Genomic DNA, 56,519 nt, shown 5'->3' on the forward strand with positions numbered 1-56,519 from the left:
ACTTCCCATTGAATTGCTTATGATGAAATCAGGGACAATGCCCTGCTCTTCCAGGTACTTCAGAACCCCAATATGTGCAAAAGCCCGTGCTGAACCGCCACTGAGTACGAGCCCAACAGGAGAGCGTTCTCCTTGGGTACGTGCAAGTATCCGCTCCCTGAACGTTGCATCCCCATAGGTGATGGGCACATCAGCGAGAAGGATGTCATCAGCTTCTTCAGCAGCAGCAAGGCTTGAAAGCACCATACAGATCAACAAAGCCATTACCAACAACTTCTTGAAAGTCTCCACGATTTCCTCCATGTATGCTTTACTGTAAAGCAAAGAGGCTGAAAAGACAATCTCATGCTACTTTTTTGAAAACGCTGTTGCTTTTTTCAAAGGGATTTGGTAGCATTGATTTCGCTAATGCCGGCGTGGTGAAATTGGTAGACACGATAGACTCAAAATCTATTGAGCGCAAGCTTGTATCGGTTCAAGTCCGATCGCCGGTAATAACAAATCAGTACATCTTATTTCAATAAATGAGATTACTCAAATGTGATTCCATTTTTTTGTCAAAGAAAACGAAACGATATATTCTTAGGGGCTCGATTGTGGACTCAGATATGAAAGGATTTCTGATTTCTCATCGTCTGTTCGTACGTTGGAAGTGATTCAATTGCTTTCTTGATCACTAACTTTTCGTTTTCCAAAGTAACTTTTGTCTGCAGATTGGCAAAATATTCATCACTGGTTCCGAAATAGTGTGCAAGACGTAGGGCTGTATCCATTGAAAGTTTTCTCCTGTTTGCCAAAATCTCTTGGATACGGCTTACCGGTACATCAATATCCTTTGCAAGCTTGTATGCGCTAAGGCCTAGAGGAACCATGAATTCTTCCTTTAAAAATTCTCCGATTGTTAAGGTTGGCATGTACTTATCCATTTTGTCCTCCTAATGGTAGTCAATAATTCTGACTTCGGTTGCAATACATTTCGTCTCATTCCAGATAAAACATATTCTCCACTGGTCATTGATTCTGATACTGTATTGCCCCTTACGCTTTCCCTTTAATTGTTCCAATCGATTTCCGGGAGGAACATTCAAGTCGCTCGTCTTCATGGCAATATCAATCAACCAGAGTTTACGCCTAGCGACAATCTGAATTTCCTTGGAAAGCTTCTTGATGAAGATTGAATGAAATATCCTTTCTGTATCCTTGTCGGCGAAACTCTTTATCATATACACAATATACCTCTATCGCGTGTATACGTCAACAAGGTAGCTCTCTACGATTCTCCGAAATACGTCCTGACAACCAAATCATCGGAAACCCAGGACCAAGTATATCCTGCTTCACTCAAGGCAAGTTCCAATGCATCCTGTGATGTTGTCTCAAACCCAGTGACAAGTACATTTCCTGTGTCACTCGCAGCATTCCGGTAATGAAAGGTATCAATACCCCAGGGCAAGCCATGGACTCAGGAGGCGTTGCCTCCTTTTCCGCCCCAAGGGACGGGGTATCTTACCTTGCTTTCCCTGCACTCGCTCGGGAGAGGAACCATCATGCTGATTCCTTTCCTCTCGCTCCGTTGGGGAATGAAAGAGGCAGATCTTCCATCGGTTTTCCAAAGTACTCAGGAAGTCTCCCAGTGCATTGGTTCTCCCTATAAATTCAATCTGATAGAAGATTTGGTATTCGGTTTCCATGGCCTCCCCTCCTATCATACAGTACTCATAGGTCTCTGAATAACTATCACCATAGAGCTCTATCCTTGCCCCATAGCTCCACACAGCCTCAATCTTAATGCTTGGTATGGTCTTGGGCATCAATGCCAAGCTTCTGTGCAGAGAGCGCAACTCCTTGAGCATGGTTGCCAGCACTTGCTGCAATGACTCCCCGATTTTTTTCTCACTGCTGGGATGGGCGATCTTGTTGTAAGCTCCACGGAGTTTGAAGCTGTGTACACTCTGCAGGTCCTCCCATTTTAGGTAGACGAGACGCGCTTTCTTCTTTTTTTTCAGGTGCGGATCACGCATAGATATGGTTTCTACAGCTACATCACATGCCCTTCCTATGGGAGGAAATGTTGCAGAGATTTCATACCTATCTAATGCAACGAAAACGCTCCGTTACGCCGAACCTACACGATTCTCATCCAGAAACATAAAAAAGGTTGATGAAATTCCAGTGTTGCTGGAATCACTTCCACTTTCAGTGACATGAGACACTTGACTAGAGAAAAGGCGCAGGATAGTATCTATTTAGAATTATTTCGAAATAGGAGATGCCATGGGGTTTTCAGAGACTATGAAAGCGATAGCCGATCCACAACGGAGGGAAATGCTCTTACTCGTCAAGAAACAGCGCCTAAGAGCTGGAGAGATTGCCTCCCATTTCCCCAATCTCTCAGCAGCAACTGTCTCCTACCACCTCTCATTGCTGAAAAAGGCTTCCTTGATTACAGAAACAAAGTACAAGAATTTCGTCTATTACGAACTCAATGGCTCAGTATTTGAGGAAATCATACTTTGGTGTGCCCAGTTTACCGGAGAAACACCGAAACCACCTAAACCCTTGTGACCACAACCATCATATGTCTGGTTCCTAATACGCCATTTCTGTGCAGCAGGTCATCCGGATACGTACGATAGCAAGGTTTTTGGGGAATTCGGTATGCCGTTGCTCACTATCGTTGTACAACCCAACCCGAACGAGACACCTCCAGCAAGCGCTACCACATAGCCCGATGGACCATCGCCTTGCTGGTTGGGTTTGAACGTTCTTCAGTCTGCTTTTCATCCTGGTCATTATCCTCGATTTCCTTGTACTATGGATTTTCTCTCTTGGTTCAAAAACACCAGACTAACGATACTGTGTAATGTTTTCCTTGTGCTCTTCGTACGTCTCTGCATAGTGGATTGCCTTGTCATATCCATGCAGATAGTAAAAATAGGGTGTGTCCTTCGGAAAGAATGCTGAACGAAGCGCATCTACCCCTGGGCAGCAGATCCCTGATGGCGGTAGACCTACCTTTCTACGGGTGTTGTACGGACTCTTGGTCTCCAAGGCTTCAGTTGGTATTGGGTTCTCCCAATCCCCCAACTCATAACGGGTGGTTGCATCGATTCCCAATGGTTCATCATGTGCCAGCCGGTTATGAATAACCGAGGAAATTCCCTCCATTTGGGTGATATCCTGTGTCTCTGCCTGAATCATGGAGGCAACAATCAACAGTTCCTCAATACTGTACCGCTCCAAGAGAGGTGAATCCAAAAGCCCTTGAAGCGCACGTAACATCTCCTGATACATTGCCAAGGCCAACTCCTCTGCAGCGCGATTACGATGGATTGTATAAGATCCACTCAAGAACCATCCCTCTGTAAAACTGAGCCGGTAAGCAGAAGCCAGATTATTAACAGCATCCAGGAACCCCCCCTCATCAATCTCAAGCCTGTTTACCAGATAACCATCGATGTCAGAGAGGGTGAAACCAGGAGGAATGGTCACATCCATGGTCTGCTCAGTATTGGTAAGCAGGGAGGCAACCTCACTGTATTGCAGATTCCGCTCCATAACATAGGTACCGGTCTGGATAACGGTAGCAAGTTCCTTCTCCACCAGATAAGCAAGTAATGCCTGGGCATCCTCAACCACTCCCAACTGTTCGAGCAAGAGGCTGACTGTACGGGCTGTCATCCCGCTCTCAATGGTCACTGCAACAACATCACGTTTCTCTCCCCCGGGGACGGGGGGAACGAGAAGAGTAGGCTTCTCCCCGTGCGCATAGAGAATGAGAAGAGCAGCAACCACCAGTAAGGCGATTACCAGTGGAAGCAAGAGTCGCCTGGAGAGCGGTTGGCGGTAGGAGGTACGCTTTCCAATCTTAGGAGGCACCACCTGCTGTTTCTTGGGCTTCGCTGTCTGGGTAGCGGGACGTTTTCGGGTCCTTGTCTGCACTACATGGGGATTCGGTTGGTCAGCAGTACGGGGTGTGGGACGCTTCTTGCCAAGGCTTTCCTTGGCTACAGGCTTTGGCACTGGTCTCAGGTCTGCAGGTATCTTGACCGTCATGCTACGCGTGGTGACTGTCGGCTTCTTCCTTGATGTATTGGGCTTCTTCAGAGGGGAAGGAGTATCAGAGAGGACGACCTTGTAGGAGGACGTACTCTTTTTTGGCTTCGGTTTTTCTTCCTTCCCATCTAAGTCCAGGGTCAGTTGTTTGGGTGGTTTGGATTTCTCAGCCATTGCTCTCCGGTTCCTTCTTTGGCAACAACTCGGAGATTTTGTTCTGTTTGAGCTGAATAGAAGCATGCACCTGAGCTATCTGACGATTGAATGTTTCTATCTGTGCTTGCAGATGATCGATTTTCTGGTTCTCCAACTCTATCTGCGCTTCCAACTCCTGTACTTTTATCAAGTTTTGCAGCGTTTTGATATCCCCTTCCAATTTCCTGATTCGGGAACGATGGAGGGTAATTTGATCCATTAAGGAGATTGCCTTCTGCCCTATCTGTCCTGCATGCACTGAATCAGGGAGTGATTCGTACAGTGCTTTTCCATAGGAATAAGCCGCCTTTTGATATGTTTTTTCTTCCTTCTTCATAGCTTGGGAACGCTCTTCCAACCGTGACTTGGGACTGGGTACCTCCTCGCTACGGAGTCGCGCGATGGCGCTCTGGTGCAACTCCATCTCCTGCTTGAGTGCAGCTTCCTCTTTTCGCAGTCGTACAAGCTGCTTCATGACTTCAGGATGTCTATCGAGAGGAAGATCGGCTTCACATCCAATAGCTACCAGAGCCTGCCCTGCCTTGGAAAGCAAGCCAACCATCTGCCTTCTCGCTGCACTGAGACGGAGGTGCAAGATTTGTTTGCCCAATTTACCCTTGTAGGTATCGAGACGTTCCTCTAGCTTCCGAGTCTTCCTCTGGTGTTCCTCAAAGAGAGGTTGGCACACCTCCTCTATGTACTTAGGGAGGGACTCTGACCCATAGGCTTCATAGGCAATCGCTCCGATCTGTGCATGGACCTTTCGTTTTGGTTGTTCAAGAGCCTTTATATCAGAGGCAATCTCCTTGATCTTTCTCGAACGATCTTCCATTTGCTGGATGTATATACGTATCTGCTCGAACGATTGCCTGGCATCTTCCCATTTCTGTAGAGTGTTTCGGTATTGTTCATATTCGCTGCGGGCATACCCGAGACTGACGTTCTCCTCAATCAGGGAGACGCTTTTTGCCAAATCCATATATAAAGCGAGAAGATCACTATGATGTTGTTCAATCGCTTTCTGTTTTTCCTGGATATCTGCCTGCAATGAGCCCATAATTGATAGTATCATAGAGGTGGGCTGCTAGGCAAAGAGAGATGAACCCACTTCCATCCTTTTCATCGTTCCTTGACAAAGGAAGAAGAGGTTCGGTATTCTGAATGCAAACTGCCTTGGGATGGAAATGGTTTATTCATGCTACCCTATTCTTTTCCTTGACAGATCGGAGAGTCTTTGCGTACATGTGCCAGGATGTACCCTCTTCTTTGAGTGTGACCACAATGGTATCCACTTACTTCTGTCTTCAAAGGGCAGAAGCTATGCCCGCCACGTTTCCCACACCCCCTTTGAGGCGGGGGGACGAGGAGAGCATGTTCCCTTAAAAATTTAAACTTTCAGCCCTTCCGCTGGCACGGACCAAGAGGCATTATGAACCAAGGAGAATTGCTCATGGCTATTGACAACAAGAGCACCCCGACCGACGACCTGGTAATTGACACCATCCAGCTGCTTGCTGGTAAAACCAAGGCCGACCCAAACCCTGATGAATTGGAACAACTAAAACGTCTGATCAAAAAGAATGTCCCATTCTCGCTTCGTGGCTATTTCATGGCCTATCTGCTTAGGGAAGTTCTGCAGGCAAACACCCCGAAAAGAGCTGGTTCAAATGCAAAACCAGCACCTAAGGCAAAACGAGAAGCCCCTACCAAGAAAGAGGAACCCAAGGAAGAGAAAGAGAACCAACAACCTCGCAAAAAGACGCCCAGACCGCTTCCTGAAGGAGCAAGAACACTGTATCTGAACATTGGTAAGATGAAGAGACTGTACACCAAGGAACTGAGTCAGATACTCCAGACAGAACTTGGTATTGAAAGAGACGACATCTACAGCATTCGCATCCATGACAAATACTCCTTCATCAGCATGAGTGAAGAGAACTGCGAAAAAGCAATTGAGAAGCTCAATGGAAAGGACATCAGAGGACGGACGGCTTCCGTCAGCTATTCTAACAAGGAGTAGAAAATGATAGTGGAACGACTTGTGGTGGGGCCCTACCAGACAAATTGTTACATCATGGGTAATGAAGAGACCTCGAGTGCCTGGATCATTGATCCAGGTGCCGATGGTCAGCTCATCATTGACCGCATTACCCAGAGAAACCTCACCCCTGTCGCCATTCTTTTAACCCACACGCATTGGGATCATATTACTGCTGTGGGAACCCTTATTACAAAATGGCCTGAGCTTGAGATACTCGTATCAGAGCAGGAGGCATCCTCACTTTCGTATGAACATGTCAAGCAGGTCTGCTTTGACAAGAGTTTCTTACAGATGTATGACAAAGAGCTACAAATGCTTCCCAAGGCAACAGGTTTTCTCTCTGATGGCCAATACTTGCAAGATAGCCATCTTCTGGTGATGCTCACCCCCGGTCATACCAAGGGGGGCGTATGTTTGTATCATGAGGAAGGGCAGTTTATGTTTACTGGTGACACGCTGTTTGCCGGCAGTATAGGCCGTACTGATCTGGATGGTGGTTCATATAGTGAGATCATTGCAAGCTGCAATCGATTACTGAAGCTCCCAGGAGAAGTGCAGGTACTTCCAGGACATGGACCTACAAGCACAATCAAGGACGAATACAGTAACCCGTTCCTGTAAAAAAAACCAGATTGTCCCTAACAAAAGGTTCCATCTGGTTTCTTTTTCTGCCCTCCGTTGCGTTTATCTTCTCCCGGGGACCTCTTCTGCGTTTTTGCAAGCGATGCAAAGTACTGCATAAGGGATAGCTCGAAGTCGTTCTTCTGGAATCTTTTTTCCGCATCTCAGACAGGATCCATATTTCCCATTATGGATACGGGCGATGGCATTCTCAATGGAACGGAGGCGGTTAGCCTCATGTTTGTTTATTGCCTCCATCTTTTTGAACGCAATATCATCAGCCGCCACATCGATGCTGTCTTTGATTCCCATGGAATTGACCATCTCCCGGAAGTCACTGTTATCCTCAGTGAGTTTTTCCAACAGTTCTTTTCTCATGGAAACGAGAAGTTCTTCCATCTCATGCACAAATGCCTCGGACATTACACGCCTCCTATAAGGGACAGTAGCTGTACCCCTTGGATTTTTATCCATATAAGATGGGGATAAGATGCGTTGTTGTCAAGCTCCTTACCTCATTTTTAGGATTTTTAGCGTGTTTTTTTGTCTGAGCTTTCACTGTATGTACCAGGTATGCCCCTACCCTATTGAAGAAAAACGCTTCTTGAGCTGTGTGTGCCATGCAGAATATGCATATACCTTTTGGTAACCTCTGGAAGATACCGTAGAACAAGGTGCATATCGTGGGTGATGCAATGAAAGGTATCAATACCCCAGGGCAAGCCATGGACTCAGGAGGCGTTGCCTCCTTTTCCGCCCCAAGGGACGGGGTATCTCACCTTGCTTTCCCGGCACTCGCTCCAGAGAGGAACCATCATGCTGATTCCTTTCCTCTCGCTCCGTTGGGGAATGAATGGATAACCCTGTCTTCAAATCCCAGGAGGGTAGACACCCTATGCGTAGCATGTATTGCTCCGCCGGAAGTTACCAAGCTATTGCGTAGGTTCCTTTTCATCGAGTTTCTCCTGCTTCTCGCGCATTTGACGGTCAAAGATCACTGCATATCTGATCAACAGTACAGAGAACACTATCAAGACCAATGCCACTACGATCACAAGGAGAGCTGAAGGCTTATATGCTAAGGCGAGCAGCGAAAAGCCTATAAAGAGGGAGAGAATGAGGACAACAATGTTTGGAGTCAGCCTACTCTGTTTCATCGGCCAATGAACTCCTTGATGATCTTCAGAAACTCATCGTATGTCTCTGCGATCTTCAAATCTGGATACTGCTCAAGAATCGTCTGGGGAGCACGGAACAAGCAACCTCCATCCGCTTCCTGAATCATGGTAAGGTCGTTGTAGGAGTCTCCAGCTGCAAATGTTCGGTAATTGAGGGACTTCAAGGCTTGAATGGCTTTCTTCTTGCCATCGTGAAGACGCATCCTATGACGAATAATTCTGTTCTCAGTATCGACTTCCAGATCATTACAAAAGATGGTAGGCCAGTTTAGCTGACGCATAAGAGGACTGGCGAACTCACTGAAGGTATCGCTGAGTATGACCACTTGGGTCATCGATCGCAAAGATTCCAGAAAGGAGAGCGCTCCTTCCAGGGGTCCCATCTTTGCTATGACATTCTGGATATCCTTGAGTTTCAGATTGTGTTCCTCAAGTATCTTGATCCGGCCGCCCATCAGCTTGTCATAGTCCGGTTCATCACGGGTGGTAATCTTCAGCTCCTCGATACCTGTTCGCTCTGCAACATTAATCCAAATTTCCGGTACCAAGACCCCTTCCAAATCGAGACATACAATATCCATCCGCTACCTCCCAGAATGTATTGCCTAGTATTACCGACTGATGGCTTGTGTTGCAAGAGGGAGGAGGAATCCAAGCATGGCAGCAGTCTCTGTGAGCACCTCCACTGCACCCAGGACATCCCCGGTAACCCCTCCTAGCCGTTTCCTGCTGATCAGAAGCACCAACATGCCTGTACAGAGCGAAAGAAGAAACGCAATCAGGGCATTGAAGGCATACTCATGTGAATACAGAAACAGCAGAACCAGGATAATCACTACCTGCAAAAGTGGAAGAACTATATGGTAAGGTTTTGCTGAACGTACCAGAAGGGAAGCAGTCCCCTCTCCTTCCCTCGCATAGGGCATCAGGGAAGCAGCGATTACCTGGTTCAGTCTTCCAAGCATCGGTACCAGAAGCAACGCCAAAGGAATATCGACGAGTTGCTGTAAGGAGGCATATTGGATCAGGAGTACACAGAACAGGGTAATCAGGGCAAAAGCACCGCTGTTACTATCCTTCATGATAGCGAGACTGCGTTCCTTATTCCATCCTCCTCCCAACCCATCGGCAAAGTCACAGAGCCCATCGAGATGAAAACCCCGTGAGAGATAGGCAGAGAGAGCAAGGATGAGCGCTGAACGAATCTGGGCTGAGAAAGGTAGATAGGAGGCTCCTACAAAAAAAAGACCGAAGAGAGCTCCCACAAATGGAAACCAGAACAGAATGCGTTGTTCCTTTTCCAATGTCCGGTAGGGAAGCGGAAAACGGGTGAGGGTGCGCAACGCACCCCCCAGACCTAGTGTAATCACAGAATTTTTCCTTTAAGAGCAAGAGGAAGCCCTGCGACCATTACGATTACATTTCCAGCAATCTCTGCAAGTTCCTGATTCATCCAACCGCTCAAATCCCTGAATGCCCTACTTTCTGCATCCGCAGGGATTAAGCCCAGACCAGTTTCATTGGTGATGAGGAGAATCTCACAGGGGGGATGCCTGAGCACTTCATAGAGCGCATCTTCCTCGGGAAACCGTTTCTCAGGTATGCCTCTATGATGGAGAAGATTGCCCAACCAAACAGTAAGACAATCGACAATACAGACCTCCACAGATGGGGGAAGCTCCTGTATGGCACGAGCGATATCCAACGGTTCCTCTATGGTGATAAATCGATCTGCACGATCCCTCTGATGAGCTGCAATACGTGCCTTCATCTCATCATCAATCGGTTCGGCGGTTGCAATATAGGCACGGGCTTGGGTACCGTCACACACACTGAGCGCATAATCTTGTGCATAGGAACTCTTCCCGCTTCTCCCACCCCCGATAACCAGTGTTACCTCACTCTTGATCTTGGTGTGGATTTTCATGGACCCCGCAGTGGAGACCATCGTGCCTTTTGCAGGTCGAAGCGGATATCCCTTTACTAGAGTCTTCTTCGTATCAATGGTTGCCATACCTACCTCCCGAATCTTTTCCCATCATACCATGGCTTTTCTCTAAGAGGGAGAGGGAAGCATGTAACTCTGCTTCAGAAAAAACCTCCAAGGTAAGAACCCTCTGCACGTTGTCTTTTTGGGTTTGCTGGGAGAAAGCAGAGAGGAACCGGCTTACACTCGCCGTGTCCCCCTTATCTAACCCCAGATGATCCTTGCCACCATGGACCCCGTGGAGGTGTGCAATACGGGTCCTGGGCAAGAGGGAGTCAAGATTCTCCTGCATGGGGTACCCCATCAACCAGATGTGCCCGATATCAAGTGTAATAGATAGGTCAAAACGTTCCACAAGCGGATAAACAATGGAGAACGGATAACTCAAGGTTTCGATACAGAACATTCGGCTCATAGCCCCATACTGCACTACCATCATTTCAAGACTCTGCTCAAGGCATTTGGTCCATCGCTTGGGATGCGGGGAGGGAACAGGACCATAGGACTCTGGGGTGAGATGCAACACGTAACCGAAGGGATGTAAAGGCTCAGTAAGCGTGACGATTCGCTGCACGGTTCGTAAGAATCTAGTTCGTTCTTCCGGGTCCGCAGACCCTGGGTAGATGTCCAGGGGGAAATGCACGGTATAACTCAAACCATGTGATTCACCCAGTAGAGCGAGCTCCTTGATAGTATGCTCATCCGGCAGATTGCTCATCTGTTCACTCTCAAAAAGCACCAACTCAATATCATCCACCTTGTCTGCGAGGTAACGCACATTGGGTAGGATATCATCTGGGATGATGTAGCTTGTGGTTCCAGTCCGTATGTTCTTCATGCCAACCCCATCGACTGTAACAGCTTCGTGCTATCGGTAACCTGGGCATCGGAGAAACTGGTCATATCGGTGAGCAGGTGACTTGCCAGACGGACCAAAGGCCAGGCAGCCAAGGCACCGGTCCCTTCACCCAGTTGCATCTGAAGATCCAAGAGAGGTTTTCCACAGCCAAGTGACTCCAGCATGTTTCTATGTCCCTGCATTCCTGACTGATGGCATGGGATAAGGTACTCATGGAGATGCTCGTCCATGGCGTTAGCGACCAGTGCTGCACTCGTTACGATGAAGCCATCAAGCAGAATAGGGAGGGAAGCCTCTGCAGCTTCCAGCATGCCTCCACAGATGGCAGCAATTTCATACCCTCCAAGATTACAAAGCACACTAAGCGGGTCCCTCTGAGGATGAAGTTCCAAGGCTTTCTCGATAACAGCAACCTTGTGGAGTAATTCAGTATCGCTGAGCCCAGAGCCCTTACCTGTTATCTCAGAGACAGAAAGATTGGTCAGGGCAGCTGACACAGCAGAAGCACTAGTGGTATTACCCACTCCCATCTCCCCAAATGCAATTGCCTGGGCTCCTTCTTTCACTGCCAAATGAACCCTGTTCCTGCCTACTTCCATTGCCTGAAGGCAGAGCTCCCGTTCCATTGCAGGGCCTTTCAAAAAATTCTTAGTTCCATAGCCGATCTTACAATCGACTACTGCATCCTGCTTGGCAAAACTATGGTTCACCCCTACATCAATCACAGAGAGTGTCGCATGGTTCAAGGAAGCAAAGAGACTGCATGCCCCACCACCGGAAGCAAAATTACAGCACTGTTGGTAGGTAATCTGCTGAGGGCTATGGGTAACCCCCTCCTCCACCACTCCATGGTCGGATGCAAACAATAAAAGAGAGAGGGAGTCCAAGGGCTCCTCCTTGATCAGCGCAAGCTTGAGAGCGAGAGATCCAAGTCTCCCAAGACTGTTCGGGGGCATTGCTTTTGCAAGCAACTGGGTTTCATACTCCCTGATTCGGGTAAAGTCGATAGCTTTGATTGACATGCGCTCATTGTAGAAGGAAAAGCTCTGGCGCTACAAGGCAGAAACCGATACAATGCGCCTATGAATCAGACACTCTATCTCTTCCTTGACATGATGACTGGAATGGTCATCTCCGTCATGGTGGTCTCCAACACCCTCTTAGGACAGGCAACCACCATGGGTGTCTCTCTGATCATCAACCACTTGATCGGATTAACCATCCTTTCTTTCATCCTGTTCCTTGGAAGGAAGTCACGGGCTATCAACGGTCCAGGAAGAAAGGTTCCCTGGTATCTCATGTTCAACGGTCTCTTCGGCCTTGCCATCCTGAACCTGAACTACACCACCGTGGTACATACCGGTGCTTCGCTTGCAATGGCCTCCACAGTATTTGGTCAGAGTTTCTGTTCTTTGGTGTTCGATCTTACAGGGTGGATGGGCATGCAGAAGCGTAGTCTGAACCGGACAAAAATTATCAGTCTGAGTGTCAGTGCGATTGGGATTATCATCATGGCGAGCGGAGGAACAGCGGATTTTGCTTTCTTCTATGTGTTGCTCGGATTACTCGCTGGTGCTCTTACCATGACACAGATGGTTCTCAACAGTACGCTTGCCCTCTATGAGGGACCCATCCGTGCTTCTCACAGAAATTTCATCGGTGGACTGGTGGCAGGATTGGTTTTTTATTTCCTGTTTCAAAGAGATGCAACAATCGTTGGTCTGAAAACCCTTCCCCAAATCCCCCTGCTCCTCATCATTGGTGGGGGAACACTGGCTGTATTTGTCGTTGTAAGTACCAGCTACGTCATCGTAAAGATTCCGGCTGTATACTCCGCGCTCCTACTCTCCTCAGCTCAGATTTTGATGAGTCTCTTGATTGATTATCTTTTCTTTGACACTTTCAGCCTACCGTTGCTTATCGGTGCACTGTTGATGCTGTTGGGTATGGCAGGTAATTTGGCAGCTGACAAGAAACCTAAACCTTAGCTATCCGGTAGGTCCCTTCCGTTTCCTCGACAAACCCCTCTTTCACCAGCTGTACAAGACAGTACATCACCCGCTCTTCCTCAAAACGGGAGAGCAATGAAGTCACCTGGTCCTGTTCTTTCGCACCGGTATCGGCAAGCAGATGGATCAACTGTCCACGAATCTGTCGGTTGGAGTTCTCGAACTTTGCTTGCTTGGAGTAGTGGGCACTCCTCACATTTGAATTGGGAATCAGACCTTTGAGCAAGACACCAAAGTCCATCAAGGCGTAATACCACTGTTTTGGGTCCTCAACCCGTTGCACCAAATGAGCGAGCAACGATTCCAATTCCTTGTCCTTCACCCCTTCCTGATCAGGATAAAAACAATGAAGCAGAACCCTGCGTATATTTGTTTCGAGATAGATGGTTCGCTCATGATAGCTGAATGCCCCAATTGCCGCAGCGGTAGCCTTTCCTACCCCAGGCAATGAACGGAGTTCATCTTGCTCTTTTGGTAGAGTCCACCCCCATCTCTCGCTTTCCATGGCACTCTTGCGTAGATTCAAAGCCCTGCGGTTATAGCCCAATCCCTTCCAATGAAAGAGCAATTGATCAAGCGGGGCCTGCGATAGGTCCTTGAATGTAGGCCAGAGGGAGAGAAACAGCACATACTTGGGAATGACCCGAATGGTTTGGGTTTGTTGAAGCATTACCTCTGAGAGCATGATCCGATACGGGTCACTGGTCTCTCTCCAATCAAACCGTCTGCCATGCGCTTCATAGAAGCCAAGGATTGTGCGTATGAATGCTTCATACCCGTCACTCGTCTGGCTGAAGGTTGGTTTCAGGTAATGGACTGCTTCTTCAGTTGATAGATTCGGGAAATCCTTCATTTCTTGTCGCCGAAATTCTCCGGAAGGACAAAGTCACCCTTATGATAATCTTCGTGGGCTTCCTTCTCCTGGGCTTCATTAATGTGCTCGGCCGTGGGATGTTCTCCCCGCTTGAGCTTGTCCTGCTTACGCAGGTAGCGTTCCAATGCCTTTTGCTTGGCCGTCTCCCGTTGATAACTCTTCCCATTACTTATCAAGATGGCAACCGGCCTCAGACTCTTGATATTCGCACAAAGAATCTGCAATACACTAGTAAGCGGTACTGCGATGAACATTCCAGGAAGTCCCCATATGAAGCCCCAGAGGGAGAGAGAAACAAGAATGACGAAAGGGGAAAGGTTGAGCTGACCACCCTGAAGACGGGGGTCTATGATGTTTCCCAGAATCATCTGGGTGCTGATTGCAAGGATTGCTACATAGAAGACATTTGTCCAATCGGGGGCAAACTGGATCAAGGACATGATGATGACCATAGTCGTTACAATGACTGAACCAATGGAAGGAATAAAATTAAAAATGAAGGCCAGCACTCCCCAGAGAATGGGAAGGTCCAGCCCAGTAACCACGGCGGTAAGGAAAAAGAGTCCACCAGTGAAGGCACTGATCACCACTTTCAGGAGCAAGTATTTGGAGGTCTGACGGGTAATGCGTTCAAACATGACAGCCACTTTCATACCCTTGTTCCTGGGAATCGCTGCAAGCAGTTTGGGAATTACGCTCTGCCTTTCAAGCAGCAGGAAAAGGACAAAGATGTAGACCAAGAGAGCGACCTTGGCAATGGAGAAGAATTTATTGGAGATTGAAGTCAAACTGCTGATAGCTATGCTTGACCAGTTCACAGGCAGAATCGAGAGAAAGGAAGCCCCCTCTGGAAGCTCTATTAAGGTACTCGCCCTACTGGTGAGAAGCCTGTCCAAGGAAACCACTTTTTCTATATAGAAGGGAACCAGGTCAGCCAAGGTATTTACTGTTATGACAATAAACCAGCCGGCAGCAACAAAGATACAGAGCAACAGCGCCATAACGAAGATAACCGAAACGACTTTGGGTACATGGAGCCTATCAAGCCTACGAAGTAATGGGGTGAATAATAAATAACAGAAAAACGAAAGGACCAAGGGTATCATTACGTCTTTCGATATTTTCAAGGCAGCAAATACTGCCAATGTTACAATGACACCAAGGAATATTTGGATGTACTTATTTCCTGAGAAAGGTTTTTCTGTCATAGGACAACTATAGACTAGCTTGGAAAAACCTGCAATATCTGTTATTACTGGTTCTATGGACCAACAAACCAATTTGGATAGGATTCAAATCGTACTGGTGGACACACAGGATGGAGCCAATATCGGCGCTACCTGTCGTGCCATGAAGACCATGGGCATTACGCACCTGGCCTTGGTGGGTAATCGTGAATATGATGAAAACCGTGTCAGGACACTCGCCTTGCATGCCAGCGATGTGTGGGAGCAAGCCAAACGATTCCCGTTACTCAAAGAGGCCCTCTCTGGAAGCGTACTCAGTGTTGCCGCGACAAGAAGACGGGGCAAGTTCCGAAAGCACAGCTCGCTCAACCCTACCCAATTGGCGGAGGTGGTGCAAAAAACTGGTGATGGGCTCATTTCCATAGTCTTTGGAAGGGAATCTGATGGGCTAACCGATGATGAGGTGGCCATGTGCAGCCAGGTGGTTACTATTCCCACCAGCGATCAGTTTCCTTCTCTCAATCTCTCCCAAGCCGTCCAAATCATCACCTACTGTCTCTATGATACCATAAAGACGTATCCGGAGGGGGCGAACCCGGTGACGCAGGACCGCTGTGAAGAGGCCGCCCTTAAAGCCAGTGAGGCGCTTGATGAAATCGGATACTTCAAACTCGGGCAGGAGAAGCTCTGGACCTTCCGCTTCCTTCGAGATGTTTTCGTACGTTCTGCGCTTACTGAGAGCGAAATCCAGAAGATGGAGAAAGTGTTTGTTAAAATGGCCCGGATCAAGGCATATAAAAACACGGATTACGATGAATGAATCTTTTTTTGACCCGATGCCTCGTGTGGTAGCACATAGAGGGGACAGCGCACATTTTCCAGAGAATACACTCAGTGCTTTTCTGAGCGCCTGCACCTTGGGAGTCGATGTCATTGAAACAGATGTACACTTGAGCAAAGACGGGGAGCTTGTTATCTGGCATGACGAAACCTTGGATCGCAATACCGATGGATCGGGCCGGGTGGAAGACCATACCCTCTCTGAGTTGAAAACCTACGATGCAGGATATATGTTTACAGCAGACAATGGCAAAACGTATCCTTTCAGAGGGAAAGGAGTGCAGCTCTGTACCTTGAGAGAAGCATTGGAGGCATGCCCATACCAACGATTCAATGTGGATCTAAAAAGCAAGGATTCCGCCATCGTGGACACGTTCATTGAAGTAATCCATTCGATGCAGGCTACCGAGCGTATCGTTGCTGCTTCTTTTCGTCTCGCACATCTCAAGTTGCTACGAAAAAAAGCCCCTGACATACTGACAAGCATAACTACGCTCGAGGTCGTACCACTCTTGGCCCTTCAGAAGCTCCATTTGCTCTCAAGGAAGAAACACCCTATCATCTTCCAAGTGCCAGTACGTCAGTGGGGCATCGAAGTGATCACCCCTTCTTTTATAAGAACGATGCATAGCAGAGGGAGCATTATCCAAGTCTGGACCATCAATGAGGAAGCTGAAATGAAACGCCTCTTCCAGATGGGTGTAGATTCGGTAATGACCGATAAACCGGCTTTAGCGATCAAAGTTGCAGCAGAGCTGGGACTCTGATAGGTAAAACAATACAATCAAATACAAAGAGAGGTACCTTTTGGAAGCTTCCAAAGTCTACTACACAAACTTACGCTGTGATAACGGGGACTCCCGCTTGCTCAAGCTCACCAGGTTGATCAAGAGGGCAGGAATTGAAACTATTGACTTCAAGAACAAGTTTACTGCTATCAAGATCCATTTCGGAGAACCGGGGAATTTGGCTTTTCTGAGACCTAACTATGCCGCTACAGTTGTAGAGCTGGTGAAGGAGTTGGGAGGAAGGCCATTCCTTACCGATTGCAATACGCTCTATGTCGGGGGAAGGAAGCATGCGCTCGATCATATGGAAAGCGCCTATAAAAATGGATTCATGCCCTATGCAACAGGTTGCCATATCATCATTGCCGATGGGCTGAAGGGAACTGATGAGACATTGGTCCCCGTTCCTGGTGGTGAGTATGTCAAAGAAGCAAAGGTAGGACGTGCTCTGATGGATGCCGATATCCTTATCAGCCTAGCCCACTTCAAAGGCCATGAGGCTACAGGTTTTGGAGGCGCTCTCAAGAATATCGGGATGGGTGGAGGTTCTCGCGCAGGAAAGATGGAGATGCATTGTGATGGGAAACCTCAGGTTGACCAGAGTCTTTGTATCGGTTGCGAAGCTTGTATTGACATCTGCGCCCACGATGCCCCGCACATCACTGATGGGCTCTCTTGGATCAATCAGGACAAGTGTGTCGGTTGTGGACGCTGTATAGCAGTATGCCCCACCGATGCAATCTCAAACAACGATAACAGTTCAAATGACAAGTTGAACTGTAAAATTGCTGAGTACACCCATGCAATTTGCCATGGGAGACCAAACTTCCATATCAACATCGTTACTGAGGTATCACCGAACTGTGATTGTCATGGAGAGAATGATCTGGCCATCGTACCGGATGTAGGGTTCTTTGCTTCCTTCGACCCTGTTGCATTGGATAAGGCATGTGCGGATGCAGTAAACAAGCAACCGTTTATCCCTTCCTCTGCTCTTGGGGAAAGCGACCACTGCCACCATGATCACTTTACAGACACCCATCCAACCACGAGCTGGAAGGTAGCCCTGGAGCATGGGGAGAAACTGGGATTGGGAACCATGGGGTATGAGCTGGTTGAAGTGAAATAACTCTACAATGCAGAGGATAGATGTGGAAAAATTGGGATGTGCTCTCTCGGTATCGACCACCCTACCTTTTCTGGCAGGTATAAACAAAGGAGCTGTTGCTGGGTAGGTATTTGGAACTCGAATTTGCAGTTAACGCAACAACGTTTGCAAGTATCGGAGCGAAGGCAATTGATGGTATTTCAGCTGAAACAGATATAGGGATGAGCGGCTTGGCGCTCACTGCCCATGTAGGAGTTTCGGTCGCTTTCTAACCTACAAAAAAATAGATGTTACAGGCCCTGATCCTTACGGTTCCATGGCCTGTTTTCTTGGTTCACTCGGTTATGGTTACGAGAGCATATTCTCTACCGCGAGATTATCCCCTTCAATGTCCTTGAAGTACTTGAAAGTATTCAGTTTCAACTCTCCACATGCTGCTTCATCACATACAATGACAGCTCTCGGGTGCAGTTGGAGAGCACTACAGGTCCAGCTCTGGCTAACACCGCCCTCGATGGTTGCCTGCAAGGCACGTGCCTTTGCATGACCATTCACCAGGATGATGACTTCCTTGCTGTCTGTTACGGTCTTCACTCCAACTGTAAGGGCTTTGGATGGCACTTTGTTCATATCATTGTCAAAGAATCTGCTGTTCATCACCTTTGTATCGTAGGTCAGTGATTTCACCCTGGTTTTGCTGGAGAGGGAAGAGAACGGCTCGTTGAATGCAATATGGCCATCGGAGCCTATGCCACCCAGGAAGAGCTCGATGCCACCAAATGCAGCAATTGCATCTTCGTAGGCAGCACACTCTGCCTCCAGATCTTTCGCATTTCCATCAAGGATATGTACATTTTCCTTCTCGATGTCAATGTGATTGAAAAAGTTTTTCCACATGAAGGTGTAGTAACTCTGCTCATGGTCTCTTGGGAGTCCCACATATTCGTCCATGTTGAAGGTGACGACGTTGGCGAAGGAAACATACCCTTCCCTATTCAGCCTGATCAATTCCGCGTAGGTCCCCAGCGGAGAAGATCCCGTTGGCAGCCCTAGCACGAAAGGACGATTTTCATTCGGTTCGAACTCCCTGATTCTGCTCGCGATATACCGTGCAGCCCAGAGAGAAAGGTTCTCATAATCGTTTTGAATGATGACTCGCATAGTGCTCTCCTTGTCGTTCCATCATAAACGGAAAGACAGTATGAGACAACTATCAGAAGGCTTCTTTGATGATGCCACCTGCGAGGATTCTGTCCCCTTCATAGAGAACCAGGGACTGTCCTACCGTGGCTGCCTTCACTGAGTCAGAGAATACCGCAGTAATGGTTCCATCACTATTCATGTGTGCTCTGGCTTCAGTGGGATACCCAGTGGAACGGATTTTGGCTTGTACTCCCACTTCTCCCTCCAAGGAAGCCTTCCCACTCCACACAACGTCATTGGCTGTTACCGTACTCTGCAGGGTTTCTTCCACAAAGCCGACCACCACTTCATTTTTTTGTGCATCAAGCTGCAGTACATAGAGAGGTCGTTCGGCGGCAATACCCAGTCCTTTTCTCTGCCCAATGGTGTAGTGCCAGATTCCGTCATGAGTTCCAAGGACTTCTCCACTCTGGGTGACAATATTGCCCCGCTTGTTTTCCACTTCCAAGAGGTCGGTGTAATCCCCATCGTAGAAATCCTGGCTCTCCTCCTGGTAGACTTCATGAAAGCCTTGTGCTACGTCGATAGCCCGAGTTTCCTCCTTGTTCATGGAACCCAAGGGGAAAAGCGTTGTAGCAAGCTGTGACTGGGAGAGACGATAGAGGAAGTAGGATTGGTCTTTCTTTGGGTCCACTGCCCGGGTGATTGCATATCGCCCGTTTTTTTCTGTGATTCGAGCATAGTGTCCTGTGGCAAACTTGTCAAAGACAAGCCCACTCTCCCTGGCATAATCAACCATGGCACCAAATTTGATTTTGGCATTGCACCAGACACAGGGATTCGGTGTACGTCCATCCATGTATTCATTCTTGAAGTTTGCAAGTACGACGTCCTCAAACTGATCACTCAGCTCAAGCACATGGTGTTCTATACCGATCATTTTGCAGATTCGCTTGATGGCCTTGATGTCTTCGCTCTTGTCGGGAGCAAAGCAACTGGTTGAGCCTAGTGGCCGAGTCAGGTGGGCACGTTTATTCCAGATGGTCATGGTTACCCCTGTAACTTCGTGTCCCTGTTGCTTCAACAGATATGCCGCAACGGAGGAGTCTATTCCTCCACTCATTCCTACTAGTACCTTCATTGTGCCTCCGAAAATCAATCTAACCATATACTATAGCGAAACCGCCCTGGAATCCAAGGCGGTTTCTTCAAGCGAGAGTGACGGGACTCGAACCCGCGATCTACGGCGTGACAGGCCGTCGCGATAACCAGCTTCGCTACACCCTCATAGCATGAGTGAAGCTACACTATCACAGTATTTTTGTCAACATGGCTAAAATAGTTTTTCCCATTTTCCACCAAAATGCATAAAATCGAATCGGTATAACCAAGATAACAGAATCCTTTGCTCATCAATGATGGACAAAGGATTCTTTACAACGAGAGTGACGGGACTCGAACCCGCGATCTACGGCGTGACAGGCCGTCGCGATAACCAGCTTCGCTACACCCTCAAAAAGCACTCTTGGAAACTACACGATAGAAAAGCTTTTGTCAACACATTCTGCTGTTGCCAATCAGGAAACACTTGCATATACTTCCCGCAAGGAGAAGATACCCATGCAAGAATCCATTATGCTGTTCTTTTTAAATATCGAGAATCCCGTTCTCGACTTCCTGGGCAACATTGCCTCACTCTTGGGAGAGCAAACCTTCGTTATTGCCGTCATTCTGTACATCTTTTGGAATCATGACAAGAAGAAGGGATTCGGTCTCTACTCATCAGTACTGCTCTCAGTCATCGCAATGGGTATCTTGAAAGCCATTGTCCGGGCTCCCCGTCCATTCCAGGTATTGGAGTCAATCCAAGGGAAACGACTGGCGACCGCAACCGGCTACTCATTCCCCAGCGGACACACTACCACCGGTGCCGCTTTCTATACAGCACTCGCCCTCTCATTCCGCAAGCGAAAGGTTAGCATTTTCTGTGCGATCATGATGACACTGGTAGGATTGAGCCGGCTCTATCTTGGCGTACACTGGCCAATCGATGTGTTTGCAGGACTCCTGCTTGGAGTTTTCATCAGCTTCGCATTCTACCACTATCTGGACTATCTCTATGATGATGAGAATCGACGCATGAGGTACTTGCTTATCATGGGGACCATCTTTGCCGTAAGTGGAGCTGTAATCAGCATTCTGCTCAACTTTTTCTCAGCAGATGAGACAGCATTCAATGACCTGATGAAGGTCCTGGCGCTCGGCGGCGGAGGGTATCTTGGCTTCGCTCTTGAAAACAAGAAGGTTCAATTTTTGACGGATGGAACCTTGGGCAAGAAAATTGCCCGTTATCTTATCGGCTTGGTGGTAGTACTTCTGATCATGGGATCAAAAGTCATTATCCCAGAGTCTCTGTATGCGATCGGAGGCTTCGTGAGGTACAGCCTCGTAGGGTTCTGGGCAACTGGACTCTATCCACTTATAGGAAAAAATCTGCATCTTTTCTCTGGTGCTCGATAATCTTTGGCTCAATACCCTTGGTAATCAGGAACCGGCGAAGATCAAGCAACTCGTTGAGGTGCCCTTGGCAGAGCCGGTACATGATCTTTCCACACATGATGGCATCATCAAGAGCGTAGTGAGCCTGATACTCCATGTCGAAGTAATCGACAAGGTAGGAGAGCTTGTAGCTGTGCATCTTTGGCCAGAGCTTGCGTGCAATGGTCAGGGTGCATAGATAGCTCATTTCCCGAGCTTCCAGGTCATATACTTCGAACGCAGCTTTCATCACTCCCATGTCAAAGACTGCATTGTGAGCAACAAGGATGTCACGACCGATGAAATTGCGCATCTCATCCCAGATCTGGTCAAACTCTGGAGCAGCAAGACACTCTTCACTGGAGAGCTTGTGCACTGCGGTCATCCCTGGATCAAAATATGGATGCTTGGGACGAATCAAGGAGTAATATGTCTCAAGCAGACTCCCCTCTTCATCAAAGCGGGCAAGGGCTACTGAACAAGCTCCACCGGGATAGCTGTTCGCCGTTTCAAAATCTAGTGCGACATAATTCACGACTGTTTTCCCAACATGATGGAGAGAATCGTTTTGTCCGTTTCCTCCATGCCTTCATGACTGATCCTGGAGAGGAAATCCATACTCTCCATACTCGACTTTCCAACGATTCCGCTCTCACTTCCTGGAGAAAGCCCACGAAATGCAAGGTTGCAGGCAAGGTTTGCCGCTTCCACACAACTGTAGATCTTCAGGGCACAGGTGGACTTTGCTCCATCACAGATAATGCCAGTGAGATTGCCAACCATGGTGTTGAAGGCACGGTCCATCTCTTCCAGGCTTCCTCCCAGAAGATAGACCAAACCACAAGCTGTCCCAATGGAGGCAGTAAAGGCCCCACAGAGGGCACTCAGTCGGTCTTTTCTGGCAGTCAAACCCAATCCAATCAGCTGGCTGAGCAACAATGCTTTCCCGAGCTGTTCATCATCTACTTTCAAATATGAGGCAACTACCGCTATAGGGACGGTCAAGGTAATTCCCTGGTTTCCACTGCCACTATTGATAATTACCGGCAAAGGGCATCCTGCCATTCTTGCATCACTGGCAGCGGCTGCCATTGCAGAGCCCAAACTGAAGGCTTCAGTTAGATTTTTAGGCGCTCTCCCTATTGGCTCAGCAGCGATTTTCCCCACTGAAAGGCCATAAGAATGATCGAGTGCATGTCGTGCAATGGCGAGGTTGGTCTCTTTTGCGCTCAGTACTAGGTCAATTGCCTCCTGAGGTGCTTGTTCCACCCACATGAGCATATCAGCAAGACTGGCAGAATCGAGGAACTGCTCATCTTCTGCTTCCAGTTCTGTGCCACAGGCATCGACCGCCAGCTCACGCAGAACGGTATCGTTGTACTGAAGAAAGCTGAACCTGTCGTGTTCTCCACTGATGGTTGCAATGGCAACATCATCACCAGCCTTTGCAATAACCTTGATATACAGGGAAGGAACTCCACTTTCAATAACGAGGGAGACGGGAATTGCGGAGGCCTTCTCTATTTGCTTTTCGGTAAGACTGCTGAGGATACTTAGCCCTTTCTCACTGTCGCCCCCACTTGCTCCAAGGGCTACTGCAGCTTGAATCCCCTTTAGCGAGCAATTTGGGATGCCTACACCCATTGCATTCTTGACCATGTCTCGACTGGTGTAAATTTCCAGAGAGGTAGGCACCAGACCTAGAAGTTCCGCAGCCTTTGCTCCTGCCAGAGCTGAAGCTGCGGGTTCAGTGCATCCCATTGCAGGGCGCAATTCTTTTATTAATATTTTGAGGTATTTATCCATAAAATCACTATATCACTACCCTAATGCTCACTCAAACCCAAAAAATCGAAATATTCCATCATCTAGGAACATCTGCAATAAACAGAGTACCTTTAACCTGCAAGGTATAGGAACCAAGGGAGGCCGCTACCACATGACAGCTGCCTTTCTTCAGCATTCGCTTCTCCTTTTCAGAGATGAACTGGGCACTACCCTCTGAGACAAAGAGCAACTCGATACTCCTTCGGTCGGTAATCTCATAGGTACCACTGGTGAGTACCATGAGATGGAACTCCTCGGTAGGAGTGAGGAGATGCATTCGTCCTGAAGCTCCCCGTACCATCTGAACCTTCTGAACCTCTTTTCCCTTGATCTCAGTGACCTTCATCAACTCCTTGACATCTACTTTCTTGTTTGTAAGCCCGCCACGAAGCACATTATCGGACGCACTCATGAGTTCAATACCATTACCAAACACATAAGCATGCAAGGTCCTTGGCTCAAGATAGAGGGCTTCCCCCTCTTCAAGATGTGTTACGTTCAACAAGAATGGGCAGAACAGTCCGGGGTCCTTGGGATAGGAGACATAGCTCGCAAGGACAATTCCCTTGCTCTCCAGAAAACGACCATCAGCCGTGCTGGTTGGCAACTCTTCATGCATCTTCAGGGATGCTATATACTCATCAATAAGCACGGACAAGGTTTCCTTGCTCATGGTGTACAGTTGTTTGAACAATCGGGAAAGCTGAGCATCCTGGTCCACACCTGTTTCATCAAGATATGAGAAGTATTTAGGATACCCTTCAGGTAACAAGAGTTTCAAAATGGGAGCAATCTGGGAAAGGGGGCGAAATCCACACATTGCCGTAATCGGGGTAAGTGCATAGATTACTTCCGCCTTACGATTGGGGTCCTTGTAGTTCCAGAGTTCTTGGGGAAGGCGTTTACGGATAATCGCTTCCCATTCCCATCCCGCCTTAGCTTGAAGCGTATCGGGATGGACCTGTATGGAGAGAGGCTTCTCAATGGCCAGGATCTTGAACAGAAGTGGCAGCTCATCCCCAAAGGATTCCTGGTGGTCTTCTCCAAACCAGTGATCACTGTCCCCTTTGAGAAACGATGAAAGGTTTTGGTTCGTTTCCATGACGATTGCATCCCCCGAGGGATGGGTTCCAAACCAAAGCTCAGCTTTAGCTTTTCCATCTTCCGGGACACCCAACAGCGCAGGAATGAATGAGGTATTCCCCCACTCATACTCCTTGATATGTCCCTTTATTTGTACAATGTCCATATCAGCCTCCAAGACAAAGTATAGTTCGCTTGCCCTCAGAGAGCAAGTAAACCCACCGGAGGGTGGGCTTACTTGGCACAGAATCGTGTGTTAGTTGTTCAGAATCTTGGGAAGGAAGACCATGGCTGCTGCAAAACAGGCCAAGGTAACAATCCAAGCTGCCAGCACATTCAGGAAGATTCCACCTACGAAAAAGCCAACCAATGCACAAACTGCAGTGGTAATTGCGTAGGGCATCTGGGTTGCAACGTGCTCAAGGTGAGGACACCCTGCACCGGTGGAACTCAAGATGGTCGTGTCACTGATTGGTGAGGCATGGTCACCAAAGACAGACCCACCGAGTACAGCACTCACGCTGATCATTGCTGCATTGAGCAAGCCGGCGTCTGCAAGGCCTTTTGCCTGAGCAAGACCGACAGCAATCGGCATAACAATCGGGATCATGATGGCAAAGGTGCCCCAGCTTGTACCGGTTGAGAATGAGATCAGTGCAGAGAGTGCAAAGGCGATGACAGGAACCAGTGCAATCGGGAATCCGCCACCAACAACTGCATCACTGAGGTATGCAGCCAAACCAAGACCACCATCTGCGGGACTGTTCTTGATAACCGTGCCAATGGTCCAAGCCATGGTCAGGATAATCAGAGCAGGAACCATGCTCTTGATGCCATCAGTTATAGCTCCACTTGCTTCCTTGATAGTAAAGAGCTTGCGAACGGTATAATAGATGTAGGTGATAACCAAGGTGAAGATTACAGCATAGAACAGTGCCATGGAAGCATCAGTGTTATTGAATGCATCACCGAGTGACATGGATGCTGCTGCTGCACCGACACTGGTAATGGTCTCACCGTCAATGGAGGAGAGATAGGTGGTTACTGGGAATAAAATGACTGCTGAAACGATGAGGACAATAATCGGGAAAAGCATATCCAGAGGTTTTGCCTTGTCTGCATTCACATCTCCATCGATGTCTATTTCACCAGGGGCGGGACCATATTTCTCGTTGTACAGGTTACCGGTTTCCTGGGCGTACGCAATGCTTTTCGCCATGGGACCGAAGTTCCGCCCACTCAAAATGATTACCAACACCATGATGATTGTCAGAAGTGCATACAGGTTGTAGGGAACCGAACGGATAAAGAAGGAGAATTCACTGACTCCCAAAGCATCAAAACCTTCAGATCCTTTCACAATGGACATGACGGTAATAACCCAGCTGGAAATGGGGACCAGAATACAGACAGGAGCTGCAGTGGAGTCCAGGATGTAAGCAAGCTGTGCGCGGGAAACCTTGTTCTTGTCGGTAATAGGACGCATGACTGTTCCTACTGCAAGACTGTTGAAGTAGTCATCGATGAAGATCAACAGACCACAGAACCAGGTCATCAAGAGACTGGTCTTCTGGGTATGCAGCTTGTCTGCTGCCCAACGACCAAAAGCGTGGGCTGAACCGGTCTTGCTGAGCATACCGACCAACCCGCCAAGCAATGCACAGAAGAGGAAGATACGGATGTTCCACCCATCGTTGAGCGATCCGGCAACCATGTCGGTAAGATTGATGATTGCTACCAGAGGATTTCCGCCTGCTACGATCAACGCACCAGAAAAAATCCCGAGAAACAGGGAAACCATTACATCCTTGGTAATGAAGGCAAGGGTAATGGTAAGAACGGGAGGAATGAGTCCCCAGATTCCAAAACTTGTCATATTAACCTCTCATAAGGGAAAAACCCTAAAGTGTGATTGTATGGAGACTATATCATGAGTTTTGTAACAAAGGAAAGCTTAAAAAGAGCTGGTTTGTATATTTTCTTACAATTTGTTATTAAAATAACAAATCTCATCCTAAAGAAAGGGACAAGACGCGAGAATGCCCTCCTTTCCAGGGAGGGCATTCCGTGAGTAAGAGTACGACACTAGCGAGACAAGAGTGAGAATCTCAGTGATAATGCATCGATGGGCTTGTCACCGATACTTGCTCCGTATTCCTGTATGGAATAAGCCGCATCAATGTGGAAGATCAGGAGATCTAATCCAGCACCGATGGACTTGTAGCCCTGGCTGATACCACCACGTACATCAAGAATGCTCAGCAATCTTACCGATGCTCCGAGGCGGGTCTGTTCGAAGAATGCACGCTTCAGATCATCACCCTGCAGTCCACCCATTGACGTGATATCTACAACATCCACGGCAAGAACGGGTCTGACCAGGGAACCAATATCTGGTACCCAGGTAAGTCCTGCATCCAGTCTCCAATCGGACTCGATAGTCCACTCATCCTCAAGTATAGAGGAGGATGGTGTTACATCAGCATCATCGGTAAGTCTATCGCCAAGCACCTCATAGGCCCAATCATTGACTGAGTTATAGGTGGTCATCTTATAATTACCGTTGAAGTTCTTTGCCGCTACAGAGAGGGTCAATCCAGCTGGGAAGTTCACGTTAATACCAGCAGAGATTGGGAGAGCATAGCCGGCAATTAGAGGGGTACTACCGATAAAAGTACCCTCAATATCTGGATCATCTTCAGCCATCATATCGGTAATGGAAGATGCACTTTGGGCTTCATAGTATGCCTTGTACACAGCCTGGGCTGTTAGACCAAGGTCGATGCTGATCTTTTCAGGTACAATACCAATTCTGAAGCCGAGTCCAGCAGTAGCTGCTGTGGTTACCTGGGCAATCAGGTTGGTACTCATCATGTCAGCACCAGTCTTATAGGACATAAGGCGTTCCTGAGCTTGCAAGGACAATCCAAAGCTTCCAATCGTCAAAGTGGTGGAAACATCGGTTGTCAGTACGTCTCCATATCCTTTCTTGATGGTTGCCAAGAATTTCTGAGCACCACTTATCATGGAATCATCTGTTCCTTCTTCAAAATCTTCAATCGCCCCACTCTCCAAGATTGCCTTGGGACTGTAAGCAATAACGGTTACCGATGGGAAAGTGAACTTGAATCCACTCTTGGTTAGGTTAGCTGGGTTGATGAGGAAGCTATCATGATAGCCTTTCACACCCAGTCCTGCACCACCCATGCCCATTGCCCGCACGCTCGTTCCCACAAAGGGTTCAGCTACTTGGGCATAGACAACATTCGAATCAGGGTCGTATGCACTCACTGCAAGCAGAGGAGCCGCAACCATGAACAATGCAACCATTGTAATTATTGTTATTTTCGTCTTCATGATATCTCTCCTCCTTAATTACTCTCTGAATCCCAATCATCATAGATGGATTGGAGACTATCTTCGGCTGATGGTTTCAATAAGTCATCCAACAGCTCATCGAGCTGAGCAATACCGTTGATTGAATTGAGTGATTTCAAATTCTTCACGATTGACTCATAGTACTCATAGGTTCTTTTCATTCCTTCTGTCCCATCATGTAAGAACTGCTCAAACCCATCATAGGAGAAATCTGTAATGTCCGGTTCAACCGGTTCATAATCTTCAGGCATCGTTCCAAGACCAATCTCTGGATTATCGTCAAGCAACTCGGCAATAATCGCCTCAGGTCTCGGAGAAGTGATTTCCTCACTCATCCAATATGCATGATGTTCAGTAAAGATTACCGAGATAAGATACTTGATCAAGGTTGAGGTATCGAAGTTCGCATTCGGGACTTCAGAAAGCTCCAATTCACTCTTTCTAGCAAATTGCAGAGCATGCTCAATAGAACCACGATAGGCTTTCTGATTCCTGAGGAAACTCTGGTACTTCGCCTTTGTATAGTCGAAATCATTTCCAGTGTGCGTTATTCCCATGACAGGAAGCAAATCGGGGATCAGATCATTGAGAGAGACCAGAATATCTCCAAACTCATTATCACCCTCTGCTCGGGAAATAGATTGACTGGTATCATCATTCATTCCAGAAAGCAGTGCTGCCAAATCCAACTGACCAGAGAAGTCGATACTTGCTGCTCCTGAGAGTTGCTCAGCTACTTGGGCAGTGAAGAGAGCATCGTCTACAATAGAGAGTACTTTTTCTTTGTTTTCTGCTTTAGTTATGTCGATACTAGTAAAGGAATCATTGCTATCATCTGTATCCAAATTAGTTACCGTATTAGTAATAAGGTTGGTCATCATCTGGAGGATCAAGATATCACCTTGGGTCAACCCCTCTCCTTGTTCAATCTCAGGAAGGGCAAGCTCTGCGAGGGTACTCTTTAAGTCTTCATCAGTCAATTGACCCTGGAGTGCAGTCAGAGTTGCATTGAAGAGCTTCACTGTTCCCTCCGCAGCAGTTTTCTGTTCACCTGATGCAGGAGCCTTCAAGGATTCTACCAGTTGCTTGGTCTGAGTTGGGGAAGCAAAAGCGGTTGCAAGATCGTCTTTTATTGCTTTTTGCTCATCTTCAGTCTGGGGCTTGATGATTGTAGTAACATCACCAGGAACGGTCACTGAAATTCCAATACCATAAGGATCAGCAGTGCTATCTTGGCTGCTACTCACATCTATAGCCGAACCTCCTGTTCCAATACTTGCAGTGGTTGTTGTCACTGCAGTAGCATTGGCTGTATTGGGCTCAACCATTCCGCTTTCTATGTATACATTACCACTAAAATCACCCATTAAACCTGCGATGTCTTGGCGGATACTAGCATCACATGAGGTGAATGCCAGGGTCAGCAGTAGCACCGACAAGATAGGTATTAGAGCCTTTTTCATAACGTCCTCCTCCTGGGGAATTCCTTTCGTATTGCTTTATTCCCTCACCTCTTCAAGCAAAGGCTATCAATCCGTTTTTTCGCAGGTTGTGTCATACCCTGCACTAGTAAAACGTCTCTACATAAAAAGCGTTACATATTTTATGCTAGTTGTCTACTCCGAAACTCCAAAGGACAAGCAGAAAATTCATATATCCGCTTGCCCTTTGCTTTTTATCCAATTGGTTATTCTCTCATTATTTGAAGAACAAGTTCTTTACTACCTCAAGGTTTGCCTTTCGGTTGGCTTCCTCACTCTCATAGAGTGTTACGATTCTGTCCTTGTAGAATTCAGCTGTCTTGTAACGAACGAGTTTCATCGTTGAATTTACCAGACCATCTGCTTCGCTGAAAGGCTTCTCTATCAAGGCAAAACGGGAGGGAATCCACATATCAGGAATAGCTGTGGCATGAGTTTCATAGGAGTGAAGCTCTGCGATTATTCCTTCAAGTGCTTGTTCTGGAGTCGAGTAACCTTTGTCCTGAATCAAGGTGGTGATATCGCTCTCATTCAGGGTAACCAAAGCCGTAGTCATGGCCTGATGATCATTATACACCATTAATTGGTTGATGATGGAAAGGTGGTTAATCATCACCTCTTCAATCTCCTCAGGACTATACTTCTCTCCATCCTTTCTAACCAGAAGAGCCTTGGCCCTTCCGGTAACCACCAAGAAACCATCTTCATCGTAGTACCCGAGGTCACCTGTCCAGAGCCAGCCATCCCTGAGCACCTCTGCACTTGCCTTGGGGTTCTTGAAGTAGCCCTTCATTACGTTCTCGCCCTTGATGACAAGCTCCCCTCGTTGCCCGGTCTTTGCCTCGGTGGTCTCATCCACCATAATCTTGCAGATTTCACTCTTTGCAACCATTCCACTGGTACCGAATTTGTACCGATGCGGGGAATTGCTGCTGATAATCGGTGCAGCCTCTGTTAGTCCATAGCCCTGGAAAACAGGGACACCTATAGCAGCAAAGAATCGTTGCTGTTTTGCTTCCAGTAGCGCTCCTCCACCTACACAGTAGAGCATTCTATTCCCAAAGATTTCCCTAAGTTTTGGAAAGACCAAAAGGTTTGCCAGGGTATACGGGAACCACGTCTTGATTCTGACCCATGTGCCAACCTTGTGGAAACCATCCCCATTACGGAGCATACCGGCTTCAAGCCCACGGTTGAAGATGCCTTCAACAAAAGGTCCCTTCTGATGAATACCCTGAATCATCTTCTTCATGAAGTTTCCGGTTATGGAGGGAACAGTCATCAGAAAATAAGGGTTCACCTCAAGAAGATTTTTCGGGAAGTTTCTGATAATAGAAGCATTCGAACCCCTGGAATCGACAAAGTGCAGGGTTATTCCCCTAAGCAATGCAGTGTAGATTCCCACAGTGTGCGCAAAGCTATGGTCAACAGGAAGCACAACAAGTGTCTCCATACTCGCATCAGGAAGCTTGAACAGGTCAATGGCGTCATGGACATTCACATAGTAATTCAGGTGGGTAAGCATAATACCTTTTGGGTTACCGGTAGTACCACTCGTGTAACAGATGTTGATCGTGTCATTCTCTTCAATGGTCTGTTCAACATCCCCTACCAAACGGGGCTTCTGTTCCAGGAGATTTGCCCCATCGAGCATGAGCGTTTCCCAGGGAACATAGTTCACATCCTGCTTCCAATCTGCCTCCTGAACCTGCTTTTCCAATCGTTCGTCCTGCTCATCCAGGTAGATGAACATAACTGGATGGTCAAACAGTGGAAGTGCTTTTACTGCATTGCCGAGGGTATTAGAGGAAACAGCCAAGGCGACAGCTTCACTATGATTGATGCGGAATGCTACTTCCTCAGGGGTGAGCTTTATGGAGAGCGGCACGCTGATCATCTTTGCCTTGATCAAGCCCAATTCGCAGGTAACCCAGCTACTCTTCCCCTCACTGAGGATTCCAATTGTTTGCTCTGGCTTGAACCCATGGTTAATCAAGTAGGCAGCCACATAGTCCGACTCCACATCAGTCTTCTTGAAAGAACAAGCTACCCAGCCTGCATCGGTCTTTGTATTGGTATATGTGCGATCACTGTAACGTTTCGCAGCCTCATGCAACATTTCTATGATTGTTCTTTTCATTGTTCTCCTCTTTCATCAGCTAGTTGTCTTTACTAACACTTATACAGCTGGTGTCAAGAAAACACAAGGAACAAACCATGCATCCAGAGAGGGAACACACATTTTTATAAGAAAATCATCCACCTATGGAAACATCAGATCGATCCTCAACAGCAAATTCGTACATAAGTCCGTTGAAGACCTTGGTACACCTTCCAATTACCGTCCCATCATCGAGGACGCAGAGCCCTCTGCACCAGAGGCTTGCAGAATTGCAATCGATATCAAGTTGCTTACAGATTTCCTCATTAGGGTTGATGGCAGCCACCTTTCCCTGGACGAAATGGCACTTTTGGCCGATATGCAAACTCACCAAATCGAAAAAGGATCGTTCGCTCTCATCATCAAGAAGGGATATCTCTTGTCCAAACCTTGAAGTGACATAGTAATCGCTTAAAACTGAGGGTTTACCGTCCACGATATGCAAACTCTTGAAATGCCAGAGCTCAGTCTCTGTAGGATCATCAGATACGTGCATCTTTTCACGATCTGCATGCGATACTTCCAGCTTCTCTTTCAAAATGATCTTGTAGTACCCATCATTCTCGGTTTCTTTCCCTTCAATCTTTACCTGGGGATATCCAAGACCCACCACTTTCCGTTTGAACAGCACGAAGGACCCTCTTCCACGGGTACGGGAAATGTAACCTTGACGGACCAACCCGTCCAGAGCACGCCTGATAGTGACACGAGAGACCCCATATTGTTCACAGAGTTCCATCTCAGTAGGAATGCGATATCCCTCTGGCCATTCCCCGAAAATGATCTTCATCTGCAATTGTGAAAAAACAGTCTTGAATTTCAGTGCCATGGTGTGCTCCTCCCATTTGTGCAAGATTTAGGAGTAAAATGTATACTATCAGTATAATACAAATCGGTTTCCCGTTCAGTAAGGATTTTGTCTTATTTGAAAGATACTTTCAATACTAAAAAGCTATATTTCTGTACTAATTGCGATATTTATGAAATACTAATATTTTTTTACACGTGTAACAAACTCTATAAATCGGTGTTAACACAAGACAAAGAATAATGGATAGAGACACCTGAAAGATACAAAACCCAAAGGCCTTGTATACAACTTATCTATGCAAAATAACGTTGTTCTAAATCTAATTTCTAGCAACTCATAAGATTTTTGCTTCTCAGGTCTTTCTTTATTGCTAAACCATGAGTATCATTATAGTAATACAAAGTCTTATTAGGAGGATAGTATGGCATATAGTGAACCTTATGATGCAATTGACGAGAAAACGCGGGACATTTCCCGTGCAATCACTAGCCTTCGCGAAGAACTTGAGGCTATCAACTGGTACAACCAACGGGTAAATACCACCAAAGATACCGAGCTTGCTGGAGTTATGGCACACAACCGCGATGAAGAAATTGAGCATGCTGTCATGGCCATCGAATGGCTGAGACGCAACATGGACAAGTGGGATGATGAACTTAAAACCTACCTTTTCAGCAGTGGTAGCTTACTCGGAGTGGAAAAAGCCGGAGAAGGCGGCGAAAGTTCTTCTGCTCCTTCTCTTTCAATTGGTGATCTGAAGAAATAAGAATGTCCAGGAGGTATTTATATGGATATGTTCAAACGTGAATTAGCGCCCCTCTCCTCGGAGGCTTGGGCAGAAATAGAAAACAGGGTAAGCGAGGTTTTACTCTCTCGTCTCACCGCTCGTAAAGTAGTTAACGTAAACGGGCCAAAGGGAATAGACTTCACTGCCATCAGCGAAGGACGTCTCTCATTGGTTGATGATGGCGATGTGAAGGCTGGAATCTACACAGTAAAACCCTTGACGGAAGCCAGAATTCGTTTTTCCCTCAATAAGTGGGAACTGGATAACCTAGCACGTGGTGCAAAAGACATTGATTTTGACAGCCTAGACTCTGCTATTGAAAAACTGGCACTGTTCGAAGAACGAGCCATCTATGATGGTTATGAGAAAGGTGGAATCAAGGGGCTGAAGGAATCGAGTGGGCATAAGGCACTGACCTTTGGCAAGGAATCCAGTGACATTCTTGCCTCAATTGCTGAAGGCCTTATCTTGCTCAAGAAGAGTTATGTCCAAGGCCCCTACTCCCTTATTGTAGGAAAAGAAGGATGGATTGCACTGAACAAAGAATCCTATGGGCAGAATCTGCTTGAAAGAGTAGAGAGGATGCTTGGAGGGAAGGTGGTCTACTCGCCAAATATCGAGGGAGCACTGCTGCTTCCCTTTGACAGCAAAAATCTTGAGCTGACTATCGGACAGGACTTTTCCCTGGGCTATGAGACCCATGACACCAAGGAGGTAATCCTCTTTGCAACAGAGTCTTTCACCTTCAGGGTATTGGAACCCAAGGCAATTGTAGTCTACAAGTAAGAGGGACCATCAAATATGTGCTCTCATATAAGGCCGGATTCATCGTCCGGCCTTCTTTATGTAGTAACTGGAGCATTGTTCTAGGTGCATGAGAGTACGCATTGTTAGCCTTACGTATCAGAACAGAAAAACGAAATACATTTGGCTTGCTGGCAGTATTTCGTCATTTACATTAAATTCGGCATATTTAGTATTTGCCGAATCTTATTCAACAACAGATACGATTGATACATCTCGGGATAATCAAACTAACCCTCATGCAAAAGCAAAGCCCCCTCAGTCAATTGACTGGGGGGGCTAAGAGCGCCAGAAGGGAATCGAACCCTCGTCTCATGCTTGGGAAGCACGAGCACTAACCATTGTGCTACTGGCGCATCTGCCATTGGATAATAGCAAAATAGAGAGAGGATGTAAACAACTATCTCCAGAGAATGTGATTCAAGCAGAATAGCCATGTTCCAATCTCCTTCCCGCGTTCAACTATCGCCAAGGAGCCAAGGGATGGTACATTCTAGACATCGAGGATCGTGTATTGCTGGAGGAGGTGGTAGCAATCAGACAAAAACGGAAGCCAATACATCCAAATATGCTATTTCTTATACACTGATTTATCTTTTTCTTTACATTATATACTGTTATATAGTTTCAATACAATTTTCCCCATTTTTTTGTTTGACACCGTATTCCAGTTGGGTTACAGTTACGGATAGATAAAATAATTGGAGGCAATATGGCCACAGTACAACTCAAAAACATCTCTAAGGTGTATGAAGGTGGAGTCAAAGCTGTTGACAGTGTCAACATCGAAGTCAAAGATCGACAGTTTGTCGTTCTCGTCGGACCTTCAGGGTGTGGTAAATCCACAACGCTCCGTATGATTGCTGGTTTGGAAGACATCACAGAAGGTGAGCTCTATATCGACGGCAATCTCGTCAACGACGTTCCGCCAAAAGATAGAGACATTGCAATGGTTTTCCAGAACTATGCTCTCTATCCCCATATGACGGTGTATGACAACATGGCTTTCGGATTGAAGATCCGCAAGTTCCCTAAAGAAGAGATTGAACAACGTGTTCGAGAGGCAGCTAAGATTCTTGAGATTGAAGAGTTGCTCGACAGAAAACCCAAGGCTCTCTCCGGTGGACAGAGACAGCGTGTTGCTGTAGGAAGAGCTATTGTTCGTAAACCTAAGGTATTCCTTTTTGACGAACCCCTCTCCAACCTGGATGCAAAACTACGTGTTCAGATGCGTGCAGAGATTTCCTCCCTACACAACCGTCTCAAAGCTACTATGATTTATGTTACCCATGACCAGGTAGAAGCCTTGACCATGGCTGACGTCATCGTTGTTATGAAGTTTGGTGTCATCCAACAGATTGGTGGACCACTTGATCTTTACAACAATCCACAGAACAAATTTGTTGCTGGATTCATCGGTTCTCCTCCAATGAACTTCCTTGAAGCTGCTATTGAAGCTGATGGCGATGATATCTACGCAAATGAAGGTACTTTCCGCCTCAAGGTGACTGCAGAGCAGAAGAAGTTCTTGACTCCCTACATCGGAAAGTCTGTAACCTTTGGTATTCGCCCTGAGGATGTTTCATTCAGTAACACTGCAAAAGATGGAGTGACCATCAACGGAACAGTTAGCGTTGTTGAGCCCCTTGGTAGTGAGACCCACGTCTACACATCCACTTCTAAGAGCCAGGTTATCGGTAAAATTGAACCCACCCTTGTTCCTGCTCCGGATTCCAAGATTTACTTGATTCCTGACATGGCAAAGGCTAAGTTCTTTGATCTTGAGACCGAACAGGTTATCAACTAATACTAATCAGTTCATAGTATACTATAAGGCTGTTTCAAAAGTCTGACTGAAAATCAGGCTGAGAAGCAGCCCTTTCTTCATGTATACGCACACATCTTTATATATTCCACCTTGAGATAACACTTGGAATCAGCCGGGAAAACCATTAAAGCCATCAGAAGCGATGCGGAAAAAGCCACTATACCTCTCTCATATATAAGATTTACCTATACCATAGGCAAAACAAAGAAAGCAAGTAATACAATATATAGCCTTATACTATTCTTAATTCGGTAGTATATTCCGGTTCATTGCCCAACGGAGCGAGAGGAAAGGAATCAGCATGATGGTTCCTCTCCCGAGCGAGTGCCGGGAAAGCAAGGTGAGATACCCCGTCCCTTGGGGAGGGAAAGGAGGCAACGCCTCCTGAGTCCAGGGCTTGCCCTGGGGTATTGATACCTTTCATTTATGTGTTTCAAACTAAAAAGTCCACTTTCTTGAGAAAGTGGAGCACACTAATCATTAGAACAATGCGTTGTAGAGAGTAATAACTGCATTTTGTGTCTTGTCAGCATCTACACCGAGCAGCAAGGATGTCTGTGATGATCCAAAGTTGAGGAAGTTCAGTTTGATGGAAGCCTTATCCAAAGCACCTACCACTCTTGAGATCAAGTCACGATGTTCCATGACTCCTTCCCCTACAACTCCTACAACTGTATGGTCATGATCAACCTCGATGGAATCCAGAGAGAACTCACTCTTGAGTCGGGTACACATTGCCTTGAGGACACTTTCACTCGCCTGACTGGTTTCAAAAAACCAAACGATACTATCTACCCCAAACAGACTGAACGTCGGCCTAATCCCAAACACATGCAGCATGGTGAGCAGTGCATGTTTGGTACCAGATTGCTTGAAAAGCATCAGCTTACGAAGGGTAATCCTACTATAGCCTTTCTTAGCAGAAACCCCAGCAAGAGGGACCTTTCCACTCTCTCGTTCATTGACGATCATCGTCCCAGGATCGTCAGGAGCATTGGTATTCTTGACATTGATAGGAATCTGGGCGGCTATCACTGGAGCGATTGCCTCCTCATGAAATACACTTGCACCTACCCCGGCAAGCTCACGAAGCTCACGATAGGTCATGGTCTTGATTACCTTAGCATTGTCCACCAAGCGGGGGTCTACAGAGAACACACCCGAGACATCGGTCCAGTTCTCATACGATTCGGCATCAGAAGCACTACTGAGAATTGCTCCGGTAATATCTGAACCACCTCGACTGAACGTTTTCACTTTTCCTTCAATATCACAACCATAGAAACCAGGAACAATATACTTTTCATCTTTCTTTAGTACTGATCTCAGATTCTCATAGCTCTGTTCATGCACGGTTCCATCAGGATTGATCACGATGTAAGGATCAGCATCCAGAAAATTCCAACCAAGGTAGGAAGCAATCATCCGGGCACTAAGATATTCTCCACGGCTTGCTGCATACTCCGCTCCGTTACCGGCATCAATCATTTGGCGAACTTCTTCAAGGATGGCAACAAAGGGTTTCTTCTCTATTCCCAGCCCATCAAGTATTGCGATATAACGATCAGCAATATTCTTGAAGACCGGCTTGCATGACAAACCCTGCTGGGCAAGAGCATTGCATGCATAAAGCATATCGGTGACCTTCTCATCATCCTTGCTCCTTTTTCCTGGAGCCGAAACAACCACTATCTGTCTTTTTGGATTGGCTTCTACTATCGCTCTGACTTTTTCTATCTGTTTGGCATCAGCCACTGAACTTCCGCCGAATTTACATACAATCATAAGTAATAACCTTCTATATTTCTTGGATATCTACAGGAATAAATTGTATTGAAGGATAGCACGTTGTGCAAGACAACCATATTGAAAATAGCACTGTAACCCGTAAATGATTTTTTCCTCCCCCTAGAATCCGTGGTAACCAGCTTTCCGGGCCTTGTGGGCCTCCTTATCCCAGGCCAGGAGTATGTCGGACGAAGCCTGCTCAAGCTCCTCGTTGATGTTTTGCACCAGTGTTTCGTACTCGTCACTGGAGAATGAATGCTCTTCCCTGAGTGTTTGCAGGGTTTCTTGTCTCTCCCACCATTTCATGACTCGTAATCCTCTCTGGGTTTGGCGATATGACTCGCCAGCACCTTTGGTGAGAGGAATCTCGTTCTCCATGGATGGTCTGGTGCAGGCGTGGAAGACTTCCTCTTACTGGGTGCAGGTCGTTGCTCGGGGTCGAATTCCTTGCTGTGGCTGCTCCGTTTCTCCACCTCCCTGAGCAGGTATATCTCATCCTTGATGCTGGCCAGCAGCGTCCCGTCGAAGGCCTTGACGACGAGGGCCTTGGTGTCCTTGGCGAAAAGCCGGGGGCGCTGGGAGGACGAATCCTGTGCATAGGGCTGGTAGTAGGCGTTGTGGTACTTGATGCTGTGGCCCGCATCGATGACCCGGTTGGAGACCACCGCCAGGATTGCATTGATGTCGGCATCGGGGGGGGCTTGGAGGAAGGTGCCGGACTGTACATCCTTCTCATCCTTGAGCGAGAATTGTGCATTGAAACGGGGAAGATAGTCCCACAGGAAGGTGTTCGCCGCCTCCATGGTGGTGATTCCGTGGCGCAGAAGCTCGACCGGGATACGGCCTTGGAGCGTTCTGTTCATTCTCTCCACACGACCCTTGACCTGAGGTACCGAGGTGGCCTCGAGCTCGATGCCCAATGTCTTGCAGGCGGCTCCGAACTGGGTGAAGGTGTCCTTTTCCTCATCGGGTTTGGAGAGGGACTTGTACTCGAAGACGGTCCTTCGGTCGGTCCTGAACCGCGAGGGGATGCCGTAGAGCTTGAGAATCATGTACAGGACGTGGTAATAGCCGTCCAGCGTCTCCTGGGTGTCGAACCAAGCCCCCACCACCTCGCTGGTTGCATCGTCGACGGCCACATGCAAGTGCCATTTCCCGGCCCCCTTGGCCCAGACCAGCTCGCTGGCGTCCATCTGGATCATCTCCCCGAAGTATTTGCTCCGCGGCCTGCGCGGATGCGCGTCGGCGTCGTCCAGGATTGCCATGGCTGCATTTATTTTCTCGCTTTCGGCCTTGCTCAGGTGCTCCTTCCGTGCAAGCATCCTCAATCTCTTCTCCATCAGCCTCTTGGTCGCCTTCTTCGAGCAGGGCGAGACGAGCATGGCCTGCTTGAGGATCGAATGCACCGTCCCGTCGGAGAGGCTGACACCGTGGTCCTCCTTGAGTATCTCCAAAAAATGGGTGAAACTGGCGGTGCAGTAGGTGTCCTTGTACAGCCTCTCGACCAGCTCCCTCGTATCCTGCGGTATGGTGGTGGCGGGCTTGCGGCCCTTGTTGCGGTGACTGAACCGGGATATGTCTTCGTTTTTGCACCACTGCACGTACTTCAGGAGCGTCTTTCGGGTGCATCCCAGCCTCGCCCGGCCCCTCCTGACGGCCGTGTCGGTGCAGCCGAGGTCGATGACATCCTTGGCGGTGGTGTACTTTTCCTGCTCGTTCGGTCTCAAATCCTTCAATTCCATCTCATTCATCCTCCCCGGGGCGGCTTGCGCCGTTCTGCACCCTCCTCAGCGAGGGGTTCCTGCAGATTCTCGTCCCTGGGGCCGATCGTAGGGCCGATGAGGTCGAGGAAGATGCAAAGGTTGTTGGATTGTGTGTAAAAGAGGTCCAGCACGTACCGCAGCCACGACTCGCCGCACCCCTTGAGGAATGCTGTAAGCGCACAAGCGATTTCGTATTCCGAGAGGCTGCGGCCGATGTAACGATGGATTTCCTCGACCACCGACGCCCACACCTTGCGCAGCCACGACCGCCAGTAGGACCTGGTGCGCGGGCTTGCAAGGCAATAGTCAGCCTTGTTCTCCAGCACAGAGCGAATGTCGCCCAGGCAATACTGCTTGTTCCTGACAAGGTCGTCGCCGTAGACTGTCGAGTAGCTGCCATCCTCCGGGCAACGGCCGACGGCAACGATTGTCGTTTCCACCGCCGGGCCTTCCTCCGCCGTGTATCGTTTGCCCCTCTTGCGCGAGAAGGCATACTCCAGCGCTCCGATGCATGTCCGGCACAGCATGGCGCCGTTGCCCGTCCTCAAGGATGGATGGAAGTTCTCTTGAATCGAAGCTGTTTCGATGGTAGTGTGTCTATAGTGTTTATGATGAAGGGGAAGTCTTTGCAGTGTACTAACAAAGACAAAGGGCTTCCTCTTCATTTCTCCTTCAGGGATCCTCTCCCTTGGTCTTCCTTTCATTAAACCACATATCTCAAACAGACAGGCAAAAATCATTTGAGGAATGATTGGAAGAAATCATATTCGAGACAGTGCAAGACAACCATATTGAAAATAGCACATGACAGAATGGACATACACTGGTACGCTATGGAAAAGAGGATACAAACAATGCAAGATTCAAAACGATCGATTGTCGCATGGGCTTTCTATGACTGGGCTAATAGCGCTTTTGCAACTACGGTGATGGCAGGATTCTTCCCCGTCTTTTTCACTGCCTATTGGGCAGTGGGATCAAGCAGTCAGGAAGGCACCTTTTATCTTGGACTGGCAAACTCACTGGGTTCATTGGTAGTTGCTCTCTTGGCCCCTATCCTGGGAGCTATAGCAGACTGGGGCACCTACAAGAAGCGGCTGTTGGCATTTTTTGCCTTGATTGGCTCTGTTATGACCGCAAGCTTATATATACTGCAAATGGGGGCATGGCCTCTGGCGGTGCTCTTCTACTCAATAGCGGTGGTCGGATTCAGTGGAGCCAACACCTTCTACGATGCACTACTACCCTTTGTAGCCTCAGAGAAGAAGGTGGATTTTGTCTCCTCTCTTGGATTCAGTCTAGGGTATATCGGTGGTGGATTGCTGTTCCTTGTGAATGTTCTGATGTATCTCAATCCCTCATGGTTTGGATTTGCCGATGGAGGAGAAGCAATCAAAGCATGTTTTGTCATCGTGGGAATCTGGTGGATAGTATTCACACTCCCCTTGCTTTTCTTCGTAAAAGAAGAGGTGACCGCTGATAACCTCCCCTTCAAGCAGGCAGTCAAGAAAGGGCTCTCCATCACACGTCAAACTGTGCGAAGCTTTCGTCAATTGAAGACATTGGCAATCTTTCTCATTGCTTACTGGCTCTATATTGATGGAGTCGATACCATCATCAGAATGGCCGTAAATTATGGGACCAGTCTCAACTTTCCCAGTGAGTCATTGATCGTTGCACTACTCATCACACAATTTGTTGCCTTCCCCTCGGCTCTTGCCTACTCCGTCTTCGGACGAAAGGTCGGAATTCGTAAGGCCCTTGAGATTGCCATTGGGGCCTACGCAGTCATTGCCATCCTTGGTTATTTCATGACCAAACCACTCCATTTCTACCTGCTTGCAGTGTGTATCGGGCTATTCCAAGGGGGAATCCAAGCACTCAGCAGATCATATTACACACGACTCATACCAAAACAACGTTCTGCTCAGTTTTTTGGGTTTTTCAATATGTTGGGTAAATTCGCTGCAATCATTGGACCATTACTCATGGGAGTTGTCACGTTGGTGACCGGAAATTCTCGGTATGGAATATTTTCATTGGTCTTGCTCTTCATTGGCGGATATATTCTGCTGAAACGAGTTGATGAAGAACAAGGGAAAAAGGAGGTAGAGGCATTCCTCAAGGAGACCAACTGACAACCTGCTTTACTAAGCTTGCATGGTGTGCTATGACTGTACCAGAATCTATAAGGAATACCCATGCAACCTGTCCAAGAAAACAAAATGGGGGTCAAGCCGATCCCCTCTCTCGTTCTGTCCATGTCGTTTCCCATCATGCTCAGCATGTTGGTACAAGCTCTCTACAATATAGTGGACAGTATGTTTGTCTCACACTACAGTCAGCAAGCGCTGACTGCAGTAACCCTTGCCTTTCCCATGCAGAACCTGCTTATCGCGGTAAGTGTAGGCACCTCTGTCGGAGTCAACTCCCTGCTCTCCAGGAAACTGGGTGCAAAGGACATTACCTCAGCAAGGAAGGCTGCAGGAAATGGCCTTACTCTCTCGGTGATAAGCTGGGCATTCTTCGCTTTCATCGGTCTCTTTTTCTCCAAGACTTTCGTTTCATTCTTCACCAACGATCCAGAACTTATCACCATGGGTACCCAATACATCTCCATCTGCCTGATTTTTTCACTTGGTTTGTTTATTGACATCATATGTGAAAGAATCCTGCAGGGTACAGGAGACACAATCCACCCCATGATCATCCAAAGTACCGGGGCGATTGTAAACATCTTACTGGACCCCATTCTTATCTTCGGGTTGTTTGGTATGCCAAGGATGGGGGTAATGGGAGCTGCCATCGCTACCGTCTTCGCCCAGCATATCTCTACTGTGCTTGCAATATACTATGTGCGAAGGAACAAGGAAATTGTACTGAAAAAATCCTCCTTCCGTCTCGAGAAGCAAACAGTCAAGGATATCTACGCTGTCGGGATTCCTACAATCATCATGCAAGCCATTGGAACAATACTTATTACAAGCCTGAATAAAATCCTTATTGGCTTCTCTACCTCAGCGGTTGCTGTCTTTGGTATCTATTTCCGCTTACAATCCTTCATATTTATGCCTGTATTCGGTCTGAACACCGGTATGATACCGGTGATCGGGTACAACTATGGAGCAAGAAAGCCAAAACGGATAACGGCAACCATCAAGGTTGGTCTGGTGGTTGCAATCACCATCATGGGGATTGGGACAGCTCTGTTTATGCTCTTTCCTCACATACTACTCAGTTGGTTTGATGCAACTCCTGAAATGATTGCAATTGGTACGGTAGCAATGCAACGGATCAGCATGGGTTTTGTGTTTGCAGGCGTCAGTATTGTCTTGATTGCGCTTTTCCAGGGGATGGGCTATGGATACTTGTCGATGATCAACTCGGTATCACGACAGCTGGTATTCTTGCTCCCTGCCGCATACCTATTGGGTAAATATGTAGGACTTGATGCTTTGTGGTACTCCTTCTTCATCTCTGAACTGGCGTCCTTCACGTTGACCCTCTACTTCTTCCGAAAGATCTACAAAACGAAGATCAAGACTATGACTGCGTAAGAGATCATCTCCCGATTCACGTGAATCGGGATAGGCAGGGAGTCCTGAAGATGTGTCTCAGGAAAATATCATTACTCGATTCCAATTACATTGAAACAGAATCAGGGAAAACCTATAGTATTCCTGTGAAACAGATCAAACCCAGATTAATGCAACGTGCATTATTGCTGAAAGGCCAGTTGACAGCAATCTACTATGCATCGAAGGACAAGAGGATGCCTTTACTCCCGAAGGTATTGGCTGGTTTTATTCTACTCTACGCACTCAGTCCCATTGATCTCATTCCTGATTTCATTCCCGTCCTTGGATATCTGGATGATCTGATCATTCTCCCCGCATTGTTGGTGCTGACCATCAAGTGCATACCCAACGAAGTGCTCAAGGATGCCCAGGATCAAGCAGAGCGCAAGCCAATTTCGTTGCCTAAGAACTGGAGTTTTTCCATTCTCTTCATTGGCTTTTGGATACTGATTCTCTGGTTCATTGTGCACAAGCTCACACAGTAATGCCAGCCTTGTGAGTACATAATCAGTATATTGCTTGATGATCAGCTATTGCAGGTTCTGATTCCTCGAAGAATTTTTGCGGATTCCGCATTTTTAGTCTGTTTGTAGACATCTCTTCCGACAATCCATGCCAGAGAAAACAATAAGTAAGGCAATGAGTAAGAAAAGACCCCAGCAATTGGAGTCTTTTCTCTTTTTATTGAGCATTGTAAAATTTTATCTTCCTTGTGGCATTACTCCCACTCGATAGTCCCAGGAGGTTTACTGGTGATGTCATAGAGTACTCGATTGACTCCTTTCACCTCATTGCAGATCCTGCTAGAGGCGTGTTGCAGCACATCAGGAGGGAACCGGTACCAGTCAGCGGTCATGGCATCCTCACTGGTAACTGCCCTAAGGGAGCACACCTCTTCATAGGTTCTTTCATCCCCTTGGACGCCCACGCTCTTAACCGGAAGCAAACACGCCAATGCCTGCCAGATATCATCATATAGATTGGCTTTGCGGATCTCCTCAATGAAGATTGCATCAACATCGCGCAGGGTATCCAGCCGTTCCTTGGTTACTTCTCCTACACATCTAACCCCGAGTCCGGGACCGGGGAATGGATGACGGTTTACCATCTCTTCAGGAAGCCCAAGCTCTCTGCCCACAGCCCTTACCTCGTCCTTGAACAGTTCACGAAGTGGCTCGAGCAGGTCCCATTTCAGATCTTCGGGTAATCCCCCAACATTGTGATGGCTCTTGATGGTTGCAGAAGGTCCACCGGAGGGACTCTTGCTCTCGATTACATCTGGATAGAGTGTACCTTGGGCAAGGAAGCTGATCTCCCCTGCTTTGCGTGCCTCATCATAGAAGGTATCGATGAAAACCTTGCCGATGATTTTCCGCTTCGCCTCAGGTTCTGTAACTCCCTTGAGTGCTGAGAGGAACGCATCCTCGGCATCAGCATATTGGAGACGTATATTGTAATGGTCCCTGAACAGTTTCAGGACCATATCAGCCTCTCCCTTGCGCAAGAGACCGTTGTTAACAAATACACAGACCAACTGGTCCCCGATTGCCTCATGGATAAGTACCGCTGCAACAGCAGAATCGACACCACCAGAGAGACCACACAGTACCTGCTTGTCTCCGACTTTCCTTCGAATCTCCTCGACTGCAGTACTTATGAAGAAACCCATATCCCAGTCCTGGTTTGCTTGGCAGACCCCAAGCACAAAGTTCTGCAGGAACTGGTTGCCTTCTGCGGTATGTACTACCTCAGGATGGAACTGAACCCCATAGAAATGCTTCTCATCATTCTCAATAACAGTAAAGGGACAGTTCGGGGTACTGCCTGTCTGGATAAAGCCATCAGGAAGCGAAGCAACTGCATCACCGTGACTCATCCAGAGCCGAGAGTTTGCACTGATGCCCTTGAGCAGAGAAGCCTCTGGATGGAGAACGGTAAGATCAGCGAAGCCATATTCACGCTTCAGCGGGCGTTCAACCGTCCCTCCGTTTTGGATGCTCATCACCTGTAAGCCATAGCAGATACCCAAAATAGGAATTCCCAACTCATAGATTCCTGCATCAGGCCTAGGTGAACCTGCAGAGCGAACCGAGGATGGACCACCACTGAAGATGATTCCTTTTGGACTCAGTGCCGCAAGCTCTGTCGCTGTGATGGTATAGGGGACGATCTGGCTATATACGTGCATTTCACGTACCCTACGTGCAATCAACTGACTGTATTGAGCCCCGAAGTCTAATACAACGATGGTGTCATGGGGGAATTGTTGCATGTGCATTCCTCTCTGGTTAGGGATAGTTGGAGTATACCGAAAAGAAACGACAGTGGCTACCAAGTAAGCGAACTCACCGGGGGATAAGCTCGCTTCACTGCTGCCGATACAACAAGGCCGAGCGCAAATCCTACTGCACTCTGGGCGATGTTGCCTGGGATCTCAGCAGCAGCCACACTGACAGTGCTGATAAACAAGGCAGATAATGCAAAATACCCTAAGGAAACAGTTGCAATGCAGATGAAGGCTGCAAGGACCTTTCTTCCTACCGATACTGTAGCATCGCCCTTTTTCTGCACGATCAAGGCAACCAAGAGCCCTTCCACCCCATGGACCACAAAGCTGATAGGTGCCCATTGTGCATAGCCACTGATCAAATCAGCAAGGGCCGTTCCCAAACCTGCAGCGATGAACGCAGACCAAGGACCAAAGGTGAACGCGATAAAGCAGATGGCTACATCGCATAGATTCAGATATCCTCTTGCGGTAGGGATACGAACTACCATGGTAAAAACCACAACCACAGCAGTCAGCACTGACACCATGGCAACTTTCAAAGCATTCCTATTCCCCTGCATATACTCCTCCTAGAACAACATACTCGCTAGCCAAAACGCCAATGGAATGATACAAGCGAGAAGGAAATTGGTACATACATGATGATATGCATCAAGACTGTGGTAACTGCTACGCCTCTCCTGTCTCCCGAATCCGCGCATCTCCAGGCTCATAGCCAAGTTTGGGATGGATCTAAGCGCAACCACCAAAGCGCTGGTAAGGGTTGGGACCAAATCCTTGAGACGCTGGCCAACCTTCTTTTTCTGCTCATCCTCGGCTTCACGGAGACGATGTGACTCTGATATCTGACTGAAACTATCAGCAATGAAAGGAATATAGGTAAAAGCGAGTGTCACAACCAAGCTCGCTTTATAGGGAAGATGATACCATCTCAGGGTAAGCATGACCTCATGCATCACGGTAGTGGCAAACAACAGGGTACAGACATAGGTGATACCAATGAAACGGCTCATCAACCTCAAGGCTTGTTCCAAACCTTCCTTCGTGATTACAGTAAAACTGCCAATCGACACCAAGGGAACCCCTTCACGTACATTGAATGGCATGAAAAGTATCATGAACAGGAGCATTGGAGAAATGGAATAAACGGTTCTCCATGCATGATGCCACCCTGTGCTATGAGCACCAACTAAAACAACCAAGGCAACCACAAGAGCAAGATGCAACAAGGTAACAGGGAGAAAAAACCAGACGCACATCAGAAGCATCAATAGCAGTTTTGCACGTGGATCAAAGCGGTAGAGCCACCCCTTCCCTGCAATGTAGGTGTTGGTAGTCATACAGCGATCAACCTCCCTTCCTTGATGGTGTAGGAGCGCTGGGCTACCTTGTCGGCAAATTGCCGGTCATGGGTAATGAGCAGGATACCTGCCCCATTGCGCCTCAGATGCGCAATGATGGAGAGTGTACTCTGATAGGTCAAGGCACTATCAAGCTCATCAAGAATATAGAAGGGTCGGTCAAGCAGATAGTACACTGCTGCTTGGAGGGCTTTACGTAGCGGATAACTCATTGTGGTGGGTGTGTCCTCAAGGTCGAGGCTGAACAGTTCTGCACAAGTTGCTATGCGACTCTCAATCTCTGATTTCGATAAGTCTGAACGTCGCTTCAGAGACCAAGAAAGTTCTTCTGCAACGGTAGGTAGAAAGATTTGCAGATCGGGGCTCTGAAACAAGTAACCAACACGTTTGGAGAGTTGTTTGTCTCTGAACGGTTCACCATCGATGGTAATCTGGCCCGCTATGGGGGTATCCAAGCCACAGAGCAAGCGACTGAAGGAGCTTTTGCCACTTCCGTTTGGCCCAACAAGGGTTACCAACTCCCCGCTTCGTAGTTGGAAATCAGGTACCTCCAAAGTAAACTGCTTACTCTTTGTAGTGCTCACCCTGCTCCGTTCAGCTTGGAGCGACTTACAAGAGAGAATCCTTTTTTGGGAAGGCTGTATGTGTTCTGTTTCCAAAGGACTGGGAAGATCATCACCACAGAGGTGGGCAAATCGAGAGATTAAGGTGCTTCTATCCCCACTGGCAATATCTCCTTCATCGAGCAACAATACCTGATCAAAGAGGTCATCAAATTCACGCAAGTAACGACTTGCAAGTACCAGTACCGTCTTGTCTTTGGTTGCTATCAGATGTTTTAGTTGGTCTCTCCAGTGCTGGTCCAAGTCATCAAAAGCTTCGTCAAGCAGCCAGAAAGAGGCATCAATCGCCTGCATGGTGGCAAGGAGCACGCGTTTACGTTCTCCCCCACTGAGCTCCTGTTCACTGCTGGTCCTTAAATCCTGAAGCCCCCACTGTGTAATTGCTTCCTCAATACGTGCATGCATGGTCTCTCTTTCCATGCCCATTGACTCCAGGGGAAACGCAATTTCTTCCTCAACCGATGTGGCAACAAACTGTTCTTGAGGGTTCTGGGAAACATACGTACATACTGGCAAGAGGTCCCAAGGGTCCAAATCTGAGAGTGATTTCCCATAGAGATTGATATCACCCTGTAGTTCACCAGGGAAATATTTGGGGCACACCCCGCAAATGATCTTGGCAAGTGTGGTCTTTCCCTTGTTGAATGGAGCAAGCAAAAGCGTCTTGCTTCCAGCAGGAAGAGCGAGAGAGAGCGCACGAAAAAGGGGTTCATTCTCTTTCTCCGTCCACGACTGATAGGTGAAAGAGAGGTCTTCAATGGAGAGTGCGTTGATCATAGCCACCCTTAGACTTGGCCAGGAAGCTCGTCAAACCGTTTGGCGATGGTTCCATAGACCGATTCATGAAGCGTCGAAATCTCTTCATTGCTAAGATTATCAGTGTAGATTGGCTTGCCAATTGAAACGTATGCATGAACACGTTTAAAGCCATGCAACAGCTCCATCCCAGCACGTAACCCCTTGATGGTAATGGGTACGATGACCGATTTGGAGCGGGTCGCAAGTTTCAGACTCCCCTTCTTCAATTCCCCGATTCTTCCACTCTTGCTTCTCGTTCCCTCAGGGAAGATCAACATATTTTTCCCACTCTTCAGGAGTTCTACACCACTCAGAATTGCATTAATCGAATCACGGGGACTCGTTCGGTTGATAAAAACGCAATCCAAGGCATAACACCAGAGATTGATGACAGGAATTCTTTTCACCTCTACCTTTGCTATAACAGAAGCCCAAAGATTCGCAGGTCCTATAAAGGCAGCAATATCAAGCATGCTCTGATGGTTTGCGATATAGCAAACGGAACGCTCTGGTGGCAGGTTCTCCTTTCCATCAATATGGACCGTAACCCCCAAGAAGAAAAGAATGGAATTCCCTATAAAGTGCCCACATGCGCGTAGGTATCTTTCCCCAGCCTTTCTCATACCAAGGAGGCGTAACAGATAGCCAATCGGGAATGCATACACAATCGAAAGCGCTATGATAGGAATTACAAACAGTCCTGCAAATGCTATGCGTATCTTCTTCATGCATATCCCTCCCGCTAAGAAAAGTCTTGTGTTTTATAGAGTTTTGCATACTGGCCACCCAAAGCAAGCAACTGTTCATGGGTTCCCGACTCTACCAGTTTACCCTCATCGAGAACCAAGATACAATCTGCATGTTTGATAGTGGTCAAACGGTGGGCAATAACGATGGCAGTCCTTCCCTTGGACAGGCGATGGAATGCTTCATTGATCAACTCTTCACTCTCGGTATCCAAACTACTGGTTGCCTCATCAAATATGAGGATTTGGGGGTTTTTCAAGAATACTCGTGCAATGGAAATACGCTGTTTCTGTCCACCAGAGAGCAAGGTACCCCGTTCTCCAACCTGGGTATCGAGCCCGAGGGGAAGCGAACGGACAAAATTACCGAGGTTTGCTGCATCCAGTGCCAACCAAAGTTGGTCATCGGTTGCATCTACCTTTCCGTACTTCAGGTTCTCCCTGATTGTGTCATCAAAAAGAAACACATTCTGCTGCACGAAGCCGATATTCTGTCTGAGAGAGTGCTGCGTCAGTTCACGTATATCTTGACCATCAATGCATACCTTGCCTTCACTGGGTTCGTAGAAGCGGGGGATCAAGCTGGCGAAGGTACTCTTTCCAGCTCCCGACTCCCCAACCAATGCATAGGTGGAACCTCCGGGAATCGTGATGTCTACATCCTTAAGGATGACCTCAGCTGAGTTCTCATACGAGAATGAGACATGGTCGAACTGGACCGTACCATCCTTGACCTTCAAGCTCTTTGCGTCCTTCACATCCTGGATATCCGGATGTTCATCCATGACCTGGGTGAAGCGCTCAAAGCTTGCCATACCTTGTTGCAGTTGCTCGGTGAAGTTGATCAGGCGATCGATAGGAGGGAGCACTACTCCTACGTAGAGAATAAAAGTGACCAAGTCATAGGACTGCACCTTTCCCATGAATATCAACAACGTTCCACCGGCGATGGTACAGAAGTAGTAGAGCTCACGAAAGAACCCCAAGATGGAGTGATACCTTCCCATTACCCTATACTGCTCCATCTTGCTGTCACGCAGAATGTCATTGACGTGGTTGAATTTTGCCTCTTGGTAGGACTCCCGGCCATAGGACTTGACCTCTCGAATCCCCATCAGAGAATTCTCCACATTGCTGTTCACATCAGCAACGGTCCGCCGTACGCGACGGAAGGTTGCCTTCATACGAATTCCATAGTACACCCCATAGAACACCATGATCGGCAACGGAATGAGTGATATCAAGGCAAGAGGAACGCTATAGCTGAACATAAGGATGTAAGACCCCAGAATGGTGGCCACACTGATGATTAAATCCTCAGGAGCATGGTGAGCCATCTCGGTAATCTGGAACAGGTCATTGGTAATTCGGCTCATCATGTGTCCGGTCTTGGTCTTGTCGAAGAATCCAAAGGAAAGTTTTTGCAAGTGACCGAACAATTCACTGCGCATATCGGTTTCCATCTTTACCCCAAGGATATGTCCCCATGTCACCCTGATATATTGGCAGATTGCCTGCAGGATGTAGATAAGAAGCATCAGGCCAAAGATGATGATCATATTTTTCAGATTCTGGTCTGGTATTTCCACCCTGAGCAGTTGTCTGGTCAAGGTGGGAAACAGAATTGAAAGGATTGAAGCAAAAATTGCCACTCCCATATCAAGAAAAAACAAACCCTTGTATGGACGGTAATAGGCGATGAACCGTTTGAGCATGCTACTTGTCTCTCCTGAACAATCGAGAGAAGAAATTCTGTTTCTTCTTCGGCTTTGTCTCCTGCTTTTGCGTAACAGGTTGCTTGGGAGTAGGTTCCTTTTTCACCGGAATATCCTTCTTACCTGTAGGTTGACTCCTCTTAGCAGCAGGAGTTCCTTCAGGAATCTGACCACCCTCACTCTTGTACTGTTGCTTGTAATAAGACAATCGCTCTTCAAGTGAGAGATTCTGGATTTCTGCATAGCTCTTGGACCCTGTATGACGTCGTCTCTGAGGTTCCTGTGTTCTTCCCTGTCTTTCAGGTCTTGGCCCTCGAGACTTGTTGTCTCTCTCGTCTCTTGTACGTTTTGGCCGATTGGAGGACTGTGGCTGACCTCGCTTTGGAGGTCTGGAGCCACCACGAGAGGGTTTAGCACCACTTCTTGGTCCACGGCTTGGACGCCCACCATACTCATCATTCCTCACCAAGTCCCTGAAGGAGTATGAGGCACTCTTGTCCTCTACCTGTTCAAGGTCCCCCTCCTCAGGCCAGATTACTGGAATCTTCATTTGTATGAAATTTTCTACGGCTTCTAGATTGAAGACATATTCTTCATCTGCAAGCGTTATGGATTTCCCGCTCTTACCCGCACGGGCTGTACGGCCAATGCGGTGAACATAGTTCTCGAAATCATCAGGAATGTCATAGTTTACAACCAGTTCCAAGTCATCAATCTGCAGTCCACGGGCGGCAACATCGGTTGCAACAAGGAATCGTATCTTCCCTTCTTTCATACGATCGATTGTCTGCAAACGCTTGGCTTGAGGGAGGTCTCCCATCAGGTACTTGGTTGGGTATCCGTTGAGCGAAAGTCGCTTCGAAACCTCGATACACCGTGCTTTTGTATTGGTGAAAATCAGACAGTTCTCTGGATTCTCTTTCTTCAAGAGTTGCAGAAAGAGGGTGAACTTCTCATCTTTCGCGACATGATACAGTTCTTGGGTGATTGCATTAACAGTAATCTCCTCAGGATTGACTTCAATCTCAGCTGGGTCGTTCATGAACGACCAGGCAAGATTACGCACCTTGGTGCTGAGGGTTGCTGAGAACAGCATGGTTTGCCGCTCTGTACAATCACGGAGCAAGCTGAACATTTTCTGGATATCGGGATAGAAACCCATATCGAACATTCGGTCTGCTTCATCAACAACAAAGATATCAAATTCGCGGAAGTCGATCTTATGCATCTTCTGGTAGTCAAGAATACGTCCAGGGGTACAGACAAAGATATCACACCCCTTCTCAAGGATCTCATCCTGCTTTCCGTATCCGACACCACCATAGAAACTTCCAATCGTGAGGTCCTCGATACCAGATCCCAACAAAATGGTATCTTCCTCAATCTGCACAGCCAATTCACGGGTTGGAGCAACAATCAATGCCTTCGGTTTGCCCTTTCCAGCCTTTATGGCCTGGACAAATGATTCAAGTATCGTCAACACATACACTGCGGTTTTTCCGCTTCCAGTCATTGACTGGACCATGACATCGCGACGGGAGAGGCTTGTGGGGAGGACTTTTTCCTGTACTTCGGTACAGTCACTAAAGCCTGCAGACTCGATGCCTTTGAGCACTTGCTCACTTAAGGATAATTCGGTAAATTTCATTCGTTCTATATTTCGCCTTTATAAGTAATTGCAGTATTCGCAATATGAGGGATTCTTTTACAAACCTTATGGTAGTAAGATAGAGGAAAATAAAAACCTTGTCCACCTCTGCTAAAAAATGAAAGGTATCAATGCCCCAGGGCAAGTCATGAACTTAGGAGGCGTTGCCCCCTTTTCCGCCCCAAGGGACGGGGTATCTCACCTTGCTTTCCCGGCACTCGCTCCAGAGAGGAACCATCATGCTGATTCCTTTCCTCTCGCTCCGTTGGGGAATGAAAAAATAACGGATGGGCTTCTAATCTTCCAACTCCCATTGTCTGACGAGACTACAGATCTCACGTGTCAAAGCAAACGTTGTTCCAACGATCGTTCCATTCACCCGTGAAACAGGCATTGCAGCCATGCTGGTAGCTGAGATGAAGAGTTCATCGTAGGATCCTGCAAGCACCTGTTCCACAGAAGGGGCTTCGTAGAGTATTTGTAAGCCAAACTGCTTTGCTGCCTTGATCACTCTATCGCGGGTGATTCCAAGCAGGACCTTCTCATCTTGTGCAGTAAAGAGTTTTCCATCTTTGATTGCAAAGAAGTTGGACCGAGTTCCTTCAAGGATTTTGTGTTCACTGTCAACCAAAAGTGCTTCAAAGCACCCCTGTCTCCTGGCTTCTTCTAAAGCAATATAATTCAAAAGCAGGTTTCCATTCTTTGCTCCAGGTAGCAGACGCTCCCCTTCATAGGTGAAAGTCTTCACCCCTTCCGTGTAGAAAGATTCTGGATAGGTCAGAATTTCACTCGTGGTGATGAACAGTTGTGGTTGCATGCCCCCATAGATCTGGATTCTCAGCGATGCATTCTCCACCAGATCCACCTCGATCAAAGCATGTACCCAGGAAGCAATTTCTTCCCGATTAAACGGATAGGTAAGATTAATGAGTTTTGCAGAAGCCTCAAGCCGCAGGAGGTGGTCCTCCAGATGCACAGGGTGGGCTTGGATGACCCTGAGGGATTCATACACATAGAATCCTGACTGTACTTCTCTGAGGGTGACAGGTACCACCGCCTCACTCTGCATTATAATCTTTCCGTTGTATACGGCATGTTCACCAACCATTGACGTAATTTCTCCTAGGGATACTTGATCAATTCACGGGGTTTGCTCCCATTGGGAGGACCAACATACCCCAGCTCTTCCATCTGCTCAACCATACGGGCAGCCCGGTTATACCCAATCTTCAAACGTCTCTGCAGGTAGGAGGCTGAAGCACACTTGCGTTCAACAACAATTGCAAGCGCCCTATCCATCAACGCTTCATCATCGTTTGAATCAGCACCCTCATCATCACTGCTTTCACTAGCCTTTGGTTCATCGTCTTCAAAGAAAGACTCATCGATAAACTCAGGCTCGCCTTGTGAGCTGACAAACGCTACCACCTGCTCCACTTCATTGTCACTCAGGAATGAACCTTGAATTCGCTCAGTAGCGGGGCTGCTGCTGGACATATAGAGCATGTCACCTTTCCCCAGCAGTTTGTCCGCCCCAGGTTCATCAAGGATGATACGGCTATCGGTCGAACTCGTCACAGCAAATGCGATACGGGTGGGAATATTGTTCTTGATCACACCGGTAATGACATCAACAGAGGGCCGCTGGGTCGCAAGAACCAAGTGTATGCCGACCGCTCGACTCATGGCAGCAAGACGGCTGACCTTGCTCTCCATATCCTTGCCAACGAGATGCATCAAATCAGCAAATTCATCGATAACCACCAGGATATAGGGGAGTTTCTCCCGAGCAAGACGGCTACTTTCTATCTTCTCGTTGTAGCCGATAATATTCCTGACGCTCAAGGCTTGCAGCAGTTTGTATCGTCTCTCCATCTCATAGAGGCAGAAGTCGAGTGCCTTCAGCGTTTTCTTTGCATCAGTGATGACCGGAGTGAGCAGATGTGGAATTCCATTGTAAATGTTCAATTCTACGATTTTGGGATCAACCAGGATCATCCTGACCTGTTTTGGACTTCGCCTGAACAACACAGAACAAATCAATGAGTTTACGCAAACACTCTTACCACTTCCCGTGCTTCCAGCAATCAAAAGATGGGGAGCCTTGACTACATCAACTACTACCGGTTCTCCCATCAAGCTGCGCCCCAATACCATGGGGATACCCAATGAGGAAGTGAGGTATGGTAGTATTTCACGGAACCCAATAATATCCCGCTTACGATTGGGGATCTCAACGCCTACAGCCGATTTTCCAGGAATAGGTGCAACGATACGGACTTGTGTAGCCGCGAGGGCAAGGGCAATGTTGTCCGAGAGATTCACAATTGAATTTACCCTCACACCAGGGGCAGGAAGTAGCTCGAACATGGTAACCGTGGGACCACGTACAATGTTGGTCAATTCAACAGTTATATTGAACTGTTCCAGCGTAGCAACCAAGAGTTTCCCTTGGTTGACCGTCTGCTCATCTACTACATCACCAATCTGTGGATAGGTCACCAGGATGGATTCATCTGGATACTGGTAGGTAATACGCCTGCGGTTGATCAAGGCGCTCCCTTCTCCTTTGGAGGAAAGGCCGCCCACCCCGCTGGCACTCTCGAGAGGATCTTCATCAAGCTCCTGACTTTCAGTCTGTACTTCCGCCCCTTCCAATATACCACCACCAATTGGTTGCGCAGTGCTCTGCGGTGCAAAGGTCGATTCTATCTGACTCTCTTGTTTTGGTGAATTTGCTCGGAAGAAGGGATCATCAACTTCTCGGTTGTGTGGGGTTTCTTCTCGCTTTTTCGGCTCATACTGGACCGAAAGAATCCGCTCCTTGATATTCATATTTTGTGAGTCATTGGCTGGAGGTGTTTCAGCCTTTCCCTGTTGCTGTTCCACTGCCTGAGCAAGCATGCTTTTCACTTTGCCTTGAGGTTCATTCCTTCGCATGTTGTGCTTCCTTGGTGCTTTTCCCACTGCTTCCAATGCACCTTGCAGGAATCCTGATAATTGCACAGGTTCTTTTTCTTTAGCCGGCTGAGGATGTGTTTCTGCCTGTTTTTTTTGCGCTTCCAGTTCTCGTTGTTTTCGCTCTAGATACGAGACCCCATTATTTCGCTTTCGCTCCTCCCCGAGTGTATGCAGCGCACCAATACTGACCTTTCCAACCTGCATCTCCTTCACTGCAAAGGTATCTTCCTTCGGTGGTTTCCGGTCAACTGGAGTATGCTTTCTCGACAAACTCTCCAGGGAAGGCACCTCAGCGATGGAAGGGAAGGCAACCTTTTGGTCAGCAAAGCTCGTCCCCTCAATAGCCTCTTCAGCCTCCACGGGTTTCTTGCTGAGGGTAATGGTTTCCTCATCAGCCTCGATGGATTCCTGAGCCTTTGAAACACGTTTTTTCTTTTCCCCCCGCTTCTCTTTTGGAGTCTTGAGCTTCTCGCCTCTCGCCGTCTTGAACCGTTTCATACCGTCGCCGATCAAGGTGAAAATGATAAAAAGAGCCATCTCCACAAAGAATATGAGTACTATACGGAAGGAAGCACTACGCAAGTCCTCCGGTATGGTTCGTATGAGCAACGGACGAGTACTCCCCTGCATGAGATGACTGAGCACATAGAGTGTATAGGCCATAATGCCAGTGAGAGGGATCAATACATAGAAAAAGCGGTTTCGTACCCTAAAGGTGAAAATCATGATTGTCCAGATTCCAAGGAGTACGGCGAGAGGGACCAAGGAGAGGGAAGTGGGAGGAACGGTAAAAGAGAAAAAGCGATTCAGGAAAGAAACCACCCTATCCAGGAGAATATGGTGGATACCAAGACGTGGAAGAACTTCCAACGCAACCACCACCAACGTTGACAGCAGGGAGGCTATCCCCAGTATCAAAGAACTTTTTCCACGGTCTTCCTTCACAACTCGCTCCTTTGTAGGTAAACACCTGTTCCTTCAGATGGTATCAAATCTTTGTAAGAACGCAAAGCGTACGATTTGCATCCAGATGGGGAACCGTGAGGGGAAAAACCTCTGCACTCCAACGGCTTTTGCATTGTGATGCAACCTGGATCAGTTCTGATTCAACCTGTTCCCCTATACCTTTGTATGCGCAGACGAGGCCACCATCACTCAGTATAGGCGCTACATCATCAAGAATTTCCACCAGAGGCCGAAAAGCCCGGAAGGTAATTACATCAAAGTGTTGACGTACCTGTTTCAAGTCCTGAGCGGCAATTTGCACCCGCTCAGATAATCCGGTAGCTACCAGGGCATTTCGTAAGAAATTCACTCGCCGCTCCATCCGCTCTACCAAAGTGAAGGGATACGCATTCAGAGCAATGGCAAGGGGAATACCGGGAAGGCCTGCTCCTGAACCAAGATCGGCAAAAGAGGGGGTTTCATACTGCCGGGCAAATTCCCCGATCTTTCCTACTGCAGAGAGACTGTCGAAGATGTGACGAATGACCAAATCGTCGCCTTCAGCTCCAACCAACTTGTAGATAGGATTAAAGAGCTCCACCTCTGCTATATAGCGCTCCAGTTGCTGCAACTGCTCAGCAGAAAATGAGAGTTGCATGGCATCCAGGCCTTCCTTGATCAAGGCCTCATACTTACCGCTCACGATGGCCTCCCCTGTC

The 56,519-nt window shown here is 47.7% G+C and carries 58 protein-coding genes and 4 tRNA genes (2 of these 62 only partly in view); 18 read left to right on the top strand and 44 right to left on the bottom strand.

Annotation, left to right across the window (positions count from 1 at the left end; translation table 11 throughout):
* Positions 1–303: the beginning of a patatin-like phospholipase family protein gene (locus tag DYP60_RS07705; protein ID WP_165849538.1), read on the bottom strand. Its footprint begins 1,755 nt before the window's first position; 303 of the gene's 2,058 nt are visible here — the first part of the coding sequence; its start codon is at positions 301–303; its stop codon lies beyond the left edge, outside the window.
* Positions 304–410: 107 nt separating this feature from the next.
* On the opposite strand from DYP60_RS07705, the gene DYP60_RS07710 reads away from it, so the two are divergent.
* Positions 411–494: transfer RNA gene (locus tag DYP60_RS07710), tRNA-Leu, on the top strand.
* Between the two features lie 108 nt (positions 495–602).
* Here DYP60_RS07710 and DYP60_RS07715 read toward each other — a convergent pair.
* The 4 genes from DYP60_RS07715 to DYP60_RS07730 are packed head-to-tail and all read right to left on the bottom strand — an operon-like array spanning position 603 to position 2,021.
* The gene (locus DYP60_RS07715; RefSeq protein WP_117330432.1) at positions 603–926 is read right to left on the bottom strand and encodes a HigA family addiction module antitoxin; all 324 of its coding nucleotides are present in this window, start codon (positions 924–926) and stop codon (positions 603–605) included.
* A 9-nt stretch (positions 927–935) separates the two neighbouring features.
* Positions 936–1,223, bottom strand: a complete 288-nt coding sequence (locus DYP60_RS07720) for a type II toxin-antitoxin system RelE/ParE family toxin (RefSeq protein ID WP_117330433.1) — start codon at positions 1,221–1,223, stop codon at positions 936–938.
* Positions 1,224–1,270: 47 nt separating this feature from the next.
* On the bottom strand, positions 1,271–1,453 hold the full coding sequence (locus tag DYP60_RS07725) for a hypothetical protein (protein WP_117330434.1): 183 nt from the start codon (positions 1,451–1,453) through the stop codon (positions 1,271–1,273).
* On the bottom strand, positions 1,437–2,021 hold the full coding sequence (locus DYP60_RS07730) for a pyridoxal-phosphate dependent enzyme (RefSeq protein WP_165849539.1): 585 nt from the start codon (positions 2,019–2,021) through the stop codon (positions 1,437–1,439). Before DYP60_RS07730 ends, DYP60_RS07725 begins: the two co-directional genes overlap by 17 nt.
* A gap of 253 nt (positions 2,022–2,274) precedes the next feature.
* Here DYP60_RS07730 and DYP60_RS07735 point away from each other — a divergent pair, with 253 nt between their 5' ends.
* Entirely contained in the window at positions 2,275–2,565 is a 291-nt protein-coding gene (locus tag DYP60_RS07735) for an autorepressor SdpR family transcription factor (protein WP_117330435.1), read from the top strand.
* Positions 2,566–2,847: 282 nt separating this feature from the next.
* Here the strand turns inward: DYP60_RS07735 and mltG are convergent, their stop codons facing one another.
* Positions 2,848–4,230 (bottom strand): endolytic transglycosylase MltG, encoded by a 1,383-nt coding sequence (gene mltG, locus DYP60_RS07740; protein WP_165849540.1) that lies wholly within the window; start codon positions 4,228–4,230, stop codon positions 2,848–2,850.
* Positions 4,223–5,323: a hypothetical protein gene (locus DYP60_RS07745; protein WP_117330437.1), complete on the bottom strand. Its 1,101-nt coding sequence runs from the start codon at positions 5,321–5,323 to the stop codon at positions 4,223–4,225. The genes mltG and DYP60_RS07745 overlap by 8 nt, the downstream gene beginning before the upstream one ends.
* A gap of 357 nt (positions 5,324–5,680) precedes the next feature.
* On the opposite strand from DYP60_RS07745, the gene DYP60_RS07750 reads away from it, so the two are divergent.
* Positions 5,681–6,271, top strand: coding sequence for a DbpA RNA binding domain-containing protein (locus DYP60_RS07750; protein WP_237446275.1), 591 nt, complete (start codon positions 5,681–5,683; stop codon positions 6,269–6,271).
* A gap of 3 nt (positions 6,272–6,274) precedes the next feature.
* Positions 6,275–6,913: an MBL fold metallo-hydrolase gene (locus tag DYP60_RS07755; protein WP_117330439.1), complete on the top strand. Its 639-nt coding sequence runs from the start codon at positions 6,275–6,277 to the stop codon at positions 6,911–6,913.
* Between the two features lie 63 nt (positions 6,914–6,976).
* Here the strand turns inward: DYP60_RS07755 and DYP60_RS07760 are convergent, their stop codons facing one another.
* Positions 6,977–7,336: a TraR/DksA family transcriptional regulator gene (locus DYP60_RS07760; protein WP_117330440.1), complete on the bottom strand. Its 360-nt coding sequence runs from the start codon at positions 7,334–7,336 to the stop codon at positions 6,977–6,979.
* 272 nt (positions 7,337–7,608) lie between these two features.
* Here DYP60_RS07760 and DYP60_RS14250 point away from each other — a divergent pair, with 272 nt between their 5' ends.
* Positions 7,609–7,980, top strand: coding sequence for a hypothetical protein (locus DYP60_RS14250; RefSeq protein ID WP_160526006.1), 372 nt, complete (start codon positions 7,609–7,611; stop codon positions 7,978–7,980).
* A gap of 86 nt (positions 7,981–8,066) precedes the next feature.
* Here DYP60_RS14250 and thrH read toward each other — a convergent pair whose 3' ends face one another.
* Genes thrH through cobT form a run of 5 tightly spaced genes read right to left on the bottom strand, consistent with a single transcriptional unit; the run spans position 8,067 to position 11,959 of the window.
* Entirely contained in the window at positions 8,067–8,672 is a 606-nt protein-coding gene (thrH, locus tag DYP60_RS07775; protein WP_117330443.1) for a bifunctional phosphoserine phosphatase/homoserine phosphotransferase ThrH, read from the bottom strand.
* A gap of 30 nt (positions 8,673–8,702) precedes the next feature.
* Positions 8,703–9,461 (bottom strand): adenosylcobinamide-GDP ribazoletransferase, encoded by a 759-nt coding sequence (gene cobS, locus DYP60_RS07780; RefSeq protein WP_117330444.1) that lies wholly within the window; start codon positions 9,459–9,461, stop codon positions 8,703–8,705.
* On the bottom strand, positions 9,458–10,105 hold the full coding sequence (gene cobU, locus DYP60_RS07785) for a bifunctional adenosylcobinamide kinase/adenosylcobinamide-phosphate guanylyltransferase (RefSeq protein ID WP_117330445.1): 648 nt from the start codon (positions 10,103–10,105) through the stop codon (positions 9,458–9,460). The genes cobS and cobU overlap by 4 nt, the downstream gene beginning before the upstream one ends.
* A complete protein-coding gene (gene cbiR / locus DYP60_RS07790) occupies positions 10,092–10,916 on the bottom strand; it encodes a cobamide remodeling phosphodiesterase CbiR (RefSeq protein ID WP_117330446.1) in 825 nt (274 codons plus the stop codon). Before cbiR ends, cobU begins: the two co-directional genes overlap by 14 nt.
* Positions 10,913–11,959 (bottom strand): nicotinate-nucleotide--dimethylbenzimidazole phosphoribosyltransferase, encoded by a 1,047-nt coding sequence (cobT, locus tag DYP60_RS07795; RefSeq protein WP_117330447.1) that lies wholly within the window; start codon positions 11,957–11,959, stop codon positions 10,913–10,915. Before cobT ends, cbiR begins: the two co-directional genes overlap by 4 nt.
* Before the next feature lie 60 nt (positions 11,960–12,019).
* Here cobT and DYP60_RS07800 point away from each other — a divergent pair, with 60 nt between their 5' ends.
* On the top strand, positions 12,020–12,925 hold the full coding sequence (locus DYP60_RS07800; protein ID WP_117330448.1) for a DMT family transporter: 906 nt from the start codon (positions 12,020–12,022) through the stop codon (positions 12,923–12,925).
* Here DYP60_RS07800 and DYP60_RS07805 read toward each other — a convergent pair.
* Both DYP60_RS07805 and DYP60_RS07810 read right to left on the bottom strand, forming a co-directional pair.
* Entirely contained in the window at positions 12,915–13,799 is an 885-nt protein-coding gene (locus DYP60_RS07805) for an HhH-GPD family protein (RefSeq protein ID WP_117330449.1), read from the bottom strand. The two genes, DYP60_RS07800 and DYP60_RS07805, sit on opposite strands and share 11 nt — an antisense overlap.
* The gene (locus DYP60_RS07810) at positions 13,796–15,028 is read right to left on the bottom strand and encodes an AI-2E family transporter (RefSeq protein WP_117330450.1); all 1,233 of its coding nucleotides are present in this window, start codon (positions 15,026–15,028) and stop codon (positions 13,796–13,798) included. The genes DYP60_RS07805 and DYP60_RS07810 overlap by 4 nt, the downstream gene beginning before the upstream one ends.
* 55 nt (positions 15,029–15,083) lie before the next feature.
* Between DYP60_RS07810 and DYP60_RS07815 the strand changes: the two genes are divergently transcribed.
* The 4 genes from DYP60_RS07815 to DYP60_RS14255 all read left to right on the top strand — a co-directional run bounded on the left by DYP60_RS07815 (position 15,084) and on the right by DYP60_RS14255 (position 18,015).
* A complete protein-coding gene (locus DYP60_RS07815) occupies positions 15,084–15,827 on the top strand; it encodes an RNA methyltransferase (protein ID WP_117330451.1) in 744 nt (247 codons plus the stop codon).
* A complete protein-coding gene (locus DYP60_RS07820; RefSeq protein ID WP_117330452.1) occupies positions 15,820–16,614 on the top strand; it encodes a glycerophosphodiester phosphodiesterase family protein in 795 nt (264 codons plus the stop codon). The genes DYP60_RS07815 and DYP60_RS07820 overlap by 8 nt, the downstream gene beginning before the upstream one ends.
* A 40-nt stretch (positions 16,615–16,654) precedes the next feature.
* A complete protein-coding gene (locus DYP60_RS07825; RefSeq protein WP_117330453.1) occupies positions 16,655–17,764 on the top strand; it encodes a DUF362 domain-containing protein in 1,110 nt (369 codons plus the stop codon).
* A gap of 95 nt (positions 17,765–17,859) precedes the next feature.
* A complete protein-coding gene (locus DYP60_RS14255) occupies positions 17,860–18,015 on the top strand; it encodes a hypothetical protein (RefSeq protein ID WP_165849541.1) in 156 nt (51 codons plus the stop codon).
* 76 nt (positions 18,016–18,091) lie between these two features.
* Here DYP60_RS14255 and nagB read toward each other — a convergent pair whose 3' ends face one another.
* From nagB to DYP60_RS07845, 4 genes are all read right to left on the bottom strand, one after another.
* Positions 18,092–18,904 (bottom strand): glucosamine-6-phosphate deaminase, encoded by an 813-nt coding sequence (gene nagB / locus DYP60_RS07830; protein ID WP_117330454.1) that lies wholly within the window; start codon positions 18,902–18,904, stop codon positions 18,092–18,094.
* Between the two features lie 52 nt (positions 18,905–18,956).
* Positions 18,957–20,027 carry a tRNA 2-thiouridine(34) synthase MnmA gene (gene mnmA, locus DYP60_RS07835; RefSeq protein ID WP_117330455.1) on the bottom strand — a complete coding sequence of 357 codons (1,071 nt, stop codon included), beginning with the start codon at positions 20,025–20,027 and terminating at the stop codon, positions 18,957–18,959.
* A gap of 72 nt (positions 20,028–20,099) precedes the next feature.
* Positions 20,100–20,173: transfer RNA gene (locus DYP60_RS07840), tRNA-Asp, on the bottom strand.
* Positions 20,174–20,326: 153 nt separating this feature from the next.
* Positions 20,327–20,400, bottom strand: a tRNA-Asp gene (locus tag DYP60_RS07845).
* Positions 20,401–20,506: 106 nt separating this feature from the next.
* Between DYP60_RS07845 and DYP60_RS07850 the strand changes: the two genes are divergently transcribed.
* Positions 20,507–21,406 carry a phosphatase PAP2 family protein gene (locus DYP60_RS07850; RefSeq protein WP_117330456.1) on the top strand — a complete coding sequence of 300 codons (900 nt, stop codon included), beginning with the start codon at positions 20,507–20,509 and terminating at the stop codon, positions 21,404–21,406.
* Here DYP60_RS07850 and DYP60_RS07855 read toward each other — a convergent pair.
* The 8 genes from DYP60_RS07855 to DYP60_RS07890 all read right to left on the bottom strand — a co-directional run bounded on the left by DYP60_RS07855 (position 21,366) and on the right by DYP60_RS07890 (position 32,183).
* Positions 21,366–21,959 (bottom strand): 3'-5' exonuclease, encoded by a 594-nt coding sequence (locus DYP60_RS07855; protein WP_117330457.1) that lies wholly within the window; start codon positions 21,957–21,959, stop codon positions 21,366–21,368. The two genes, DYP60_RS07850 and DYP60_RS07855, sit on opposite strands and share 41 nt — an antisense overlap.
* Complete coding sequence (locus DYP60_RS07860) at positions 21,956–23,230, bottom strand: L-cysteine desulfidase family protein (RefSeq protein WP_117330458.1); 1,275 nt, start codon at positions 23,228–23,230, stop codon at positions 21,956–21,958. The genes DYP60_RS07855 and DYP60_RS07860 overlap by 4 nt, the downstream gene beginning before the upstream one ends.
* A gap of 58 nt (positions 23,231–23,288) precedes the next feature.
* Complete coding sequence (manA, locus tag DYP60_RS07865; RefSeq protein WP_117330459.1) at positions 23,289–24,500, bottom strand: mannose-6-phosphate isomerase, class I; 1,212 nt, start codon at positions 24,498–24,500, stop codon at positions 23,289–23,291.
* 90 nt (positions 24,501–24,590) lie between these two features.
* Positions 24,591–26,210, bottom strand: coding sequence for a Na+/H+ antiporter NhaC family protein (locus tag DYP60_RS07870; RefSeq protein ID WP_117330460.1), 1,620 nt, complete (start codon positions 26,208–26,210; stop codon positions 24,591–24,593).
* 209 nt (positions 26,211–26,419) lie between these two features.
* Positions 26,420–27,691, bottom strand: coding sequence for a TonB-dependent receptor (locus DYP60_RS07875; protein ID WP_117330461.1), 1,272 nt, complete (start codon positions 27,689–27,691; stop codon positions 26,420–26,422).
* A gap of 14 nt (positions 27,692–27,705) precedes the next feature.
* Positions 27,706–29,175, bottom strand: coding sequence for a hypothetical protein (locus tag DYP60_RS07880; RefSeq protein ID WP_117330462.1), 1,470 nt, complete (start codon positions 29,173–29,175; stop codon positions 27,706–27,708).
* 235 nt (positions 29,176–29,410) lie between these two features.
* Positions 29,411–31,333, bottom strand: coding sequence for an AMP-dependent synthetase/ligase (locus tag DYP60_RS07885; RefSeq protein WP_117330463.1), 1,923 nt, complete (start codon positions 31,331–31,333; stop codon positions 29,411–29,413).
* A gap of 115 nt (positions 31,334–31,448) precedes the next feature.
* Entirely contained in the window at positions 31,449–32,183 is a 735-nt protein-coding gene (locus DYP60_RS07890) for a GntR family transcriptional regulator (RefSeq protein WP_117330464.1), read from the bottom strand.
* Positions 32,184–32,586: 403 nt separating this feature from the next.
* Between DYP60_RS07890 and DYP60_RS07895 the strand changes: the two genes are divergently transcribed.
* Together DYP60_RS07895 and DYP60_RS07900 are read left to right on the top strand one after the other, a co-directional pair.
* A complete protein-coding gene (locus DYP60_RS07895) occupies positions 32,587–32,931 on the top strand; it encodes an encapsulin-associated ferritin-like protein (protein WP_117330465.1) in 345 nt (114 codons plus the stop codon).
* Positions 32,932–32,952: 21 nt separating this feature from the next.
* A complete protein-coding gene (locus DYP60_RS07900) occupies positions 32,953–33,738 on the top strand; it encodes a family 1 encapsulin nanocompartment shell protein (RefSeq protein WP_117330466.1) in 786 nt (261 codons plus the stop codon).
* A gap of 302 nt (positions 33,739–34,040) precedes the next feature.
* Here DYP60_RS07900 and DYP60_RS07905 read toward each other — a convergent pair.
* Positions 34,041–34,112: transfer RNA gene (locus DYP60_RS07905), tRNA-Gly, on the bottom strand.
* A 356-nt stretch (positions 34,113–34,468) separates the two neighbouring features.
* Here DYP60_RS07905 and DYP60_RS07910 point away from each other — a divergent pair.
* A complete protein-coding gene (locus DYP60_RS07910; protein ID WP_117330467.1) occupies positions 34,469–35,563 on the top strand; it encodes an ABC transporter ATP-binding protein in 1,095 nt (364 codons plus the stop codon).
* A 253-nt stretch (positions 35,564–35,816) separates the two neighbouring features.
* Here the strand turns inward: DYP60_RS07910 and DYP60_RS13995 are convergent, their stop codons facing one another.
* The 5 genes from DYP60_RS13995 to DYP60_RS07930 all read right to left on the bottom strand — a co-directional run bounded on the left by DYP60_RS13995 (position 35,817) and on the right by DYP60_RS07930 (position 39,839).
* Positions 35,817–36,008: a hypothetical protein gene (locus DYP60_RS13995; RefSeq protein WP_133299317.1), complete on the bottom strand. Its 192-nt coding sequence runs from the start codon at positions 36,006–36,008 to the stop codon at positions 35,817–35,819.
* 56 nt (positions 36,009–36,064) lie between these two features.
* Positions 36,065–37,369, bottom strand: a complete 1,305-nt coding sequence (locus DYP60_RS07915) for an aspartate kinase (RefSeq protein ID WP_117330468.1) — start codon at positions 37,367–37,369, stop codon at positions 36,065–36,067.
* Between the two features lie 123 nt (positions 37,370–37,492).
* Positions 37,493–37,678, bottom strand: a complete 186-nt coding sequence (locus DYP60_RS07920; RefSeq protein WP_117330469.1) for a hypothetical protein — start codon at positions 37,676–37,678, stop codon at positions 37,493–37,495.
* Positions 37,675–39,114 carry an ISNCY family transposase gene (locus tag DYP60_RS07925; RefSeq protein ID WP_165849542.1) on the bottom strand — a complete coding sequence of 480 codons (1,440 nt, stop codon included), beginning with the start codon at positions 39,112–39,114 and terminating at the stop codon, positions 37,675–37,677. Before DYP60_RS07925 ends, DYP60_RS07920 begins: the two co-directional genes overlap by 4 nt.
* A gap of 5 nt (positions 39,115–39,119) precedes the next feature.
* Positions 39,120–39,839, bottom strand: coding sequence for a hypothetical protein (locus DYP60_RS07930; protein ID WP_133299318.1), 720 nt, complete (start codon positions 39,837–39,839; stop codon positions 39,120–39,122).
* 150 nt (positions 39,840–39,989) lie between these two features.
* Here DYP60_RS07930 and DYP60_RS07935 point away from each other — a divergent pair, with 150 nt between their 5' ends.
* The 3 genes from DYP60_RS07935 (at position 39,990) to DYP60_RS07945 (ending at position 43,198) form a co-directional block, all read left to right on the top strand.
* Positions 39,990–41,273, top strand: coding sequence for an MFS transporter (locus DYP60_RS07935; protein WP_117330472.1), 1,284 nt, complete (start codon positions 39,990–39,992; stop codon positions 41,271–41,273).
* Between the two features lie 63 nt (positions 41,274–41,336).
* The gene (locus DYP60_RS07940; protein ID WP_117330473.1) at positions 41,337–42,692 is read left to right on the top strand and encodes an MATE family efflux transporter; all 1,356 of its coding nucleotides are present in this window, start codon (positions 41,337–41,339) and stop codon (positions 42,690–42,692) included.
* Positions 42,693–42,817: 125 nt separating this feature from the next.
* Positions 42,818–43,198, top strand: a complete 381-nt coding sequence (locus DYP60_RS07945) for a YkvA family protein (RefSeq protein WP_240622844.1) — start codon at positions 42,818–42,820, stop codon at positions 43,196–43,198.
* Between the two features lie 233 nt (positions 43,199–43,431).
* Here the strand turns inward: DYP60_RS07945 and guaA are convergent, their stop codons facing one another.
* The 7 genes from guaA to DYP60_RS07980 are packed head-to-tail and all read right to left on the bottom strand — an operon-like array spanning position 43,432 to position 51,894.
* Positions 43,432–44,985, bottom strand: a complete 1,554-nt coding sequence (gene guaA, locus DYP60_RS07950) for a glutamine-hydrolyzing GMP synthase (protein ID WP_117330475.1) — start codon at positions 44,983–44,985, stop codon at positions 43,432–43,434.
* A 56-nt stretch (positions 44,986–45,041) separates the two neighbouring features.
* The gene (locus DYP60_RS07955; RefSeq protein WP_117330476.1) at positions 45,042–45,563 is read right to left on the bottom strand and encodes an ECF transporter S component; all 522 of its coding nucleotides are present in this window, start codon (positions 45,561–45,563) and stop codon (positions 45,042–45,044) included.
* A gap of 9 nt (positions 45,564–45,572) precedes the next feature.
* Positions 45,573–46,343 carry an energy-coupling factor transporter transmembrane component T family protein gene (locus DYP60_RS07960; protein ID WP_117330477.1) on the bottom strand — a complete coding sequence of 257 codons (771 nt, stop codon included), beginning with the start codon at positions 46,341–46,343 and terminating at the stop codon, positions 45,573–45,575.
* Positions 46,340–47,764 carry an ATP-binding cassette domain-containing protein gene (locus DYP60_RS07965; protein ID WP_117330478.1) on the bottom strand — a complete coding sequence of 475 codons (1,425 nt, stop codon included), beginning with the start codon at positions 47,762–47,764 and terminating at the stop codon, positions 46,340–46,342. Before DYP60_RS07965 ends, DYP60_RS07960 begins: the two co-directional genes overlap by 4 nt.
* An 8-nt stretch (positions 47,765–47,772) precedes the next feature.
* Positions 47,773–48,513, bottom strand: a complete 741-nt coding sequence (locus tag DYP60_RS07970) for a lysophospholipid acyltransferase family protein (protein ID WP_117330479.1) — start codon at positions 48,511–48,513, stop codon at positions 47,773–47,775.
* 14 nt (positions 48,514–48,527) lie between these two features.
* A complete protein-coding gene (locus DYP60_RS07975) occupies positions 48,528–50,246 on the bottom strand; it encodes an ABC transporter ATP-binding protein (RefSeq protein ID WP_117330480.1) in 1,719 nt (572 codons plus the stop codon).
* 1 nt (position 50,247) lies between these two features.
* Positions 50,248–51,894 (bottom strand): DEAD/DEAH box helicase, encoded by a 1,647-nt coding sequence (locus DYP60_RS07980; protein WP_117330481.1) that lies wholly within the window; start codon positions 51,892–51,894, stop codon positions 50,248–50,250.
* 118 nt (positions 51,895–52,012) lie between these two features.
* Between DYP60_RS07980 and DYP60_RS14000 the strand changes: the two genes are divergently transcribed.
* Positions 52,013–52,279: a hypothetical protein gene (locus DYP60_RS14000; RefSeq protein ID WP_133299319.1), complete on the top strand. Its 267-nt coding sequence runs from the start codon at positions 52,013–52,015 to the stop codon at positions 52,277–52,279.
* Here the strand turns inward: DYP60_RS14000 and DYP60_RS07985 are convergent.
* The 4 genes in view from DYP60_RS07985 to mnmG are tightly spaced (at most 43 nt apart) and all read right to left on the bottom strand, a layout consistent with a single transcriptional unit that may run on beyond the window.
* A complete protein-coding gene (locus tag DYP60_RS07985) occupies positions 52,190–53,002 on the bottom strand; it encodes an aminotransferase class IV (RefSeq protein WP_117330482.1) in 813 nt (270 codons plus the stop codon). The genes DYP60_RS14000 and DYP60_RS07985 overlap by 90 nt on opposite strands.
* A 14-nt stretch (positions 53,003–53,016) precedes the next feature.
* A complete protein-coding gene (locus DYP60_RS07990; protein ID WP_117330483.1) occupies positions 53,017–55,800 on the bottom strand; it encodes a DNA translocase FtsK in 2,784 nt (927 codons plus the stop codon).
* A gap of 43 nt (positions 55,801–55,843) precedes the next feature.
* Positions 55,844–56,503 (bottom strand): 16S rRNA (guanine(527)-N(7))-methyltransferase RsmG, encoded by a 660-nt coding sequence (gene rsmG / locus DYP60_RS07995; RefSeq protein WP_117330484.1) that lies wholly within the window; start codon positions 56,501–56,503, stop codon positions 55,844–55,846.
* Positions 56,493–56,519 carry the 3' end of a tRNA uridine-5-carboxymethylaminomethyl(34) synthesis enzyme MnmG gene (gene mnmG / locus DYP60_RS08000; RefSeq protein ID WP_117330485.1) on the bottom strand. 1,788 nt of this gene lie beyond the right edge of the window, so only the last 27 of its 1,815 coding nucleotides appear in the window; its start codon lies beyond the right edge, outside the window; its stop codon occupies positions 56,493–56,495. The genes rsmG and mnmG overlap by 11 nt, the downstream gene beginning before the upstream one ends.

It is taken from the genome of Sphaerochaeta halotolerans (assembly GCF_003429665.1).
In the GTDB taxonomy this organism is placed as follows: domain Bacteria; phylum Spirochaetota; class Spirochaetia; order Sphaerochaetales; family Sphaerochaetaceae; genus Sphaerochaeta; species Sphaerochaeta halotolerans.

What these genes read in the sequence shown, in the direction of transcription:
- mnmA (WP_117330455.1), bottom strand. Translation starts at nt 20,027, where the DNA reads ATGAAGGTACTAGTAGGAATGAGTGGAGGAATAGACTCCTCCGTTGCG.
- DYP60_RS07915 (WP_117330468.1), bottom strand. Translation starts at nt 37,369, where the DNA reads ATGATTGTATGTAAATTCGGCGGAAGTTCAGTGGCTGATGCCAAACAG.
- DYP60_RS07850 (WP_117330456.1), top strand. Translation starts at nt 20,507, where the DNA reads ATGCAAGAATCCATTATGCTGTTCTTTTTAAATATCGAGAATCCCGTT.
- DYP60_RS07885 (WP_117330463.1), bottom strand. Translation starts at nt 31,333, where the DNA reads ATGAAAAGAACAATCATAGAAATGTTGCATGAGGCTGCGAAACGTTAC.
- DYP60_RS07820 (WP_117330452.1), top strand. Translation starts at nt 15,820, where the DNA reads ATGAATGAATCTTTTTTTGACCCGATGCCTCGTGTGGTAGCACATAGA.
- DYP60_RS07860 (WP_117330458.1), bottom strand. Translation starts at nt 23,230, where the DNA reads ATGGATAAATACCTCAAAATATTAATAAAAGAATTGCGCCCTGCAATG.
- DYP60_RS07910 (WP_117330467.1), top strand. Translation starts at nt 34,469, where the DNA reads ATGGCCACAGTACAACTCAAAAACATCTCTAAGGTGTATGAAGGTGGA.
- mltG (WP_165849540.1), bottom strand. Translation starts at nt 4,230, where the DNA reads ATGGCTGAGAAATCCAAACCACCCAAACAACTGACCCTGGACTTAGAT.
- cobT (WP_117330447.1), bottom strand. Translation starts at nt 11,959, where the DNA reads ATGTCAATCAAAGCTATCGACTTTACCCGAATCAGGGAGTATGAAACC.
- DYP60_RS07755 (WP_117330439.1), top strand. Translation starts at nt 6,275, where the DNA reads ATGATAGTGGAACGACTTGTGGTGGGGCCCTACCAGACAAATTGTTAC.
- DYP60_RS07930 (WP_133299318.1), bottom strand. Translation starts at nt 39,839, where the DNA reads ATGAAAGGAAGACCAAGGGAGAGGATCCCTGAAGGAGAAATGAAGAGG.
- DYP60_RS14000 (WP_133299319.1), top strand. Translation starts at nt 52,013, where the DNA reads ATGAAAGGTATCAATGCCCCAGGGCAAGTCATGAACTTAGGAGGCGTT.
- guaA (WP_117330475.1), bottom strand. Translation starts at nt 44,985, where the DNA reads ATGCAACAATTCCCCCATGACACCATCGTTGTATTAGACTTCGGGGCT.
- nagB (WP_117330454.1), bottom strand. Translation starts at nt 18,904, where the DNA reads ATGCGAGTCATCATTCAAAACGATTATGAGAACCTTTCTCTCTGGGCT.
- DYP60_RS07870 (WP_117330460.1), bottom strand. Translation starts at nt 26,210, where the DNA reads ATGACAAGTTTTGGAATCTGGGGACTCATTCCTCCCGTTCTTACCATT.
- DYP60_RS07815 (WP_117330451.1), top strand. Translation starts at nt 15,084, where the DNA reads ATGGACCAACAAACCAATTTGGATAGGATTCAAATCGTACTGGTGGAC.
- DYP60_RS07920 (WP_117330469.1), bottom strand. Translation starts at nt 37,678, where the DNA reads ATGAAATGGTGGGAGAGACAAGAAACCCTGCAAACACTCAGGGAAGAG.
- DYP60_RS07965 (WP_117330478.1), bottom strand. Translation starts at nt 47,764, where the DNA reads ATGATCAACGCACTCTCCATTGAAGACCTCTCTTTCACCTATCAGTCG.
- DYP60_RS07960 (WP_117330477.1), bottom strand. Translation starts at nt 46,343, where the DNA reads ATGACTACCAACACCTACATTGCAGGGAAGGGGTGGCTCTACCGCTTT.
- DYP60_RS07980 (WP_117330481.1), bottom strand. Translation starts at nt 51,894, where the DNA reads ATGAAATTTACCGAATTATCCTTAAGTGAGCAAGTGCTCAAAGGCATC.
- manA (WP_117330459.1), bottom strand. Translation starts at nt 24,500, where the DNA reads ATGGACATTGTACAAATAAAGGGACATATCAAGGAGTATGAGTGGGGG.
- DYP60_RS13995 (WP_133299317.1), bottom strand. Translation starts at nt 36,008, where the DNA reads ATGAAAGGTATCAATACCCCAGGGCAAGCCCTGGACTCAGGAGGCGTT.
- DYP60_RS07955 (WP_117330476.1), bottom strand. Translation starts at nt 45,563, where the DNA reads ATGCAGGGGAATAGGAATGCTTTGAAAGTTGCCATGGTGTCAGTGCTG.
- DYP60_RS07890 (WP_117330464.1), bottom strand. Translation starts at nt 32,183, where the DNA reads ATGGCACTGAAATTCAAGACTGTTTTTTCACAATTGCAGATGAAGATC.
- DYP60_RS07875 (WP_117330461.1), bottom strand. Translation starts at nt 27,691, where the DNA reads ATGAAGACGAAAATAACAATAATTACAATGGTTGCATTGTTCATGGTT.
- DYP60_RS07985 (WP_117330482.1), bottom strand. Translation starts at nt 53,002, where the DNA reads ATGGTTGGTGAACATGCCGTATACAACGGAAAGATTATAATGCAGAGT.
- DYP60_RS07925 (WP_165849542.1), bottom strand. Translation starts at nt 39,114, where the DNA reads ATGGAATTGAAGGATTTGAGACCGAACGAGCAGGAAAAGTACACCACC.
- DYP60_RS07760 (WP_117330440.1), bottom strand. Translation starts at nt 7,336, where the DNA reads ATGTCCGAGGCATTTGTGCATGAGATGGAAGAACTTCTCGTTTCCATG.
- DYP60_RS07735 (WP_117330435.1), top strand. Translation starts at nt 2,275, where the DNA reads ATGGGGTTTTCAGAGACTATGAAAGCGATAGCCGATCCACAACGGAGG.
- DYP60_RS07730 (WP_165849539.1), bottom strand. Translation starts at nt 2,021, where the DNA reads ATGCGTGATCCGCACCTGAAAAAAAAGAAGAAAGCGCGTCTCGTCTAC.
- DYP60_RS07880 (WP_117330462.1), bottom strand. Translation starts at nt 29,175, where the DNA reads ATGAAAAAGGCTCTAATACCTATCTTGTCGGTGCTACTGCTGACCCTG.
- DYP60_RS07895 (WP_117330465.1), top strand. Translation starts at nt 32,587, where the DNA reads ATGGCATATAGTGAACCTTATGATGCAATTGACGAGAAAACGCGGGAC.
- DYP60_RS07810 (WP_117330450.1), bottom strand. Translation starts at nt 15,028, where the DNA reads ATGACAGAAAAACCTTTCTCAGGAAATAAGTACATCCAAATATTCCTT.
- cbiR (WP_117330446.1), bottom strand. Translation starts at nt 10,916, where the DNA reads ATGAAGAACATACGGACTGGAACCACAAGCTACATCATCCCAGATGAT.
- DYP60_RS07800 (WP_117330448.1), top strand. Translation starts at nt 12,020, where the DNA reads ATGAATCAGACACTCTATCTCTTCCTTGACATGATGACTGGAATGGTC.
- cobU (WP_117330445.1), bottom strand. Translation starts at nt 10,105, where the DNA reads ATGGCAACCATTGATACGAAGAAGACTCTAGTAAAGGGATATCCGCTT.
- DYP60_RS07975 (WP_117330480.1), bottom strand. Translation starts at nt 50,246, where the DNA reads ATGCTCAAACGGTTCATCGCCTATTACCGTCCATACAAGGGTTTGTTT.
- DYP60_RS07750 (WP_237446275.1), top strand. Translation starts at nt 5,681, where the DNA reads ATGAACCAAGGAGAATTGCTCATGGCTATTGACAACAAGAGCACCCCG.
- DYP60_RS07715 (WP_117330432.1), bottom strand. Translation starts at nt 926, where the DNA reads ATGGATAAGTACATGCCAACCTTAACAATCGGAGAATTTTTAAAGGAA.
- DYP60_RS07940 (WP_117330473.1), top strand. Translation starts at nt 41,337, where the DNA reads ATGCAACCTGTCCAAGAAAACAAAATGGGGGTCAAGCCGATCCCCTCT.
- DYP60_RS07720 (WP_117330433.1), bottom strand. Translation starts at nt 1,223, where the DNA reads ATGATAAAGAGTTTCGCCGACAAGGATACAGAAAGGATATTTCATTCA.
- DYP60_RS07935 (WP_117330472.1), top strand. Translation starts at nt 39,990, where the DNA reads ATGCAAGATTCAAAACGATCGATTGTCGCATGGGCTTTCTATGACTGG.
- DYP60_RS07900 (WP_117330466.1), top strand. Translation starts at nt 32,953, where the DNA reads ATGGATATGTTCAAACGTGAATTAGCGCCCCTCTCCTCGGAGGCTTGG.
- DYP60_RS07970 (WP_117330479.1), bottom strand. Translation starts at nt 48,513, where the DNA reads ATGAAGAAGATACGCATAGCATTTGCAGGACTGTTTGTAATTCCTATC.
- thrH (WP_117330443.1), bottom strand. Translation starts at nt 8,672, where the DNA reads ATGGATATTGTATGTCTCGATTTGGAAGGGGTCTTGGTACCGGAAATT.
- DYP60_RS14250 (WP_160526006.1), top strand. Translation starts at nt 7,609, where the DNA reads ATGAAAGGTATCAATACCCCAGGGCAAGCCATGGACTCAGGAGGCGTT.
- DYP60_RS07745 (WP_117330437.1), bottom strand. Translation starts at nt 5,323, where the DNA reads ATGATACTATCAATTATGGGCTCATTGCAGGCAGATATCCAGGAAAAA.
- DYP60_RS07805 (WP_117330449.1), bottom strand. Translation starts at nt 13,799, where the DNA reads ATGAAGGATTTCCCGAATCTATCAACTGAAGAAGCAGTCCATTACCTG.